49 protein-coding genes and 2 pseudogenes (1 of these 51 only partly in view) are annotated in these 56,766 nt (G+C 62.9%); 17 read left to right on the forward strand and 34 right to left on the reverse strand.

Features of this window, described 5'->3' with window-relative positions; all coding sequences use genetic code 11:
- Nucleotides 1-263, forward strand: a pseudogene (locus P3T40_RS26965) (sugar ABC transporter substrate-binding protein); the annotation flags it as partial.
- Between the two features lie 603 nt (nucleotides 264-866).
- On the opposite strand, the gene P3T40_RS26970 reads toward P3T40_RS26965, so the two are convergent.
- From P3T40_RS26970 to P3T40_RS26980, 3 genes are all read right to left on the reverse strand, one after another.
- Nucleotides 867-1,547 (reverse strand): AIM24 family protein, encoded by a 681-nt coding sequence (locus P3T40_RS26970; protein WP_429270761.1) that lies wholly within the window; start codon nucleotides 1,545-1,547, stop codon nucleotides 867-869.
- A gap of 198 nt (nucleotides 1,548-1,745) precedes the next feature.
- Complete coding sequence (locus tag P3T40_RS26975; protein WP_429270762.1) at nucleotides 1,746-2,141, reverse strand: PIN domain-containing protein; 396 nt, start codon at nucleotides 2,139-2,141, stop codon at nucleotides 1,746-1,748.
- Nucleotides 2,138-2,383, reverse strand: a complete 246-nt coding sequence (locus tag P3T40_RS26980) for an AbrB/MazE/SpoVT family DNA-binding domain-containing protein (protein WP_429270763.1) — start codon at nucleotides 2,381-2,383, stop codon at nucleotides 2,138-2,140. The genes P3T40_RS26975 and P3T40_RS26980 overlap by 4 nt, the downstream gene beginning before the upstream one ends.
- A gap of 411 nt (nucleotides 2,384-2,794) precedes the next feature.
- On the opposite strand from P3T40_RS26980, the gene P3T40_RS26985 reads away from it, so the two are divergent.
- Together P3T40_RS26985 and P3T40_RS26990 are read left to right on the forward strand one after the other, a co-directional pair.
- On the forward strand, nucleotides 2,795-2,917 hold the full coding sequence (locus P3T40_RS26985) for a hypothetical protein (RefSeq protein ID WP_429270895.1): 123 nt from the start codon (nucleotides 2,795-2,797) through the stop codon (nucleotides 2,915-2,917).
- Nucleotides 2,918-3,373 carry a hypothetical protein gene (locus P3T40_RS26990; RefSeq protein ID WP_429270890.1) on the forward strand — a complete coding sequence of 152 codons (456 nt, stop codon included), beginning with the start codon at nucleotides 2,918-2,920 and terminating at the stop codon, nucleotides 3,371-3,373.
- Here P3T40_RS26990 and P3T40_RS26995 read toward each other — a convergent pair.
- From P3T40_RS26995 to P3T40_RS27005, 3 genes and pseudogenes are all read right to left on the reverse strand, one after another.
- Nucleotides 3,288-3,590 (reverse strand): annotated as a pseudogene (locus P3T40_RS26995) (glycosyltransferase); the annotation flags it as partial. The gene P3T40_RS26990 and the pseudogene P3T40_RS26995 overlap by 86 nt on opposite strands.
- Before the next feature lie 130 nt (nucleotides 3,591-3,720).
- On the reverse strand, nucleotides 3,721-4,095 hold the full coding sequence (locus tag P3T40_RS27000) for a tautomerase family protein (protein ID WP_429270764.1): 375 nt from the start codon (nucleotides 4,093-4,095) through the stop codon (nucleotides 3,721-3,723).
- A gap of 101 nt (nucleotides 4,096-4,196) precedes the next feature.
- Nucleotides 4,197-4,997: an acetoacetate decarboxylase family protein gene (locus P3T40_RS27005; protein WP_429270765.1), complete on the reverse strand. Its 801-nt coding sequence runs from the start codon at nucleotides 4,995-4,997 to the stop codon at nucleotides 4,197-4,199.
- A gap of 336 nt (nucleotides 4,998-5,333) precedes the next feature.
- Here P3T40_RS27005 and P3T40_RS27010 point away from each other — a divergent pair, with 336 nt between their 5' ends.
- Nucleotides 5,334-8,393, forward strand: coding sequence for an AAA family ATPase (locus P3T40_RS27010; RefSeq protein ID WP_429270766.1), 3,060 nt, complete (start codon nucleotides 5,334-5,336; stop codon nucleotides 8,391-8,393).
- Here P3T40_RS27010 and P3T40_RS27015 read toward each other — a convergent pair.
- The 12 genes from P3T40_RS27015 to P3T40_RS27070 all read right to left on the reverse strand — a co-directional run bounded on the left by P3T40_RS27015 (nucleotide 8,390) and on the right by P3T40_RS27070 (nucleotide 26,690).
- Nucleotides 8,390-11,503 carry an ATP-binding protein gene (locus tag P3T40_RS27015; RefSeq protein WP_429270767.1) on the reverse strand — a complete coding sequence of 1,038 codons (3,114 nt, stop codon included), beginning with the start codon at nucleotides 11,501-11,503 and terminating at the stop codon, nucleotides 8,390-8,392. The two genes, P3T40_RS27010 and P3T40_RS27015, sit on opposite strands and share 4 nt — an antisense overlap.
- Nucleotides 11,500-13,191, reverse strand: a complete 1,692-nt coding sequence (locus P3T40_RS27020) for a LuxR C-terminal-related transcriptional regulator (RefSeq protein WP_429270768.1) — start codon at nucleotides 13,189-13,191, stop codon at nucleotides 11,500-11,502. Before P3T40_RS27020 ends, P3T40_RS27015 begins: the two co-directional genes overlap by 4 nt.
- A 252-nt stretch (nucleotides 13,192-13,443) precedes the next feature.
- Nucleotides 13,444-14,466: a helix-turn-helix domain-containing protein gene (locus P3T40_RS27025; protein WP_429270769.1), complete on the reverse strand. Its 1,023-nt coding sequence runs from the start codon at nucleotides 14,464-14,466 to the stop codon at nucleotides 13,444-13,446.
- 187 nt (nucleotides 14,467-14,653) lie between these two features.
- Nucleotides 14,654-15,067 carry a MucR family transcriptional regulator gene (locus P3T40_RS27030; RefSeq protein WP_429270770.1) on the reverse strand — a complete coding sequence of 138 codons (414 nt, stop codon included), beginning with the start codon at nucleotides 15,065-15,067 and terminating at the stop codon, nucleotides 14,654-14,656.
- A gap of 170 nt (nucleotides 15,068-15,237) precedes the next feature.
- Nucleotides 15,238-16,701 (reverse strand): mechanosensitive ion channel family protein, encoded by a 1,464-nt coding sequence (locus P3T40_RS27035; protein ID WP_429270771.1) that lies wholly within the window; start codon nucleotides 16,699-16,701, stop codon nucleotides 15,238-15,240.
- Nucleotides 16,702-18,243 (reverse strand): MdtP family multidrug efflux transporter outer membrane subunit, encoded by a 1,542-nt coding sequence (locus P3T40_RS27040; RefSeq protein ID WP_429270772.1) that lies wholly within the window; start codon nucleotides 18,241-18,243, stop codon nucleotides 16,702-16,704. It abuts the gene before it with no gap.
- Nucleotides 18,243-20,417, reverse strand: coding sequence for an FUSC family protein (locus P3T40_RS27045; RefSeq protein ID WP_429270773.1), 2,175 nt, complete (start codon nucleotides 20,415-20,417; stop codon nucleotides 18,243-18,245). Before P3T40_RS27045 ends, P3T40_RS27040 begins: the two co-directional genes overlap by 1 nt.
- Nucleotides 20,414-21,487: a multidrug transporter subunit MdtN gene (gene mdtN, locus P3T40_RS27050; RefSeq protein WP_429270774.1), complete on the reverse strand. Its 1,074-nt coding sequence runs from the start codon at nucleotides 21,485-21,487 to the stop codon at nucleotides 20,414-20,416. The genes P3T40_RS27045 and mdtN overlap by 4 nt, the downstream gene beginning before the upstream one ends.
- 28 nt (nucleotides 21,488-21,515) lie before the next feature.
- A complete protein-coding gene (locus P3T40_RS27055) occupies nucleotides 21,516-21,794 on the reverse strand; it encodes a YtcA family lipoprotein (protein ID WP_429270775.1) in 279 nt (92 codons plus the stop codon).
- A 95-nt stretch (nucleotides 21,795-21,889) separates the two neighbouring features.
- Entirely contained in the window at nucleotides 21,890-23,611 is a 1,722-nt protein-coding gene (poxB, locus tag P3T40_RS27060) for a ubiquinone-dependent pyruvate dehydrogenase (protein WP_429270776.1), read from the reverse strand.
- Nucleotides 23,612-23,743: 132 nt separating this feature from the next.
- On the reverse strand, nucleotides 23,744-25,270 hold the full coding sequence (locus P3T40_RS27065; RefSeq protein WP_429270777.1) for a M81 family metallopeptidase: 1,527 nt from the start codon (nucleotides 25,268-25,270) through the stop codon (nucleotides 23,744-23,746).
- Nucleotides 25,271-25,400: 130 nt separating this feature from the next.
- The gene (locus P3T40_RS27070; protein WP_429270778.1) at nucleotides 25,401-26,690 is read right to left on the reverse strand and encodes an MFS transporter; all 1,290 of its coding nucleotides are present in this window, start codon (nucleotides 26,688-26,690) and stop codon (nucleotides 25,401-25,403) included.
- A gap of 136 nt (nucleotides 26,691-26,826) precedes the next feature.
- Between P3T40_RS27070 and P3T40_RS27075 the strand changes: the two genes are divergently transcribed.
- On the forward strand, nucleotides 26,827-27,753 hold the full coding sequence (locus tag P3T40_RS27075; protein WP_429270779.1) for a LysR family transcriptional regulator: 927 nt from the start codon (nucleotides 26,827-26,829) through the stop codon (nucleotides 27,751-27,753).
- Between the two features lie 126 nt (nucleotides 27,754-27,879).
- Here the strand turns inward: P3T40_RS27075 and P3T40_RS27080 are convergent, their stop codons facing one another.
- A complete protein-coding gene (locus tag P3T40_RS27080; protein ID WP_429270780.1) occupies nucleotides 27,880-28,980 on the reverse strand; it encodes an NAD(P)H-dependent flavin oxidoreductase in 1,101 nt (366 codons plus the stop codon).
- A gap of 77 nt (nucleotides 28,981-29,057) precedes the next feature.
- On the reverse strand, nucleotides 29,058-30,569 hold the full coding sequence (locus P3T40_RS27085; protein WP_429270781.1) for a CoA-acylating methylmalonate-semialdehyde dehydrogenase: 1,512 nt from the start codon (nucleotides 30,567-30,569) through the stop codon (nucleotides 29,058-29,060).
- 109 nt (nucleotides 30,570-30,678) lie between these two features.
- On the opposite strand from P3T40_RS27085, the gene P3T40_RS27090 reads away from it, so the two are divergent.
- The 3 genes from P3T40_RS27090 (at nucleotide 30,679) to P3T40_RS27100 (ending at nucleotide 32,793) form a co-directional block, all read left to right on the forward strand.
- Nucleotides 30,679-31,623 carry a LysR family transcriptional regulator gene (locus P3T40_RS27090; RefSeq protein WP_429270782.1) on the forward strand — a complete coding sequence of 315 codons (945 nt, stop codon included), beginning with the start codon at nucleotides 30,679-30,681 and terminating at the stop codon, nucleotides 31,621-31,623.
- 154 nt (nucleotides 31,624-31,777) lie between these two features.
- Nucleotides 31,778-32,488 (forward strand): SDR family NAD(P)-dependent oxidoreductase, encoded by a 711-nt coding sequence (locus P3T40_RS27095; RefSeq protein ID WP_429270783.1) that lies wholly within the window; start codon nucleotides 31,778-31,780, stop codon nucleotides 32,486-32,488.
- 74 nt (nucleotides 32,489-32,562) lie between these two features.
- Nucleotides 32,563-32,793: a tautomerase family protein gene (locus P3T40_RS27100; RefSeq protein ID WP_429270784.1), complete on the forward strand. Its 231-nt coding sequence runs from the start codon at nucleotides 32,563-32,565 to the stop codon at nucleotides 32,791-32,793.
- A gap of 15 nt (nucleotides 32,794-32,808) precedes the next feature.
- Here the strand turns inward: P3T40_RS27100 and P3T40_RS27105 are convergent, their stop codons facing one another.
- The 4 genes from P3T40_RS27105 to P3T40_RS27120 all read right to left on the reverse strand — a co-directional run bounded on the left by P3T40_RS27105 (nucleotide 32,809) and on the right by P3T40_RS27120 (nucleotide 34,987).
- Nucleotides 32,809-33,696 carry a LysR substrate-binding domain-containing protein gene (locus P3T40_RS27105; RefSeq protein ID WP_429270785.1) on the reverse strand — a complete coding sequence of 296 codons (888 nt, stop codon included), beginning with the start codon at nucleotides 33,694-33,696 and terminating at the stop codon, nucleotides 32,809-32,811.
- Between the two features lie 166 nt (nucleotides 33,697-33,862).
- Nucleotides 33,863-34,288, reverse strand: coding sequence for an organic hydroperoxide resistance protein (locus P3T40_RS27110; RefSeq protein ID WP_429270786.1), 426 nt, complete (start codon nucleotides 34,286-34,288; stop codon nucleotides 33,863-33,865).
- 282 nt (nucleotides 34,289-34,570) lie between these two features.
- Entirely contained in the window at nucleotides 34,571-34,789 is a 219-nt protein-coding gene (locus P3T40_RS27115; protein ID WP_429270787.1) for a hypothetical protein, read from the reverse strand.
- A gap of 33 nt (nucleotides 34,790-34,822) precedes the next feature.
- Nucleotides 34,823-34,987: a hypothetical protein gene (locus tag P3T40_RS27120; RefSeq protein WP_429270788.1), complete on the reverse strand. Its 165-nt coding sequence runs from the start codon at nucleotides 34,985-34,987 to the stop codon at nucleotides 34,823-34,825.
- Nucleotides 34,988-35,246: 259 nt separating this feature from the next.
- On the opposite strand from P3T40_RS27120, the gene P3T40_RS27125 reads away from it, so the two are divergent.
- A complete protein-coding gene (locus tag P3T40_RS27125; RefSeq protein WP_429270789.1) occupies nucleotides 35,247-36,173 on the forward strand; it encodes a LysR family transcriptional regulator in 927 nt (308 codons plus the stop codon).
- Nucleotides 36,174-36,337: 164 nt separating this feature from the next.
- Complete coding sequence (locus tag P3T40_RS27130) at nucleotides 36,338-37,627, forward strand: MFS transporter (protein ID WP_429270790.1); 1,290 nt, start codon at nucleotides 36,338-36,340, stop codon at nucleotides 37,625-37,627.
- A gap of 44 nt (nucleotides 37,628-37,671) precedes the next feature.
- Here P3T40_RS27130 and P3T40_RS27135 read toward each other — a convergent pair whose 3' ends face one another.
- Nucleotides 37,672-38,103 (reverse strand): PRC-barrel domain-containing protein, encoded by a 432-nt coding sequence (locus P3T40_RS27135; RefSeq protein WP_429270791.1) that lies wholly within the window; start codon nucleotides 38,101-38,103, stop codon nucleotides 37,672-37,674.
- 206 nt (nucleotides 38,104-38,309) lie between these two features.
- Here P3T40_RS27135 and P3T40_RS27140 point away from each other — a divergent pair, with 206 nt between their 5' ends.
- From P3T40_RS27140 to P3T40_RS27150, 3 genes are all read left to right on the forward strand, one after another.
- Nucleotides 38,310-39,026: an ABC transporter ATP-binding protein gene (locus tag P3T40_RS27140; protein ID WP_429270792.1), complete on the forward strand. Its 717-nt coding sequence runs from the start codon at nucleotides 38,310-38,312 to the stop codon at nucleotides 39,024-39,026.
- Nucleotides 39,019-41,586, forward strand: coding sequence for an FtsX-like permease family protein (locus tag P3T40_RS27145; protein ID WP_429270793.1), 2,568 nt, complete (start codon nucleotides 39,019-39,021; stop codon nucleotides 41,584-41,586). The genes P3T40_RS27140 and P3T40_RS27145 overlap by 8 nt, the downstream gene beginning before the upstream one ends.
- 140 nt (nucleotides 41,587-41,726) lie before the next feature.
- Complete coding sequence (locus P3T40_RS27150) at nucleotides 41,727-42,800, forward strand: lipocalin-like domain-containing protein (RefSeq protein WP_429270794.1); 1,074 nt, start codon at nucleotides 41,727-41,729, stop codon at nucleotides 42,798-42,800.
- 25 nt (nucleotides 42,801-42,825) lie between these two features.
- Here the strand turns inward: P3T40_RS27150 and P3T40_RS27155 are convergent, their stop codons facing one another.
- Entirely contained in the window at nucleotides 42,826-43,767 is a 942-nt protein-coding gene (locus P3T40_RS27155; RefSeq protein ID WP_429270795.1) for a J domain-containing protein, read from the reverse strand.
- A gap of 238 nt (nucleotides 43,768-44,005) precedes the next feature.
- Here P3T40_RS27155 and P3T40_RS27160 point away from each other — a divergent pair, with 238 nt between their 5' ends.
- Both P3T40_RS27160 and P3T40_RS27165 read left to right on the forward strand, forming a co-directional pair.
- The gene (locus tag P3T40_RS27160; protein ID WP_429270796.1) at nucleotides 44,006-45,835 is read left to right on the forward strand and encodes an ABC transporter ATP-binding protein; all 1,830 of its coding nucleotides are present in this window, start codon (nucleotides 44,006-44,008) and stop codon (nucleotides 45,833-45,835) included.
- Nucleotides 45,836-46,005: 170 nt separating this feature from the next.
- Entirely contained in the window at nucleotides 46,006-47,952 is a 1,947-nt protein-coding gene (locus tag P3T40_RS27165; protein ID WP_429270797.1) for a putative bifunctional diguanylate cyclase/phosphodiesterase, read from the forward strand.
- A gap of 95 nt (nucleotides 47,953-48,047) precedes the next feature.
- On the opposite strand, the gene P3T40_RS27170 is transcribed toward P3T40_RS27165, so the two are convergent.
- Nucleotides 48,048-48,251, reverse strand: a complete 204-nt coding sequence (locus P3T40_RS27170) for a hypothetical protein (protein WP_429270798.1) — start codon at nucleotides 48,249-48,251, stop codon at nucleotides 48,048-48,050.
- Between the two features lie 354 nt (nucleotides 48,252-48,605).
- Here P3T40_RS27170 and P3T40_RS27175 point away from each other — a divergent pair, with 354 nt between their 5' ends.
- Together P3T40_RS27175 and P3T40_RS27180 are read left to right on the forward strand one after the other, a co-directional pair.
- Entirely contained in the window at nucleotides 48,606-49,673 is a 1,068-nt protein-coding gene (locus tag P3T40_RS27175; protein ID WP_429270799.1) for a helix-turn-helix domain-containing protein, read from the forward strand.
- Between the two features lie 240 nt (nucleotides 49,674-49,913).
- Nucleotides 49,914-50,213 carry a hypothetical protein gene (locus P3T40_RS27180; protein WP_429270800.1) on the forward strand — a complete coding sequence of 100 codons (300 nt, stop codon included), beginning with the start codon at nucleotides 49,914-49,916 and terminating at the stop codon, nucleotides 50,211-50,213.
- Between the two features lie 147 nt (nucleotides 50,214-50,360).
- Here P3T40_RS27180 and P3T40_RS27185 read toward each other — a convergent pair whose 3' ends face one another.
- From P3T40_RS27185 to P3T40_RS27215, 7 genes are all read right to left on the reverse strand, one after another.
- Nucleotides 50,361-51,260 carry a hypothetical protein gene (locus tag P3T40_RS27185; RefSeq protein WP_429270801.1) on the reverse strand — a complete coding sequence of 300 codons (900 nt, stop codon included), beginning with the start codon at nucleotides 51,258-51,260 and terminating at the stop codon, nucleotides 50,361-50,363.
- A 366-nt stretch (nucleotides 51,261-51,626) separates the two neighbouring features.
- Complete coding sequence (locus P3T40_RS27190) at nucleotides 51,627-52,364, reverse strand: GntR family transcriptional regulator (protein WP_429270802.1); 738 nt, start codon at nucleotides 52,362-52,364, stop codon at nucleotides 51,627-51,629.
- 40 nt (nucleotides 52,365-52,404) lie between these two features.
- Nucleotides 52,405-52,803: an oxalurate catabolism protein HpxZ gene (gene hpxZ / locus P3T40_RS27195; protein ID WP_429270803.1), complete on the reverse strand. Its 399-nt coding sequence runs from the start codon at nucleotides 52,801-52,803 to the stop codon at nucleotides 52,405-52,407.
- Between the two features lie 2 nt (nucleotides 52,804-52,805).
- Nucleotides 52,806-53,468, reverse strand: coding sequence for a cysteine hydrolase family protein (locus P3T40_RS27200; protein ID WP_429270804.1), 663 nt, complete (start codon nucleotides 53,466-53,468; stop codon nucleotides 52,806-52,808).
- Between the two features lie 131 nt (nucleotides 53,469-53,599).
- The gene (locus tag P3T40_RS27205) at nucleotides 53,600-55,222 is read right to left on the reverse strand and encodes an ABC transporter ATP-binding protein (RefSeq protein ID WP_429270805.1); all 1,623 of its coding nucleotides are present in this window, start codon (nucleotides 55,220-55,222) and stop codon (nucleotides 53,600-53,602) included.
- A 6-nt stretch (nucleotides 55,223-55,228) separates the two neighbouring features.
- On the reverse strand, nucleotides 55,229-55,921 hold the full coding sequence (gene biuH, locus P3T40_RS27210; protein ID WP_429270806.1) for a biuret amidohydrolase: 693 nt from the start codon (nucleotides 55,919-55,921) through the stop codon (nucleotides 55,229-55,231).
- Nucleotides 55,922-55,961: 40 nt separating this feature from the next.
- Nucleotides 55,962-56,766, reverse strand: the 3' portion of a protein-coding gene (locus tag P3T40_RS27215; protein ID WP_429270807.1) for an ABC transporter permease. It continues 122 nt past the right edge of the window; the window shows 805 of its 927 coding nt (coding positions 123-927); the start codon falls outside the window, past its right edge; its stop codon occupies nucleotides 55,962-55,964.

A 56,766-nucleotide genomic window follows, 5' to 3' on the forward strand; every position in this document is an offset into this window, starting at 1 on the left:
AGCAGTTCAGTCTCTACAAGGGTTCTATCCCGGTCCGGCTGGATGTGCCCATGGACAAGTTCGATGGCTGCGCCAAGAAATCACGTGTAGACGAGCAGGCCACGATTAAGTCGGGTGGGTTCCTGCCGTCGTTGTCCTTCGGCGAACTTCAGTCGTCGGTTACCGCTGGCGCGATTACCGACTCTGTCACGAATTTCATGAACTCGAACGAGGACCCGCAGGAAGGGGCGCGCAAGCTTGCCGCGGCTGCGAAGGTTAAATAGGCTGAGTTTCGTGGATTCTGGGCGGAACTGAAGCGCAGGGGGTTGATCCGGCAGGATGCGCCGACTCCTCGATAGCGCCGGGGTCGGCACGGCACCGCCCGGGGTTCGTCATCGGGTGCAACACGGTTTCCTTCGCCATCCGCATGCCGTGGCAATCCCAAAGCTTCTTGCGGGCCAGCGTCGGCCCGAAATCGGCGTAGCGCTCACGGATGATGGCAAGTGTACGGTCGAACGGACAGGCAATCCGGCGTACACCGCCGCGCGCGAGGCGCCGACCGCAGCGCCGAGCGCGTCGGCAAATCGACCTAGATCAAGTATTACGAAAGCAACTAAAAAGGCCCCCGTTTTTTTGATAAGGCCCTATTTTAAAATCGCGATTAAACATTGATAATTTATATTATGTCAAATTGCAAACATCGAATACCAATCGGCATCAACAGTTGAGGAACATGCACTGGGGCCTGCGTCTGCTCAGGAGCTAAGTCACCTCGTCGGACCCCATCCGATTTTCCACAGTAAAAGGCTCAATGGCGGCCGCATGGCAACGAGGTCGGCATGAACCGCGGCACTTCCAACGTCGATGGAGGTCAGGCGTGACTCCGCCTACCTGTCGCTCGTCGCGTTGTTCACGTACATAGACTGGATCCCCACGCGACCTGGGCCGGTGAACCGGTTCACGGTGAAGTTAAAGCCTGCTGCGAAAAGCCCGCTCGACAGCCTGTCAACCACGGTGTCCATCTTGACCTGCGGATCCTTGTAAAGCCATCCGCCCGGCTCGACATCGATCGTCTCCCCGGCAGCAAGTATCTTTTCGAAGACGTTTCCATACCCATGCAACCAGAGCACGCCCTCCTCGGCGTGTCCACGAAACTTGTCGACGAAAAAACCGGTCTGGCCGAACAACATGTTGGTGATGCCGCGGAGCCGCTCGAACGTGTATTCGATATTCGCCGTCGCGGCCAAAAACTGATGTTCCCGCACGTGAAGCTCCTCGCCCGCCCGCAGATGAATCGGCACAACGTGACCGGCACCGTCGCGGCTGAACGCGATTATTCCCGGGCCGCTCGCCTCCGTGATGAACACTTGCATGCCGGCGAGCATGCGCTTGACTGCCCCCTTGACGGGCCTGATGCTGATGCGGACGTTTGAGTTTTTCCAGAGCAGGATGTGGTGCTCGAAATAGACCGGCCGGTTCGACACGTCAACAGACAAAACCGGCACAAGCTCACCGCCGATGTGATAGGTCACGCCGCCGAAGGTTTCGTCGGCCGCTGCCGTGGGCATGAGTCGGGGTAGTTGATTCATTTATTTTCCTTGGCCTGACCAGCGTCTGCCAACACCAGCGCGGCCCATGCGTGATGGATAGGGATGCTTCCGCGCGATGCCATGGATACAACGTCGCCGCCAGGATGCCCCCAATGCATCCAATCATGAGGAATTCAGTCTTGTCCGCATTCGCATTGTTCGCGGACATCTTTTCCGCTATCTGATGAGCTTCAGCCCGGCGGTTTTCGCCGCTTTCGCGTCAAATGTCGCCGTGTATTCGCATTGCGCTTCGTGACACGCGCGCTCGATCAGGCAATCTGCGAAGTCGGCCGACGAACCCGCGTACAGCCGCAGTGCCTTCCAGACAGTTTCGGCAGCCTCCACCACCAGCTCTTTCGTGCGCAGCAGCGTTTCGATAACCTGTGCAATCTCATCGCGGCCCGCGTCGTAGGCACGCCCCAGCACCCAGACCACTTCGATCAATACTACCTGCGTAACATAGCCTGGCCGTTCAGGTGTGAGCGATTCAATCAGCGCGCTCGCCTTGCGCGATTGCGCCGGATCATCCTGCGCGAAATAGCGAACCAGCACATTTGTATCAAGGCCAATCATCGAGCCGACGCTCCCCGTTCAGCGATTGCGGCATTCATATCCTCAATCGACACGGGTTTAGCCGGTTTGCGGATGATGCCCTTGAGTGCGGTCACCGAGCGGGTGGCCGGAACCACTTCGTAGCGCCCGGTTTCGTCGTTGAGGATGAACTCGATACGGTCCCCGGCGGCCAGCCCAAGCTGATTGCGCACGTCGACCGGAATCGTCACTTGGCCCTTCGACGTAATAGTTGCCGATGTCATTTTTCCTCCTGCACTCCATATTCCTTACTTTAAGGTAAGGCGAGAGGAAAAAGCAAGTGTTTGGGCCTTTATATATCCGCATCAAAAAGGACATTCTTAGCCGGCGACGTCATAACATTCCGAGCATTGCGTTCGACGCTACGTTCACGCATCAGTCACTTCCGACGGCGCAATTGACGGACGGCGCCCCCTCTCGTGTCCGGTTCTATCGCGCAGTTTGAGTTTGACAGACGCTTCGCTTGCACCCGCGTGAAGTTCGACAAGCGACTAACATGCCACATCCTCCTCGGCTTGCCTCGCCCTGATTTCCTCCGCGTACTTTGCAACCTTTCGTTCGAGACGCGCGATGTTCCTGGCGTCCCGCTGGGACAGCCAGCCGATGATGCCTCCGCCCAGCGTACCCAGACCGCAATGTTCGACGCAAGAGCGCTGACCGGTCCGGGCGGCGTGGTGCTGGAGCGGAATACGCCGCTTGAACCGTTCAAACGGTGGGCGGCCGCCGCGCGCCAGCATGGTGCCCGTATCTGGATGTAGATCAATCATCCGGGACGCCAGGTTTTCGCGGCGATGAGGCGCCATGCAAGGGCGCCGTCCGCGGTTCCGCTGGAACTGGGCCGGCATGGCAAACTGTTCGCCGAGCCGCACGCGATGAGCACGCCCGAGATTCACGAAATCATCGAGCGCTTTGCCGACACGGCCGCGGCGGCCGAATCGGCCGGGTTCGACGGCGTCGAGATACATGCCGCGCAGGGCTACCTGATATCGCAGTTCCTGTCGCCGCTGACCAACCGGCGCAACGACGAATGGGGCGGCTCGCTGGAGAACCGGGCAAGACTGCTGCTAGCTGTCGTGCGAGCGGTGCGCGCGCGGGTGGGCGCCGGATTCAGCGTCGCGGTCAAGATCAATTGCAGCCTATCGCCGCTTGCGCGGTCTGTGCCGTCCAGCTGTGCGCTTGAGCGTTTGCGATATGCGCCAAAGCCGCGGCTGTAGCATTGACGCCCTTGCCGCTCGACACCAGGGCACCCAGTTCATCTTTGATGTTTCCGCTCAACGCCGCATGGGGAACCCCAAGGGCGCGAGCGCTCCCCAGTGTTGTTCCATCGGCCAGCAACGTGACTTCGTGTCCCGCATCCATCAAGGCGCGGCACAGCACGGCAAGGGGTCTCGTGTCGCCTTCGGTGCCGTACGTCAATGCAAGGAGTTTCATCCAGGTCTCTCTTCTTGTCAGCTCGGCGTCCAGGCACTGCACTGCAGCAGGTCGTCGCTCGCCAAGTCGAAATTGGCGCAGTTCGAGACAATATCAGAGAGTTGGTTGGGGCGGCTGATGCCGCCCTCCTCTACTCGTTCGCGACCTCCGGCATGATCTGCCCCATCTCCATAGCCTGACTGGGCGGCACCTCCTGAATACCGATGACGATCTGATCATCGGGTGCGCCCGTCGCGCCCTGGAACAATGTCCAAAGACGCTGTAGCAAGCCCCGCTTATATTCAGGCGTACGGCCGGTTCGAATCAGCAGCGTGAGCGCGGCAGTGGCCGCCGCTTCTCCGGCGGTGAAGCCATTGCCGGGGGGGTATTCCTGAAAAACCACATGCACCCAATTCTTTGGGACACCGGAATATTCAGAATGCAGGTCAGTCAGTTCGACCGCGAGCCTGGACTTGGCCTCATTGCTGAGTACCCCGTCCTGCGTGATCAAGGTGTAGAGCGGCATGGGAGCGACTCCTATACGGCGTTTTGCGAGCATTCAAGTTGACGTCGCGGATAACCAGGCCCCCTGCGAACTCAGGAGGCCATCGCAACCCATCGCAATCATCACGCCGCGTAGTTCTTCAGAATGCGCAGATCCGTCACTGAGTACGCCATACCCAGCCGATAACCGCGGCCGACCCGTACTGGCGCAATCAGGTTCATGTCCTCGCCGGCGACCTCGGGAATCTTCAGTTCCGCCGATCCGGCCCAGACATCCACGATCGCGAGATTGTCCGTGAGTGACATGGTGAGTTCGTCGACCGGCGGCTTCTCTTGCAGGCCCGCTGCGAGTTGAGGAAAGTAACGGCGCATCGTGGTAGGCCGATTGAAAACGGTCGTCGGGTCGGCGACAGGTTCCTCGAGCTGGATACGAGCGGTTGCCAGCCTTTCCCCGTGCGCCGACACACTGGCGCCGAAGCGGCTTCCTTTGGCAAGTGGCGCAGCGGCCAGACTGGGTGCGGAGAAACTGCGAGTCTGATAGACGCTGGCGAGTTTCTTTGGAAACCCCTGCGCCCATCCACGGGCGATCGCGGCATCGTTGTCAACGTAGATGTACGGGCAGTAATTGACCGGCACACCGTCGAAAACGGCTTCGACCAAAACGAACGCCTCGCGGTATTGATACCGGGCGGGATCTGTCAATTCGTCATTGGAGCCGGTGAACTGCCAGTCCAGAAACCAGAAGAAGGCACGCCCACCGGATTTCTCGTCTACCGTGACGCCGGGCGGAAGGAGCGCCGCGATCGCTTTCGGGTCGGTCCAGTATTCGATGGCGAGACAGTCGCTCGAGTAGTGCCACGGCGGCAGCGTCGCCAGTGCGGACTTCCCTTGCGGAGTAATAGGAACTGAAAACGCTTTAGGCATTTCGTTTCGTCCTCGATTGGGGCGGCCGGAGGTCGCCGTTCATGGGGTGCGGGCGTGATTGGGAACCGCCGGGCATCACCTGACGTGGATCGTTAGAAGGCACATGTTGGCGGGATGCCCTGCCCTTCAGTCCAGCGCCATTAACCATTATTGTCGAGGGTGTGGCTGAGTCCAATCCCCCGATCGGGGGTCGAAGTCACCGCTGGAATACCTCGCGGATCGGCTTGTCTATGCCGGTACATTCAAGGTTTTCGCGGTCATATTGCCGGTATAGAATCGGCTAGACGCTTAAAACTGGATTCGAGGAGTGGACGAGTCGTGTGGTCGGAGACAAACGTGAGCGATTTTCCGCCTTTTCGGCTTGATCGAGCCAATCAATGCGTCTGGGAATCGACACCAGACGGGGGCGAACGCCGGCTCAACCTCAGGCCGCGCGCCTACGACATGCTTCAGTACCTGGTCGACAACGCCGGTCGCCTGGTGACGCACGATGAGTTTCTCGACGCGTTGTGGCAAAAGGTTTTCGTGCAACCGGAGGTGCTGAAGGGACACATGCTGTCGATACGCGCCGCGCTCGGTGACGATCCAGCCAACCCCAGATTTGTCGAAACGCTTCGTGGCCGCGGCTATCGTTTCATCGCGCCCGTGCGAGCAAGGGCGCCCGCCAATGTCCCTGCCACTGCGATTGATGCAGACAGACCGGCTCACGGCACATTCGTCGGACGCACGTCGCAGTTAAACAGGCTCAAAACGCTATTCGACGAGGCCTGCGCAGGCGAATCCCGCGTCGTGTTTGTGGCTGGCGAGCCGGGCATCGGCAAGACGACGCTCGTCAACCAGTTCCTCGAATCGCTCGACGGCCGTGGCGATGTACTGACTTCGCTAGGGCGCTGCGTTGAGGGTTACGGCGGTACCGAGCCGTATTACCCCGTCCTCGAAGCGCTCGCCCAACTGGCCCGCGGCGAAGGCGGCGCGGCCATCACGCGCAGTCTGATCTCGATCGCCCCTACCTGGGCCGCGCAGCTTCCCGGTGCGGTGCCGGAGCGGCATCATGCTGCTCTGCAACGCCAGTTGGTGGGCGCCCTCAGCGGCCGCATGTTGCGCGAAATCTGCGAGTTTCTGGCCGCGCTGTCGGTGCAAAGGCCGCTCGCGCTCGTCTTCGAAGATCTTCATTGGTCGGACTATTCGACGGTCGACATGCTCTCCGCTATCGCCCGTCATCGCACCCATGCACGCTTGATGGTGGTCGCCACCTATCGTCCCGAGGATGTGGAAGTCGCTCATCACCCTCTGGGCCGCTTGAACCGCGACCTCGGCCTGCAGAAGCTCTGCCATGACATCGTGCTCGGACCGCTGACCAAAGGTGCGATCGCCGAATACCTTCAGGGTAAAGCGCAGCAAACGCATGAGAACGACCTCGCGCAACTCGTGTGCGAGCGCTCCGGCGGCAATCCTCTCTTCATGGTGGCGACGCTCGATCATCTGGTCGCGCAAGGAATCGCGCAGTCTACGCCGGAGGGCTGGAAGTTGCATGTGTCGCCGTCGGAAGTGCGGCTCGAAGTGCCGCTGACGCTGAGCCAGGTGATCGAGCATCGCATTCAACGGCTGACGGGCGATCAACAGCGCGTCCTGGAGGCCGCGAGTGTGGCGGGGCTCAGCTTCGACGCGACCGTCGTGGCTCCAGCGGCCCAGTTGAGCCAGGAATGTTTCGAGGAGGCGTGCGAGGCGCTGTGCCGGCAGGAAAGCTTTATCCGCCGAGAGGCACCTGCGCCGTTCGACTATATGGTCGCGGCACGCACGTTCGCATTCCGCCATACGATGTACCGGCAGACTTTCTATGAGCGTCAGGGCGCGCTGCGGACCGCGCATTCCCACCTGCGGATTGCTGAGGAGCTCGAAGCACGCTGCGCTCCGCAAGCGCGTGGCAGCATCGCGGCCGAACTGGCCCAGCATTTCGCGGCCGCGAGACAATGGTCGCGCGCGCTGGGCTATCTGCGCATCGCCATCCAGACGGCGAAAAAGCGCCTCGCGTACAACGACGCGCTCGCCGTTCTCGATCGCGCCATGATGCTGGCCGCCAATCTGCCGGAGGATGCACGGGCGGCGGCGGAAGCTGAATTCCTCGAGGGGCGCGCGTCAATCTTTACCGCGTCGCATGACCGGCGTGCGCGCGAGACTTGCGAGCAACTGGCAAAGCGTGCCGCTCAACTCGGTCTGATCGACATCCAGAGCCGCGCGTTGCTGAGCCTCGCTTACGCCTATAGCTGGCGCGATCAGATTCGCTGCAACGCGATCATCGACGAAGCGCTGGCGCTCAGCGAACAGCAGACCGATCCGCAGCAACAGGCCCGCACCCGCATCAGTTGCTATGTCTGGAAAATGTGGGTACGCGGCTGGTACGCCGACGATATCCGTCAATGCGAAGTTGCGCTTGAGGCCTTGCGCAACGGCGCCGATCCGTTCACGACCGCCTGGTCGCAGTGCGAATACGCCATGGTGCTGATGGTCTCCGCGCGCTATCAGCTGGCCCAGGACACCATTCTCGCGAGCTACCAGTTCCTCGTCGACAATGACGAGAACCGCCCCGAGTTCAACATGGCGCGTGCCACCTGGATGGTCAATCTCGGCGTGCCCTGGACGCTGCTGTATCTGGGCGATTTGGGGCGCGCCCAGCACGAGTTCGACCGGGCGATTGCGATGTATGCCGCCAACGGCAATCAGTACGGCGCCGATACGCTGACGCTGTACCGATGCTGGGTGCAATTCCACGCGCTGGACTTTGACGCCATGCTCGAGTCCTGCACGCAGGTTCTCACGGAAACACTGGCCGGGACCGCCGTGCGTCGCTCGACCCTCCCTGCGGAGCAGCGGCTCGCCATTCTCCTGAAGGGACTGGCGCATCTTGGCCTCGGCGACACTCGTATCGCGCGCGTTCATTTGCTCGACGTCATGCGGCGCATGGATGATGAACCGGTGATTTTCGACTGGTACTGGCGGCTATCGCTCGAATGGGGACTCGCGAACCTTGCGCTCATCGAGGGCAAACTCGAGGAAGCGATGACGCATGCCACGCGTCTGGTCACGCTTGCAACGAGCACGGAAGAGCGCACCTGGCACGGTTTGTCGTGGGAGGTTCAGGCGCGCGTGGCGCTGCAGCTTGGCGCAGCGGCGGACGCCGTGCGTTGCATAGACAAGGCCATCGCGGCCACACAGCACTTCCAGACGCCGCTCGCGGACTGGCGCATCCATCACACGGCGAGCGAGGCGTACAGCCTGATCGACGACGCGGCAACGGCCGCTCGTCACGCTGAACTCGCGGCTGCCAAAAAAGCGGCGCTGGCGGGAAGCTTACCCGCCGGGCATCGTCTGCGCGACACGCTGGAGGCAGGCAGCTAGCCTGCAAACTCCGCAACCGGCTCCGCGAGGCGTCGGCCGATGCCCATATCAGCGTCGTCCTGCGAGATCGATCCGGCAAGACGGAGGCGTGCTTCGACGCATCTCTCTCGTGCGGCTGCCATGCGCTGCGTGTCGCCGCGTGCCTCGTGCAGCGACGCCGCGGTGCGCTGCAGACGCCAGTTCGCGAGCGGCGTCTCGAAGTCTTCGGTCACCGAAAACGCGGCCTCCAGATGAACCCTGGCGTTCTCCAGATCGCCCTCGTTCAGCGAGGCTCTGGCCATCGTATCCCACGCAAGCGCCTGCCAGGTCCGCTCTTCCGTAGCGAGGGCGCGTTCGAGGAAGCGGCGGGCGCGCCACTGTGCGGCATCGCGATCACCGCTTGCAATCGCGAGGTCGGCCCAGCCCCATTCGAGCGCCAGACGCCAGTACCAGTCGAACATGATCGGCTCGTGATCCATCTGACGTTCGGCTTCGGCGAAACGCGCTGCGGCGGCTGTGCTTTCGCCCAGTCCTGCATGAGCAAGCCCGGCGAGAATGGTCCAGACACGCTGCTGCGGCGGCAGAAATGCAGCACGCTCACGCACTTCGACGTCAGACCCAGAACGGTCCACCGCCTCGCTGAATTGCCGGTCGAGTTCGAGCACGGTCTCGAAGTCCATCGTATGGACCAGCAGCCAGCCGCGATAGACCTGCAATGTGCGCGCCGCAAAGTAATTGCCGTTGTCGTGAAAGACCCGGATACCGCGGTCGAACTCGTCGAGCGAGCGGCCCAGATCGCCTAGCGACATATGCGCCCACGCGACGCCCAGCCGCCGCATCCACGTGCCTCGCGCGATATCGAAGCCCGGATGGCTCACTGCATGGTCGTACAGCACCTGATAGCTCGCTTGCGCGGTGTTCAGCGCCGCACGGTACTGCGTCGAAACCATCATCAGCATGCAGTGTTCCAGTTGCGCTTTCGCCATCGACACCGGATCGCCCACCTCACGGATCGTAGCGAGCGCATCCATGCATTGCTGCGCATCGGCTGCGTTCCAGCCTTGCGTCCAGATACGTCGCGCATGGCATGCGATCTGGGTCGACGCACTGACACGCCGGTCCGGCCAGGACGTACTGAGCCTGAGTGCATCGTCGAGACATGCCACCGAGCGACCCTGATCGCTCCAGCTTAAAACGTACGAGAGTCCCAGCAACGCACGCAGTTGCACTTCGATCTTGCCGAGCTGCGTGGCCTGCTCGTGCAACGCCCGATACGCGTTGACCGCCTGCGGATCATGAGCGGCTGCAAGCAGCGCCGCGCGCGCTTCGACAAACTCAATGCGCCTAAGCGAGCGCAAATCCGCCGGTAGCCGCGCAAGCAGCGTATCGGCCTGATCGAGCGCGGCTAAGGCTTCGCGATAGGCAAAGCGAACCTTCGCGGTCTGCAAGGCAATTCGCACGTAGTCGAGCGCCTTGTCCCATTGCTGCGCGTCCGCGAAATGCCAGCAAAGCTCCGTGGCGATACTGCCGCGATGCCCCGCCATAAACAGCCTCTCCAGACGCTCGCCGATCAGCCGGTGCGACGCGGAGCGCCGCGTCAGTCCCTGGCGGTCATAGAAGACACTGCGAACCAGCGTATGTGTGAACCTGAACAACTGCGTGTCGGAACCGTCGGGCAAGCTCCAGACGCCCGTGCGGCGTATAAACTGACTGAGCCGGGCCAAGCCGTTGCACAGATCTTCGAACGCCTCGGTTGTCATCCTGGCCGCTTCGGCCGTCGTCGCCGAGGCGAACGTCAACCCCGCCACGCTCGCGGCTTCGAGCGCGCGTTGAGCGTCGGGGGCCAGGCGCTGGATACGCATCTCGATGACCTGCGCAACCGTGCGCGGTAACGCGCTGCGTAGCTGCGCGGCCGTGGCGCGCTGATGCCAGCCGTCCGGCGTTAGGTCCACCAATGCCTGTTCGCGCAGATGCTCGAGAATGGCCTGCATGAACAGCGGATTGCCGCCAGAACGTTCGGCGACCAGATGCGCCAGTTCCTCGTCAAGCGGGTTCAGGCTGGCACCGTGTGTGAGCCATGCGCCGATTGCGTCCGGCTTGAGCGGCCCCAGTTCAATGACCTCACACGCTCCGCGAAGCGAGAGCGCGTGACTGAGCTTTATCACCGGATGCTGGGTGGATGCGGCATCGTCGTTGCGGTAAATGGCCACCAACATGAGCCGCAGGGATCCATCGAGTCGCGCGAGCGCGGACAGCATGTCGATGGTCGAAAAATCCGCCCACTGCAGGTCGTCCAGCACGACCAGTAGCGGGCGTTCTCGTGCCAGCGCCTGCAGCAGATCGCAGATTTCGCGCATCATGCGCTGCCGCCCGGCGCCAATCGTCTGCGCGCGCAACGATTCGCGGATGTCCGCCGGCACGTAAGCCGGCATCAGGACGGCCCAGGTGGGCGCGATCGAGACGAGCGCTTCCCTCACCTCGCTTCCGCCTGCGCCGCGGCACAGACGGCCTAGCGCTTCGAGCACCGGATAGTACGGTTCGGTACCGCCGTAGCCCTCCACACACCCACCGCCCAATACCCGCGCCTCGCCATGGGGTGCTTCGGCCAGAAACTCGTCAACGAGCGCCGTCTTGCCGATCCCCGCCTCGCCTGCGATGAACACAATCCGCCGCATGCCGGCCTGCGCCCGCTGATATGCCGCCAGCAATGCATGGAGCTCGGACGCGCGGCCCACGAAACGTTCCGCCCGGCGCGCGAAGAAACCGGACTGGTCGCCCGCTGCAAAGGCATCGACGGGCGCAATGAAACGATAACCGCGCCCACGTTGAGTTTCGACGTAGCGCGGCTGCTCAGCGCTATCGCCCAAGGCACGGCGGATCGCCGCGACGTGTCCCTTCAACACCTCGGGCTGCACATGCACGTCCGGCCATACCGCTTCGAGCAGCGCTTCGGACGACACCAGCCGCTGCGGGTGTTCGACAAGATAGCGCAGCACAGCGAATGTTTTAGGCGGCAGGTCGATGCGGGTAGCAGATCGGTCCGGGGCCAGGCGCCAAACGCATTGATTGGACAGGTCGAGCCGAAAGCCGGAAAACTGGAGCGAGGCGTGGCCGCGAAAGTCGGGATTCAAACCGAAAGACTCCGTGGTATCTGGAGCAGACCGAGGCGGCTCGCGAGCGTGACCGCCTCGGTCCGGTTCTTGACCGACAGCTTGGTGTAAAGATGCTTCGCGTGCGACTTGACTGTTTCGGGTGCGATGCCAAGCTCGACCGCGATCTGCTTGTTGGACAGCCCTCGCCCCATCAGCGCGACGATCAGGCGCTCGCGCTCGCTGAGTCCCGCGCCCACGTTCGGGCGTCGTGCCGCGAAAGGCCCATTGGCTTCGCCGGCGTCGCGCTGCCGGCGCGTGAGCAGCATGCTCGCATACGGCAGCAGTTCGCGCGTGTCGCTGACCGGAACGATGCGCTGTTGCACGATGTCTTCAATGAGCTCAGCGACGGGCGCACTGCAATCGACAAGGGTTTGATACAGACCGACTGATGGCGCGACCCTGAGCAGGCCGACGAGCACTCCGATCGCCTCGCTGCGTTCCCCCATGACGAGCAAAGCTTCGACGAGCAAGAGGGCAACGGGCACCGCCGCATAGAGACGGCCGCGCCATACCGTGTCGCGATGAACCTGGCGCAAGGAAGCAAGATCGACGGCAGAAGGCGAGCGGGCCAGCGCGATGCGTGCCTGTGCGATCGTGTGAAGACGCGTGATCTCGAATCGGACGTTGCTGCTCGCGGCTCGCGATTCACCCGCGAGTTCGGCGAGGCGCTGCAGACAAGCCTCGGCCTGCTCGATGCGTCCGTTGCCTGCCTCGATCTCAACCTGGTGCGCGAGGCTCGCAGCCCGCAATCGCGGCCAACCGCGCCGCTCGCCGAGCGCCTCGGCCTCGCTCAGAATCACCAGCGCCCTGCCATGTTGCCCACGGCTAGCGGCGATGCGCGCCAGCAGTCTATGCGCACGCAGCGCGCTTTCGACCGCACAGCATTCGCGGATATTGGGCATCCGTGCGACGAGCAGCGCCTCCGCTTCGTCCGCGTGGCCCTGCTCGTAGAGCACTTGCGCAATGATGCACGCTGGCAGCGCATCGGTGAGAACGTGCGTGCCGAGCAGGCGACGCCCGATCTCGAGCGCATGTCCGGCCAGCAAGCGCGCCGCACTGAAGCGCATCTGATCGAGAGCGACGGCAGCGTCCAATGCCAGATCGAACTGCGCGGACACGGCCTGCATCCGGCATGGCCGCTTATCCAGCTTGACGCGCTCCACCGCGTAGAAGCGCTCCAGGTCGCCGAGCCGCCAATACACGCTGCGGCATACCGTTGACGCGACGTGCGCAGTCCGCGCACTTGCGTCAGGACCGCGCGCGGACCACGCGGCCGGCAAGGCTGCCGCCTCATCGTCCTGCAACACGAATGCCACTGCCCGCAGCGCCGCGATTTCGCAGTGGAGCGTTTTCGGCACCACGGCGGACAACGCGTTTGCGCGATGTTCGATGAGGTCCGCGATGACGAGCGCCTCGCGGCAATCGAGGTGCATGACCGTCTGCCACGCCCGTTCGATCTCGAGCCTGAGTCTCGCAAAGCCGACGCCAGGCCGGGCACCGCCGGTTCTTGCAAGCTGCAGAGCCTCCGCGGCGGGGCCGCCCACCGGGAGAGGTGAAGGAGAGAGGGTACGCAGAGCACCCGTCTCGGTCGAAAGGCTCGGAATCGCCACGCTGCGTGACGTTCGATCACATTTCGACAAGTTTTCGGGTGCAACGACATCGTTCATGCCAGGCTCCGTCGGGACACCAGATCGTCGCAATTGCTCAACGAGGGAAGTTCTGCCCAGACTAACCCTGGCTTCGCCACGAAGCGTGATGATTCGGTTATTTTTCGGTAATGCCCCGGTCGTCGCAGGGCTTTTACGGGAATTTTGCGCGACCTTTACGGCGCGTTTACGGGACTTCGACGGAGTAGCCGACCGAAAAGGAACGCCAGACGGCGCTATTCGTATGCGGGAACGCCGCCATCATGAAGCGCCTCATCCGGGAGCGAGGCCGGCCGGCTCGAGCGCCATGCCGCCTCGCATCCGCATGCGCCAGGCGTTGGGCGGCTCACCGATCATGCGCTTGAAGACCGCAGTGAAATGTGCATGCGAGCTGAAGCCGCAACTGAGCGCGACGTTGAGCACGGTGAACTCCGAGGAGCGCAACAGCATCTGCGCATGTTCAAGCCGTCGCCGTAACAGGTAAGCGTGCGGGGAATAACCGGTCGTCGAGCGAAATTGAGCCGCGAAATGCATCCGCGTGAGCCCAGTGCTGGCCGCCACGTCGGCAAGTCCGATCGGGTTCGCGAGATTGGCCTCGATGAAATCGATCGCCCGGCGCAGGCGCCACCTCGGCAGAGACGCGGCCTTCGACACCGCCCGCCCCGACGCGCCGTCCGTGTGCCGGGCCAGCAACCTGGCAACGATCGCATCGCAGACGCTATCCGCATACATGCGGCCGAAGCTATCGGCGAGCGAATTCGCGTCCTGGAGCGCGAGCGCCAGCCGTTCGACCGCGATGTCACGAAAGATGCGCGGACTCTGGCCCGAGAGATCGGGCCGCACGAGTTGTCCCTCGGCTTCGTCATAGCGCCGCGACAACAGAGCCGGCGCGATAAACAGGTGCATCACGTGGCACGGCGAGGCATAAAAAGCCTTGACGCTGTCACGAGGCGCGGTGATCTGGATCGAACCGGGCATCACCGGGCCATCGCAGATGATCTTGCCGTTGTGCTGAAACTTCAGCGTGGTTGCGCTCAGGCTGATGCCAACCGTATAGAAGCGCTCGTCGCCCGTGCTCGACACTTCGTGCGGCTCCGCCACACCCTCGCCCCAGCTGCCGGCGAGAATGCGGTCCGCAGCGGCCGTATCGACCAGGGAAAACGGCGCACAGCGCCAACGCTCCTCAGCCCGCACGATCGCACTGTCGCTCGCACACAAGCGTGCGCCCGAGCCGCTTCCGGCTTCCGCACAGGCCGCCCGGCGAACGCTCGCTGTCTCCTGTAACTGTGTGGACATGGTGTCACTCCCTGTCAGTGCGCGGCGCGGCCGAGCCGGCCGGATGCCTCACGCTCGCGGCCCAAACCGGTTGGAGGCGCCCTCCCCGCTGGCCGCTTTCACTGGTGAGCATCATGCGCGACACTGCCACTGCTCCGGTATCCCTCCAATGGGTGAAACGTCCACGCGCGAACCCGAACACGTTCCGTCAGGACTTGGGAGAACGACGCGGTTTGATGGCACCTGCAGGATGATTCTTCGCGATGGTTGAGCGCAGCGCCGAGTAGGCCGGTGCGACCATCGGATAGTCGGCGGGCAGCCCCCATTTCGACCGGTATTGGTCCGGGGTCATCCCGTAACGGTGCTGGAGATGGCGCTTGAGCGACTTCAGTTTCCGGCCGTCCTCCAGGCAGACCAGGTAATCGTCATGAATCGATTCGTCGATGGGGACCGCTGCCCCGGCATGCGATCTCTCCTGCTCGCACGGTTCGCGCAGTGCGGCGAGAGCCGCATAGGTACTGGAAATGAATGCGGGCAGATCCGCTGCCGGCAGCGGGTTGCACGAGACGAAGCTCGCCACGATTTCGGCGGTTAGCTCGATGAGTTGCGAGCGCTCGGTCACGGGCGGCCTCGCGAGCTCAAAGTCCCGGCGTTATTGGATGTAATGGTCGAAAGCAGCGAGCGGATTCGCGACACCATGACCTTGCCTCTCTCTTAGGCGATACCTGGCAAAAGTAGTGGCTCGCAGTGCGCGGGTCAATCCCCCGATCGGGGGCGCATCTGCGCGCCAGCTTAGAAATGCAGCCCATGGAGCGCCTGCATACCGCGCGTAATCCATGCAGCGAGGCCGTGCGTGGTCGCCGGCATGTCCTTGGCAGGCTCCATCAGCGCCTGTCCGCACTGTTCGCGCTCGGCGAGTTTGGCGGCGAGTACATGAGTCAGTTCGGGATGCTGCTTAAGCAACGTGGCAATCGCGGCGCCGGGCAGATCATAGACAATCGCATAGGTCTTCGCCGAGATCTCTGCCGAGGTCGCCACACCCGCAATCGGCCCGCTTTCGCCGAAGTATTCGCAGGGCGAGAAGCGCATGACGTCGACGGCCACGCCGTCACGGAGGGTCGCCGCGTTGATCACGCCGTAGCCGACGAGGGTGATAGCGGCCGGCACCTCACCGGCTCGCAACAGCATCTCGCCTGGCGCCACCTCACGAACCCGTAGCGCGCTCGCGAGCTGTTCCTTTTCTTCACGCGACAAGAGGCCGAATATGCTGATGCTGTCGATCAGACGGCGTCCCATCGAGCGCTGCTCGGAGGGGGCCGCTTCATTGAACAGCGACAGCGCTTCGAGGTGCCGATGCGCGGCGTCGAAAAACACGTTGAGTGTGTCGTCGGTACTGCGGTCGCTCGCGACAAAGAACGACACTTCGTAGTCGATCGCCTGCCACCCGACCGACTTCGTGACGATGTTCACGGGCAGCGCCGCGTCGATCCCGACACACGATTCGACCGCCAGCCGCAACGCCGACACCGCCGACGACGGGCGGCATGCCGGGTCCGCCTGAAATCGCACCACGGTGGCGTGGGCCCCGGCCGGGACGCTCGCGTTGACGACCTTCGATTTCGCGATCGCGGAGTTCGGCACGATAATCAGATCATGATTGCCTTTGAGCACATGCGTCGCGCGCCATGTCACTTCGCGCACCGAGCCTTCCGACCCGTCGTCCAGCACGATCCGGTCGCCGACGCGATACGGCGCGGTCGCATTGATGACGAAGCCGGAAAACAGGTCGGCAAGCGTGCTTTGCAACGCCAGCCCCAGCACAATCGCGACAGCGCCTGACGTGGCAAGCACACCCTTGAGCGGGATGTCGAACACGTCCGCGACGATGGCGACCGCAGCCGTCAGGTAGGCCACGACCTCTACGACGTCGAGCGTAAAGCGCTCCTGGCGCGTCCGGTCGTTGATCGCGTAGTAGAGCCGCACCACTGACATGGTGGTGGATGCCGCCAGCAGCCACCAGACAATCTGCACCGCGCCGCGCGCAAAGCGGTATTGGGCGGAGGCGCCCAGATCGGGCGTCTGGGTCGGCGTCATATGCGCGCGCAGCATCACCACGGTCAGCGCGGCAAACCCGAGACAGCGCAAGATCGTGCGTGGCGCCGTGAAACGCATGCGTGCGCAGAACAGCACCACAATAAGATTGAGTGCAACCGCAACGACAGGCAGGAACAGCGGCGCAAGCGGTTCGGCCGGCATCTAACGCTCCGCTCGCGCCGGCAGCGGTGCCTGGTCATCGGCGCGATAGCCGCCGCCCAGCGCCCTCGTCAGGACAATTTCCGCTTCGAGCTCATCGCCGTTTAACTGCAGCAGTGAGAGCTGTCCCTGGATGACCGGCGCCTGCGCCTCAATAGCCGTTGTGCGGTCGGCGAGGCCGCGCTGGTACCGCGCCTCGGCACTATCGCTCGCGACACGGACAGCGTCGATCCGTTCGCGCTGCAATTGTGCGCGATGGTCGAGATCGTCGATCTGGCTGCCGGTTTGCGCGACATCGCGGACCGCGTCGAGCACCGCTTCGTTGTACTGCTCGATGAGCGTGTTGCTGGCAGTCCGTGCGCCATGCAAGCCTGCGTTAAGACGGCCGCCGTCGAAAATCGGCAAAGTGAGACCCGGAATGAGGTTGATTTGCTGGCTTGTATGCGTGAACAGGTCGCGCATGCGCAGCGCGTCGAAGCCGAAGAACGCGGTGATGTCGAAGCTCGGATAAAACGATGCCTTGGCGGCATCGATACGGTCGAACGACGCCTCGATGAGCCAGCGCATCGCCTGCAAGTCGGGCCGGCGGCTGAGCAGCTCGAAGGACAGCGTGGACGGCAGGCCGACCGACGGCGCCGGCAACGCGACCGGCTTGATCTCCGGCAGATCGTCCGGGCCCGCTCCGAGCACCGCACGCAATGCTTCGCGGGATTGCACGATCTGTTCGTGTGCCGAGGCGATCTGCTGGTCGAGCGCGAGCAGTTGCGAGCGCGCCTCGGCCGATTGCGTCACGGCCTCCAGACCCCGCTCGTGACGTGCGGTGCGGGTGTCGAACCCGGTCACCTCGACGCTGCGCAATTGCTGCAGCAGATCAAGGCTCGCATAGACAATCTGGATCTGATAGTAAAGCTGCGCGACGCCCGTCGCTACTTCCAGCTCGGCCTGCGCCGTCTCGTCGCGCCGCGCGTTCTGTTCGCCGAGTGCTGCGCGCACGAGGTCGCGTTGCTTGCCCCAGATGTCGATATCGTAGTGGGCTTCCGCGCCGACCAGCCCGGTCCAGTACCAGGGCCCGAATGCGCCAATGGCAGGCTTCTGCGAAGCGTAGGCGCTCAGGAAGCCATGACTGGACACGCGCTCGCGATCGGCATCGGCGCGCGCCGACATCTGCAGATCGGAGCCGGCGCGAATCAGTTCGACCTGGGCGTGTGCCTGCGATACATGCTCACGCGCGATCGCCAGCGTGGGTGCCTGTTTGAGCGCGCGGTCGATGAGCGCGTCCAGTTGCGGGTCGTGATAGTGCTCCCACCAGCGCGCAGACGGCCAACCTTCGCTTGCGAGATGGATGTCGTCGGCAAGACGGATCTGTTCCGGTGGAATGAGCGCTATGGGCGGGCTGTCGTGATGAATGAGCGCGCAAGCCGCGAGGCATGAACAGAGTGGCAGCAGCGTTAGCCAGCGTCGAACGACATGCGGCAAGCGCGGTAACGGGTAGCGGACTCCTTCGCGAGGCGAGGTCCGCTTCAACGGACGATGATCGGCGCGCATCACACTGTCCCTGTCGGTCCGGCATCAGCCGACCGCACCGAAGTCAGTTCGTCTGTCAACCATTGCGGCAAGCTCACAAGCGTAGTGTTGATACGCGCAGCGCGCTCCAGCAGCGCAACAATGTGCTCGCCGCCCTCCCTGCCTGCTGCCGCGGTCGCCAGCTTCGTCAAATCCAGCGGCACGGGCGGCATCGCGAGCGGCGGCTCGTTCGACAATTGTTGCGCGTATTGTTCCAGCGATTCCCCAAGGTTCCGCTGCAGCGTTCCACACGCTTTCGTCAAGCCCGCGCCGGATGCGTCGGTACGTCCAGCGCCGAACATCGACTCAACGTAGAAAGCGTCGCTTGCCAGCAGAACCGAGCGGCTCTGCGCGAGCACCGTTTGCGCGAGGAGCGTGACGCGTGAAGTCTCGCCCTCACGCCAGTCGGGTTCGAGCGCGACGCGTGCGAGCGTCGCTTCACAATCCGCCAGCATGGCCCAGGCTGGCGCTGACGGTTGCGCTTGCGCGGCCGGTGCGCCTCCCTCGGCCACCTGTGCATGGCCGAGGCAGACGGCCGCAATCGCACGGAGGACCTTGGCTAATTGCGAGCGCAGCGCGTCCGCCTCGCCTTCCGGCCACACCGACATCTGGATAAAGGTCGCGACGCCCACGCCCAGCAGAATCCCCACCAGCCGGTCGCGAATTTCGGTGAGATCGGACGGCGGTGCGTACTGCTCGAGCAGCGCGAGCGAAAACGTGAACATGAGCTGCAAGCCGGCGTAGCCGATCAGCTCGGAACCGGCCGACACCCATGCACCGAGCGCGATCACGGGCAAACTCATCAGCAGCAGGCCCGTTATGCTTTCCAGGTGGGGAATCACGAACGCGACCATGAACAGTGCGAGACCGCTGCCAATCGCAGCACCGCTGATACGCAGCAGACCGTGCCGGCTCGAGGCGCCGAGACTGGGCAGCGCGACGACGAGGCAGGTCAGCATGATCGTATGAATGCCGGGCCATTTGACTGCGTTGTAGAACACATAGCAGATCAGTACCGACAACAGCGTGCGCAGGGCGAAGCGGGCGTAGCGCGGGTTGGAATAGGTGTCCGCCGGCAACAGCGCAGGCGGCGCAGGCGGCGGCGCGTTGGCGTGTGACACCTGGGTGCGGGTGGCGTCCACGAGTGCCTCGATGGCCCGCTGCATCGCCACGACGGCGGGAATCGACAACGCTTCGCCACCGCTCTGCACAGGGGTCGTTCGCGGCAATGGCCCATCCTCGGTAATCGCAGCGTCTAGCGCCGCGACTTCGCCGCGAACGCTTCGGATAGCCGCGATCCCGGCCTCGCTGGATGGGCGTGCCGAAACAGGCAAATGGGCCGCCGCCTCGTACAGCCGCGATACGGCGGTCACGCAGGCCAGCATCGCTGCGGCCGTAGACTCGCTGTAGCGCTTGCGCATCGTGGAAAAGCGCAGAAGCTTTTGCAATGACACCGCGCCTTGCTGCAGATCGCCTGCATTGAGCGCGGGCGCAGCCGCCTCAGGTGACTCGGCCGCCGGTTCGATCAACGCAGTAAGGCGTGCCTGCACCACAGCAAGTTGCCGGTGCATCGCGGCCCGCAATTGCCGCTCGGGCTCAGCCGGCAGGAAGACGGTATTGATGATCAGCGCCACGACAACCGGATAATTGACCGCGGACCATACCCATAGACAACTACGCACCAGTTGTTCGGCGTTATCGGTCAGATCGACAAAGCTCTGCGCATAGATCACGATGATTGCGACGACAAAAAACACCAGCCCCAACTTCGAAACGGCCCGCATCATGTACACGCAGCAGAAAAATATCGCGCTCGCGACCGTGATGCGCAACAGCGGGTAGTTGAAGGTCAGCACATAGAGCACGATCGCAGCGGCAACCGCACAGGTCGAACCGATTACGAGGCCCACCGCGACCATGCGCGTCAACACGACGTTGGACTGCGTGACGTAGAACAAGGCCATCAGCGACAACGCCAGCTCGGGCACCTGCAGTGTCATCGATGCGACGATCACGATTGCGCTACCGAGCACGCAACGCAGCATCACATTGCCGCGCCCGGGAAAGGCCGCCAGCTCACGCTGCAGGAAAGCCGCGAAACGCGCCACTGGGCGCGGCCACGCGAGCTCGCGCCGCAAGCTGGTCGGCGTACTCATGACTGTGCTCCGCTCGCGGCAACCGTATCGTGCTCGCGCGGATGCAACACCGCCACCGCCGATGTCCCGAGCCTGAACAGCCGCGGATCGGGGTGGTCGACCAGGATCTTCACGGGAAAACGCTGCGCGACGTGCACCCAGTTGATGCTGCGCTGAATGTTCGGCAAGCCGTTCGCTGAGTCGCCGCCGTCCTGCGGATCGACGCCAAAGCCGATCGAGTCGACGGTGCCGCTAAAGCGAATCCCGGTGTTGCTCATCAGGTACACCGTTGCCGGCGTGCCGGGACGGATCCGGCCGAGTTCATTCTCGCGCAGATTCGCAATCACGTACCAGTGCCGCGTATCGATCAGCGTGAAGACCGGCTTTTGCGCTGACACGTATTGCCCGACCTGCGTGCGCAGTTCCACCACGCGTCCGTCGAAGGGCGCTCGTACCGTCGCGTACTCGAGATTGAGTTGCGCCGTCTCGATTTCGGCCTGCAATACCGCGCGTTGCGCCACCAGCGCATCGACGCCGCTGACCGCGGCCTCTGCCTCGCGTGCCTGCGCCTGAGCTGCGGCCAGTTCCGCGAGTGCCGAGCGCTGCGCGGTGCGTGCGCGATCCAGGTCGTCAGCGGAGACGTAGCCCTTGGCGATCAGCGGCGCCATTCTCGCGAGCGTATCGCTTGCCTGGTTCGCGGCCGCCTGGGCACGCGCAACCGCGGATTTGGCTGCCGCCGCGCCGTAAGTCTGCGCGTTCACGCTGCGCTGCGTTAGCGGAATCTGCGCATCGAGCTGCGCGAGCGACGCCTTGGCCCGCATCAATGCGTATTGATAGGGACGCGGATCGATCTCGAACAGCAGGTCCCCCTGCTTGACCGCCTGATTGTCGCGCACGGCCAGGTTGACGATCTTGCCGCTCACCTCCGGCGACACGCCGATCGTGTCCGCGTACGCATAGGCGTCGTCGGTTCGCGGCGCCGTGTCGACGCGCCAGATCACAGCAATCACCGCGATGACGGTCAGCACGATCAGGAGAAGCGCCGGCCAGGTTCGGGGGCGTTTCGCTGCGCCGGAGTTTGCCGCGCTCATGTTAGAGAACCCATGTTCACACTATGTGTCACAAATTGAAGCCAACGGCCCAGAGCACGATTGAAAAGAGCACAGTCAGCGCGGGATAGACGATGGCTGGCGGCGTAAGCCAGCCACCGTAGCCATGGCGGTACGAGAACACGTGCACTATGGCCGTCAATATCACGCCGCCCACGACGCAGAACAGCCAGTCGGGAAAGTACGCGCCCAGCACGCCCAGCGACGGCGAGCCGCTGCACGCTGTCAGCAGCACGCACATCAACAGACTTAGGGCCGCTTCGCACCGGCGCGCTGGACCCGTCCTCATGGCCGTATCTTTCCCTGTGCCGGCGGCGAACGTTTTTCTGAGCGTTTGCGGCTCGATAGGGGAACGCATGCGTGAAACTGAATGTCTAGCGTGCATCAGCGCGTCAGATTCACTTTCGCCAGATCGATCAGTGACTTGCCGCGGCCGTCCAGCACCGACTTCATCATGAATAGCCCGAAATGCCAGGCTTCGTCGATGGTCGTCTTCGGCGGCATGATCAGCTCGTCCCGGGCGCTGACGACATCGACGAGCGCCGGTCCATCGTGCGCGAACGCGGCAGCGAGGCCTGCTTCGAGGTCCTGTGGCTTCTCGACGCGAATACCCTTGATGCCGATCGCCTCCGCCATGTTCGCGAAGTTGGGGTTGATCAGATTGGTGCCGGTGTCGAGGAAACCCGACGCGCGCATTTCGATTTCGACGAAGCCAAGCGTGCCGTTGTTCAGGATAACGACTTTCACGGGCAACCCGGCCTGAACCAGCGTGAGGAACTCGCCCATCATCATGGCAAAGCCGCCGTCACCGGACATCGACACGACCTGGCGCCCCGGGAAGGCCGCCTGTGCGCCGATCGCATGCAGCATGGCGTTCGCCATCGAGCCATGGTTGAACGAGCCGATCAGCCTGCGCTTGCCGTTCAGCTTCAGATAGCGCGCGGTCCAGGCGATCGGCGTGCCGACATCGCAGGTGAAAATCGCGTCGTCCGCCGCGAGCTGGCTGACCAGCTTCGTCACATACTGCGGATGAATCGTCGTGCTAGACGGATTGCTTTCGGCCAGCGCGTCCAGATCCTTGCGTGCGCTGGCGTAGTGCTCGAGCGCGCTGTTCAGATGCGACGAATCGGTCTTTTCCTTCAGAACCGGCAGCAACGCGGCCAGCGTGTCTTTCACGGTGCCGAGCAGACCGAGATCGAGCGAGCACCGGTTACCTAGCGCTTCGGGGCGCACATCGATCTGCGCGATCCTGGCGTTGTCCGGGTAGAACTGCCGGTACGGGAAATCCGTGCCGAGCAGTAGCAGCATGTCGCACGCCTTCATCGCCGCGTAACCCGAAGCAAAACCGACCATGCCGGTCATGCCGACATCGTACGGATTGTCGTGCTCGATGTACTCCTTGCCGCGCAGCGAATGCACGATCGGCGCCTTGAGCCGCCTGGCCAGCTCCACGACCTCATCATGCGCACCGGCGCAGCCGGCGCCGCACATCAGCGTGACGTTCGATGCACCGTTCAGCAGATCCGCGAGACAGGCGATGTCCTGGTCGTTTGGACGCAGCACGGGCGGCGCTTTGGGCACGACCCAGGGCGCCACTTCGGCAATCGACGGCGACAAGGCGACGTCGCCAGGAACCACCACGACCGCCACGCCGCGGCGCGCCACTGCGACGCGCATCGCGCGGGTCAGGATCTGCGGCAGTTGCGCCGCATTCGACACCAGCTCGACGTAGTGGCTGCATTCCTTGAACAGGCTTTCAGGATGCGTTGCCTGGAAATAGTCGATACCGATTTCACTGCTGGGAATATGCGCGGCGATGGCCAGCACCGGCACGCCGCTGCGCTGACAATCGAATAGCCCGTTGATCAGGTGCAGATTGCCAGGCCCGCAGCTGCCCGCGCAAACCGCGAGCTGGCCGGTCAAGTGCGCCTCGGCACCGGCGGCGAACGCCGCGCCCTCCTCGTGCCGAACGTGAATCCAGGCTATCTCGCCGGAACGGCGCAGCGAATCGGAGATACCATTCAGCGAATCGCCGACCACGCCATAGATACGCTTGACGCCAGCATGCTCTAGCGTGGCAACCAGATAGTCAGCTGCGGTAGTCATGCAGCACCTCCCGATAGATGAACGCGAGGGCACGACGCTGTACTGGAAGCTCAGGCCGACGTGCCGTGGATGAGGCCATAGTGCCGCGCCCCGCCCACCACCGCTGTTCAAATCGCACGGCCTGCTAGCGATTTAGCACGGTATGGAGTGGCCCTCCTGCCTTGCATTACGTTCACCCAACGTCCCGCCAGTCGGTCGCAGGCGAATCTGAGGATCGAGATGCTTCCAGGGGAGGTCCGCTGGATCCGCGGCCATCGGCCCCGGTGATTTCGCCACCAGGATGGCTTCAGACATCGCCTGAAAATCGGCACGGAAGTGCACGGAGCTTTTATTGACCAGGATCTTCATCTGCTCCGGTTCGATACCGGCGACGCGGTACAGATTGCGGTCGAACATCTGCAACTTGATGCTGCTTACGGCAATCCTCACGCCGCCAATGCGCAAGCAAGCCACGGGGCCCAGCTCGCCGCACATGCCGTTCATCATGGGACCGTCGAGGCGGAAACGGCCGTCCGACACATGCTCCACTTCGAATCGGCCTACCAGCGGTTCGTCGCCAGGCACACCCGAGCCGCCCGCGAGCGCGAGTTCGATGACCGCGCCCACGCCCGCCTGATGAGCCTTCGCCGCCGCCTCGGCGTCCCATATCAGACCGACTGCTGCGTCGCTCGCGCCATGACGCAACAAGGCCCGCACCATTCCCATTGTGTTCGAGTCGCCGCCAACCCCGGGGTTGTCCTGCGTATCGGCGATGATGACGGGTTTCTCCGCACCACGACCCAGTTCAACCGCCCGGGTGACAGCCTCGTCGGGCGTCAGGAACGGCACTTCCCACTGTGCCTCGTCGGCCACCATCTTCGTGAACAGGGCGTCGACTGCCGCCGTCAATGCTTCCTCATCGAAGCCGTAGCCCCAGATCACCGGTCCGCATTCCGGAAAATCGGCGGCCGGAAAGCCAGGAGCGAAAGAAAGCGACACATTCGGACCTTGCTCGAACGACGCAAGCTGGTCGTACACGCCACGAGCCGGTTCAACCAGTGTGCACATGCCGTTCACCGGAATCAGGAACGGAATACGACGCGCCACACGTTGCAGCGGACGCTGATCCGCTATCAGCGTTTGGAGTATCTGAAACGCCCGCGAACCTGTCTCGGCCATGTCGACGTGCGGATACGTTCTATAGGCGACCAGCGCGTCCGCATACTTCAGCATGCGCTGCGTCACGTTGGCGTGCAGGTCCAGAGAGACGACCACTCGCATGGTGTTGCCCACGATTGCGCGGACCCGTTCCAGCAGTTCGCCCTCGCCGTCATCGACGTGCTCCGCGACCATTGCACCGTGCAGGTCGAGATAGATGGCGTCAAAACCGCCCGCCTGGACGGCGTCGACGATCTCGCCGGCAATGCGCTCATACGCATCCTGAGTGACATGCGCCGATGCACTCGCGCCAGCCCAGATTACCGGAATCAGTTCGTGACCCGCCGGTTCGGCGTCTTTGATAAAGCCGCCAATCGGCACGTTCACGTCGCGCAAATTCATGACGTCGAGACCGCGCGTCAGCGGTGGGAAGCCTTCGCCCTGCACAAAGCTCGAATAAGAAGCCTTCGTGGGTGCAAACGTATTGGTTTCGTGCTGGAAACCGGCAATCAGGATTTTCATTTGAAGAGTGTCCTTCTATTCAATAGATCAAGGTTGAATCTTTATTGGTTCGGATTCCAAACCATACAAAACAGTTGAGACTCGTTGCGCCCGCACCCTCACCCGCTCCGACGGTGGTCGGCGCGAAGGTCTAGCTTTGTTCAGGCGGCCGGTTGATGAGAATCAGAATCGACGCGAGCACAGGCATGCAGGCCATGAAGAAGATGCCAAGGTGCACGTTGCCGGTCGCCGTTTTGGTCCAGCCGATCACAGCCGGCCCCCAGAATCCGCCGGACAGCCCGATGGTATTGATCAGCGCAATGCCGCCCGCCGCCGCAGGACCCTTGATGTACTCCGACGGAATAGCCCAGAACACCGTATAAGCCATCCACATCATGGCCGTGGCGAGCGTCAGCAGGACGAGCGTTGCGCCGAAATGGCCGTCCGCGAAGATGGACGCAACGAGCAGGATCGCGCCGATAAAGGCCGGCACCGCGCAGTGATAGCGCCGTTCGCCGACACGGTCCGAGCGGCGCCCCGCGAAGTACATGCCAAACGCGGCTGCGACGTACGGGATAGCCGCGTACCAGCCGAGTTTGACGGTATCGGTCACACCTTGGCATTTCAGGAGTGTCGGGAGCCAGAAACTAATGGCATAGATCGGGAAAATGATGCAGAAGTACGCCAGCGCCAGCACGTAGACGCGCGGGTTACGCGCCACGGCTTTGAACGAATGGTCGCGCGCCGCCGCACTACCGGTTTCGCGCTCGAGCAGGCGCTTTTCTTCCGCACTCAACCAATCCGCGTCGGCGGGCCGGTTCGACAGCACGAACAGCGTGAGAATGCCAAGAACGATGCACGGCAAGCCTTCGACAAGAAACATCCATTGCCAGCCGGATAATCCCGCGACTCCCGAGAGCGTCGACATCAGCCATCCTGAGAGCGGTCCACCCACAATGCCGCCCACCGGACCGGCGATGAACACGATCGCAATGGCACGGGCCATGCGCGTCGGGCCGTACCAGCACGAGAGGTAGTAGATCATGCCGGGTGCAAACCCGGCCTCAAACACGCCTAGCAGGAAGCGCATTCCGTAGAACATCGGCACATTCCGCACGAACAGCATGCAGGCCGAGGTGATGCCCCACAGGACCAGAATGCGGCTGAAAGTCTTGCGCGCGCCGACGCGAGGCAACAAGAGGTTACTCGGTAGTTCGAACAGCACGTAGCCCAGAAAGAAAATCCCCGCGCCGACGCCATAGGCGGCGTCGGAGAACCCCAGGTCGCTTTGCATCTGAAGCTTGGCAAAGCCGACGTTGACCCGGTCCATATAAGCAAACATGTAGCAGGCGAGCAGGAATGGCAGGAGTCGCCAATTGAGCCTGCTATAGAGCGCCGAGACGCCGTCGTCCGTCGCGCTGAGGGTCTGTATGGCTGCCATGCTCGTCTCCTGGTGTCCGGTCGCTGTCCGCCGGTTGCGTTTCACCATGTTGTCCAGGCAAAACCCACCTAGCAAGAGCAACTAAGTTCACATATCGTTGTTCTGTGAGCAACAGAACCTTTCCAGGGTGGTCGTCATGCGGGAAATCAATCAGCAGCGCCTGCGGTACTTTCATGAGGTGCTGGCCCACGGCACAATCCGCGGGGCCGCGGACAGCCTCAATACGTCGCCGTCCGTTATTACCCGGCAAATCCGCTTGCTGGAGGAGGAGCTGGATACGCAGCTGTTCGAGCGGCAGGCCCGCGGCGTCAAGCCGACCGAAGCTGCGGCCCATCTGCTTGAGTTTTGGCGGGGATACCGCTCGCAGCAGGAAAAACTCGAGGACCAGCTGCACGCGCTGAAGGGGTTGCAACAAGGGCACGTGCAACTGGCGGTGAGCGAGGGCTTTGTCGACATGCTCGTCACGGAGGTGCTGACGCCGTTCTGTGCGCAGTACCCCAAGCTCGATGTCGGGGTCGAGATTCTCCCCGTCGACGACGTGCTAAACGAGGTGGCTGAAAGTCGGGCGCACATCGGCCTCGCCTACAACCCGCCGCCGCATCCGCGCATCGAATATCGCGCGATTTCGTCGCAGCCTATCGTGTTACTGGTTCGCCCGGAACATCCTTTGGCAATGAAAGGAGGACCGGTGAGCGTAGAGGACTTTCTCGCTTATCCGCTCGCAGTGATGCCCGCCACGTTCGGTATCGGCCAGGCTGCGCAGATGCTGGAGTTTGCGGAGAACATCGAGATTCGGCCGACACTCACTACCAACTCGTTGACTGCGCTCAAGCGCTTCGTGGCGAGCGAGAATTTCGTGACGCTGATCGGAGAATTCGCGGCTTATCGAGAGCTTGCCTCAGGGGAGCTGGTCATCGTGCCGATCGACCACCCGCTGTTTCAGGGTACCAAGGCGAGGCTGCTGGTCAAATCGGGGCGTCCGCTCGTCGCCGCCGCGCACGAACTGCTTGAATGGATGCTGCGTCGAATGTCGATGTTCGCGGCGCAAACCGAAGCGCCTTGAACAGGCGCCCTGCCCCAGACCCACGCCTTGAATTGGCGCGTGCGATGCATGCGATGCGTGCGATTTGTGAGCGGCCGTGGTACCGGCCGCTTACACGAGCTTGCTGCAGCACGCGCTAGTCGCGTATCACTTCGCCCACTGCGACAACTGCGCGATGCTTTCCTGCAATTCGCGCTCCAGCTGCGCGAACAGTTCGGCTGCGGGCAACGACCTCGCGAGCGCGGCGGCCTGCCCGGCCCATTGCGCGCCGTAGCCGAACTCTCCCTTGGCTTTGGCTGCAGCGTGAAGCGCCTTTCCGGCGTCATAGGCGATCGGATATGCCGGTGACTTCGGTGCGCCCGGTTCGTTGCCGAGTTCCGTGAACCTGTTCACCATGCTTCGCGCCACGCGCCCGGAAATCGCCGCTGTGAACGTGGTGCGACGTGCCGCATCGCTGAGTATTGCCCGGCGGTAACCATCGTCGATCGATGTTTCCGGGCAGGCAACAAAGGCCGTGCCGAGTTGCGCCGCCTGAGCGCCCAACGCCAGAACAGCGGCAATCCCGGCGCCATCCATGATGCCGCCTGCGGCGATCACCGGCAGATCGAATTCCTTGACTAGTAGACGCGTCAGGGCAAACGTGCCGAGCCGGTCGTCCGCCGCATCGGGATCGAAAACGCCCCGATGTCCACCGGCCTCGATACCTTGCGCGACGATTGCATCGACACCCGCTGCCGCAGCCTGCGCCGCTTCCTGCAGATTGGTCGCCGCAGCGAACAGCTTGATTCCCGCGTTTTTGAGTTTGGCGATGACGTCGGCTGGCGGCAAGCCAAAGTGAAAACTCACCACGGCCGGTTTCTCTTCGAGGAAAACCTCGAGCATGGCCGTGTCTACCGCAAAGCTCGTGTAGATCTCGGACAGCGATGCGGGCGGCGTCGCGCCGTATTGTTCGAACGTCGGCGCGAGCCAGTTCAACCACTGACGCTCGACATCTGGATCGGCCGTCGCAGGGCTATGAGTGAACACGTTGATGTTAAACGGCTTGGAAGTCAGCGCGCGGGTCTGCTCGATTACTTTGCGTGCGCCCGCTGCGTTCATTGCGCCCACACCCAGCGAACCGAGGCCGCCGGCATTCGATACGGCGGCCGCCAGTGCCGGTGTGGAAACCCCGGCCATAGGCGCCTGAATGATCGGTTTTTCGATGCCCAGCACGCGCAGCAGTGCGCGATTGTCAGTCTGATGGGTCATGTTGCTTCCTTTGCAAATAGGGGTGTCCGATCGCCATGCACAAGGCACGGCGACCGCAGCGCCGCCGCAGCTTCAGCTTACTTCGCCGTCGGCATGGCAAACTCCGCGCCCTTTTCGGTGCTTTCGGGCCAGCGCTGCATGATGGATTTCTGCTTCGTGTAGAAGCGTACGCCTTCCTCGCCATACGCGTGCGTGTCGCCGAACAGGCTGCGCTTCCAGCCACCGAAGCCGTGCCACGCCATCGGCACCGGAATCGGCACATTGATGCCGACCATGCCGACTTCGATGCGGCGGCCGAATTCGCGGGCCACGTGACCATCGCGCGTATAGCACGCCACGCCGTTGCCGAACTCGTTGGCGTTGATCAGGTCAACCGCTTCCGTGAAATCCTTGACGCGCACGCAGGAAAGCACCGGGCCGAAAATCTCGTCCTTGTAGATGCTCATCTCCGGCGTGACGTTGTCGAACAGCGTACCGCCGGTGAAGAAGCCGTCTTCATGGCCGGGCACCTTCAAACCACGGCCGTCGACCACCAGCGAGGCCCCTTCCTCGACGCCACGTGCAATGTACCCTTCAATGCGTTCCAGCGCCTGGCGCGTCACGATCGGGCCCATCTCGGCATCGGGCTCCATACCGTTCTTCACCACCAGCTTGCGGGCACGCTCGGCCAGCTTCGGGATGATCTTGTCCGCGACATCGCCCACCAGCACGGCCACCGAGATCGCCATGCAGCGCTCGCCGGCCGAACCGTAGCCCGCGCCGACCAGGGCGTCGACAGCCTGATCGAGGTCGGCGTCCGGCATCACGACCATATGATTCTTCGCCCCGCCCAGCGCCTGCACGCGCTTGCCGTTCTTCGCGCCGGTCTCGTAGATATAGTTGGCGATCGGCGTCGAACCGACGAAGCTCACAGCCTTCACGTCCGGATGCGCCAGCAAGGCGTCAACCACGACCTTGTCGCCCTGCACCACATTGAAAATGCCGTCGGGCAACCCGGCTTGCTTCAACAGATCGGCCATGAACAGCGATGCCGACGGATCACGCTCGCTCGGCTTCAGAATGAACGCGTTGCCCGCTGCAATGGCCACCGGAAACATCCAGCACGGCACCATGCAAGGGAAGTTGAACGGCGTGATGCCGGCGACGACGCCCAGCGCCTGGCGCGTGGTCCAGTTGTCGATACCCGTCGAAACCTGCTCGGTGTAGTCGCCCTTCAGCAGTTGCGGGATGCCGCAGGCAAACTCGATGACGTCGATACCGCGCGACACTTCCCCTTGCGCATCCGAAAACACCTTGCCGTGTTCGGCCGTGATGATGGCTGCGAGCTCGTCGCGGTGTTTGTTCATCAATTCGAGGAAACGCAGCATGACCCGCGCGCGGCGGATCGGCGGCGTATCGCTCCACTTCGGGAATGCCGCCTTCGCGCTCGCCACTGCAGCTTCCACGTCCGCCGTATCGCCCAAAAGCAGCGTGCGCGGTCGCGCGCCGGTAGCCGGATTGAAGATGGGCTGAGTGCGAGTGCCGGTGCCCGTGACGCGCTGGCCGTGAATGAAATGTCCGACGTCTGCGTTGTCGTTGAAGGCTTGCATTGTGGCTTCCTGGTGGTTGATGGGCGATGACCTGAGTCTAGAACCCGCTGACCCATCTGCAAAGGCGCTATCATTGAATTCATTGTTTCCTATCGCGAACAATTAATGTATGGATAACGAAAAAATTGAGGGCCTGTGGGTCCATCTGCACTGGCTCGCCGTTCTCGCAGAGCAAGGCAGCTATACCGCGGCGGCTTCGCGGCTGGGTGTCAGCAAGGCCGCAATGAGCCAGCGTATTTCCGAGCTGGAGCGCGCCGCGGGCATCTCGTTGGTGCAGCGCACCACGCGCAGCGTGCGCTTGACGGAAGCCGGTCAGCGGCTTGCCGAGGACACGCGAAGCCACTACGAACAGATCGCCAGCAGCTTTTCCAGCGTTCGTGAGCTGGCCGGCGTCGCGCGCGGCCTGATCCGCGTCACGGCACCCGTTGCATTTGCACGGCAACGGCTGGTGCCCGAACTCCCCGCATTTTTACGGGCCAATCCGGAGGTCAGGGTCCAACTCGAGGTATCCGACAGGCTCGCCTCGCTCGCCACGGAGGGCTTCGATCTGGCGATTCGCCATAGCGCAGAAGCGCCCGACACGCACGTTGCATGGAAACTCTGCTCGACGCACTCCGTGATCGCGGCAACACGCGCCTATCTGCGCAAGCGCGGCACGCCCGCCACGCCCGAAGATCTTGCCGCCCATGACTGCCTGTTTTATCCGCGCCAGACAGGCGGCGGGATGTGGTCGTTTGAACGCAAAACGGCACGCAAGGCAGCCGGCGCTCCGGTCACTTTGCCGGTCAACGGTCCGTTCTGTGCCAACAACAGCGAAACGCTACGCGATGCAGCGCTGGATGACCTGGGCATCGCGCTGTTGCCGGATTTCACGGCGCAGGCTGCCGTGCGGGCCGGAAAGCTGGTCGAAGTGTTGCCGGAATGGCGCGTCACGGGGGCGTTCGCCGAGCAGCTTTACGTGCTGCGGCCCTACGCGTCGCACGTGCCGCGTGCCGTAAGCCTGTTTGTCAGCTATCTGCGCGACAGCTTTGCCGGTGGATTCCCGCTGGAATGAGCCCCCGCCGCGCCTGACTTGTTCCCCCGCGTTACAAGTGTTTGTCCGCGCCGGGTATTCGAACTTGACGCCAATGCGCCTAGATTAGGCACCCATCGGAGCCACAGCGGCCCGAGCGGTGAAAGAGCCGAATCAACCTATTCTGAGGTCTAGCATGAGCACGTCCAACAAAGTCGTCGTCGTTACCGGTGCATCACAAGGCATTGGCGCTGAAGTCGTCAAGGCGTTCCGCCAGCGCGGTTACAGCGTGGTGGCCACTGCACGCAGCATCAAGCCGTCGGAAGATCCGAACGTTCTGGCCATTGCAGGCGACATCGCCGATCCGGCGACCGCTCGCCGCGTGATCAGCGAGGGCGTTGCACGCTTCGGCCGTATCGACACGCTGGTCAACAACGCAGGCGTCTTCATCGCCAAGCCGTTCCCCTCGTACACGTCCGAGGATTACGCCACGATCACCGGTGTCAACCTGAACGGCTTCTTCTACATCACGCAACTGGCCATCACGGAAATGGAGAAGAATTCGAGCGGCCACGTGGTCACGGTGACCACCACGCTTGCCGACTCTGCGATCGAAGGCGTACCTTCGGTACTCGCTTCGCTGACCAAGGGCGGCCTGAACGCAGCGACGCGCTCGCTCGCGATCGAATACGCGAAGCGCGGGATTCGCGCTAACGCCGTCGCTCCCGGCATCATCAAGTCGCCGATGCACGCAGAAGAAACGCATGCGGCCCTCGGTGCGCTTCACCCCATGGGCCATATGGGCGAAATGCACGACATCGTGAACGCCATTCTGTATCTGGATTCCGCGCCGTTCGTCACGGGCGAGATCCTGCACGTCGATGGCGGCCAGAGCGCCGGTCACTAAGCTAAGCAAGCGCTGGTCAGTACGGGGCGCCGCCAGCAGGCGCCCCGATCATCAACACCCTCAAGGAGAGCACGATGCCTATCGTTACGATTCAGGTTACCCGCGAGGGGACCCAACCGGGCGCCGACTCGGTCACGTCGGAAGAAAAGGCCCAACTGATCAAGGGCGTAAGCCACCTGCTGCTCGACGTGCTGAACAAGCCGCTCGAAGCCACCTTTGTGGTTATCGAGGAAGTCGACAAGGAGAACTGGGGCTGGGGCGGACTGCCGGTTGACGAATATCGCCGGCAGCTCAATTCGAAATAGGCGGGTCCGCGACGATCAGGCGGCGGCCATCAACGCCCCGTTTCCGGAGCGGGCAACCTCGACGAAAGCCTGCATGGCGCTCGACACATAGGCGTCCTGCCGACGAATGAACAGCGTCTCGACATGCGCCTTATCGGGCGCGATTGTGTGTATCGTGACGAGGTCCTGCTCCGCTGCACTCGACACCACGCCGCGTGGCAGCAGCGTGATGCCGATGCCTGCCGCCACGCAGGCGACGATCGCGTCCAGCGAGCCAAATTCGAGGGGCGTGGCAGTGACGATCCCCATGTCGGACAGCAGCGACTCGAGCCGCACGCGGTATGAGCATCCCAGCCGGTACACGATCGTCTTCAGCTCCTTGACCGAGCGCAGCGACTCGATCGAACGCATCGTGCGTGGCGTGACCAGAACCAGCTCCTCGTGGAAAATCGTCTCGCAGTAAAGATCCGGATGGTCCACGGGTCCGGCGACGAACGCGCCGTCGAGCCGGCACTCCGCAACGTCGGCCGTCAGACTGCAACTGGTGCCCGTGGTCAGCGACAGGCGAACCTGTGAGTAGCGTCTCGCAAATTGGCTGAGGAAAGGCGACAACCGCAACGCGGCTGTCGTCTCGAGCGTTCCCAACGCGAGCGTGCCATTCGGCGATCCTTCGTCCATCGCGGCGAGCTTCGCTTCGGCGACCAGCTTGGCGAGGCGGGCGGCGTACGGCAGCATCCGATGCCCGGCCGGTGTCAAACTCACGCCGCGCACATTCCGGTTGAAAAGCGCAATCCCCACTTCCCGCTCTAACGACCGGATACGCGCGGTCACATTTGACTGCACCGTATGCAACTCGGTCGCCGCCTTGTTCATGCTGCCATGACGGGCAACGGCTTCGAATACCTTGAGGTCGGCAACGTCCATGCTTTGCACCTTTGCGAAACGACCTGCACTCGGCAGGCTGTCTAGAGTCTAATCACCAGATGAATTCACATCGCGGCACGAGAAACTGACCTTGTGCCCGAAGATCAAGGTCCTGTTGGCCGCCCGTAACAAACACGACCAGCAGAACCTTACGCGCAATGACCGCTTAGGCCAGCGTCAGGGTGACGTCGATGTTGTTCCTCGTCGCATTCGAATACGGACACACGATGTGCGCCTTTTCAATCAACGCCTGGGCGGCTTCGCGTCCCATGCCTGGCAGCGTGATCTTCAGTTCGACCTGAATGCCGAAGCCATTGGGAATCGGACCGATACCCACGCTCCCGGCCACCGACGCATCCGCCGGGACCGCAATCTTGTCACGCGCGCCAACGAACTTCATGGCGCCGATAAAGCACGCGCTGTATCCAGCCGCGAATAGCTGCTCCGGGTTGGCGCCCTGCCCTCCGCCGCCCCCGAGTTCCTTCGGTGTTGTCAGCTTGAGATCCAGTCCAGAGTCCGGCACCACCGCACGGCCGTCACGGCCTCCGGTAGCAGTTGCATGGGCGGTGTAGAGAACCTGTTCTAGTGACATTTCCAGCTCCTTGAGTGTTGGGCGAGGTAGCAACGTATTGCGTATTGACATACGCAAAGGGGCAGGCACACAAGGTCTGTGAGCTGCCAGAGCGGCATTCACCGCTTTAGCTATTCAACACCAAATACCCGAAGAGGCCAAACGAAAGGCGCCAATGCGATCGACGAAGCGTCAAAGATCGCTTGATGATTGGGGAAGACGAGAAATTCGAAACGCGGTGTTCTACGAGGAAGATCACCGCCTGCCAAAAAAACAAGAGCCGCAGCAAGGCGGCTCCGCAGTTCAATGAAACGATTCGCGCTCGCCAGACAGACTGTGAGAGTCCATCCAGTCATATGATTCGGTGTTGTGCGCCCAAGCCCAGTTCCGCGCAGGCTTTTCCGCCTTATGCACCGCAGGCGAAACCTGGGCCGAGGGCTGAATTTCAGCGTGCGTGTCCTGCACGCCGCCATCGCGGCTGGGGTTTCGTGAGTTCGATGAGTCGTAGTTCATGATCTTCATGATCTTTCCTGTTCTATTTGCGCTAAACGCGCATTAATCCTGCTCGACGAGTTCTTCACGCAGCGTCGCAGCAACCAGTTCCGAAAAACGTTCTAGCGCTGCTACCGAGCCATGCACAGTGCGGTATTCCTGGCGGCCAATCCTGGCGTCGAGAGTTACCGTCATTCCGGATTTTCGAGCGAGTTCGAGGATGTCCATCTGATGCTCCACGTCACAGAATCATGCAATTGGTCAGAATGTTGATGCGCGTGAATGGTGAGTCCACGCAACCCATTCTATGGTTTACCCGCTGAACATCAACGGAGCAGCGGCGAATTCACTGTTTTCAATTCCAGCACAATCGCGCTGATGGCTCAGGCGCGGGTTCGCAGCGTGTCTGACCCCTTGGCGGATACAAAAACATGATGCGAACGGTAGACTTCGGCATGGGCTGCGGCCGCCAACTCTCTGAAGCTACATGGACCGAATCGATGCGATGAAGGTGTTCGTCGCCACGCTCGACGAAGGCAGTCTGGCTGGTGCAGCGCGCCGGCTTGGCCGCTCGCCGGCGGCGGTGAGCCGGGCCATCGCCTTCCTTGAAGAGCACACGGGGGCGGCGCTGCTGCACCGGACCACCCGGACCATCAAGCTGAGCGAGGCTGGCGAGCGCTATGCGTCTGCCTGCCGGCGCATCCTGACTGAACTCGAAGAAGCGGACATGCTGGTGGCCGACGAACGCTCGGCGCCCCGCGGCCTGCTCACGGTCACAGCGCCGGTCGCCGCCGGTGAGGATGTGCTGCGCGCCATCCTCGACGACTTCATCGAGCGCTATCCGGAGATCTCCGTCCGCCTGCAGTTGCTCGACCGGCCGGTGAGCCTGATCGACGAAGGCATTGACGTCGCACTGCGCATCGCGCATCTGCCCGACTCGACGCTCATCGCGATCCCCGTTGGCGAAGTCCGGCGGGTCGTCGCCGCGTCGCCACGGTACCTCGCCAAACATCCCCGCATCGACGAACCGGCCGATCTCGTCCAGCATCAGATCATCTCGATGACGCACTTTGGGCTGGACTCCTGGAGCTTCCCGCCGGTGGGACATTCCACGGTTCCGCTCGTCGTGCAGTTCACGCCGCGCTTCATCGTCAACACCATCCGGGCGGCGGTCGCCTCGGCGGTGGCGGGCCACGGCGTCACGCGCATGTTCTCCTATCACGTGGCTCAGGAGGTCAAGCAGGGCACGCTCAGGATCGTCCTGCGCGACAGCGAGCATGCGCCTCTCCCCGTCCATCTCATCACGCCTCAGGGGCGCCTTTCGGTGCCTAAAGTCCGTGCTTTTGTCGACTTCGCGACCCCGCGGCTGCGTCGGCATTTCAAGCAGCTGCAACCGGCTAACGACGCCGATTGAATCGCGCGGCGGAAGAATGTCTTCCGGTGTGAGCGGATTCTCTCCCGAACCGGTTCAATCTACACTGGCTCCAGTAAAACAGGTATGCGGCTCGTACCTGGGTCCGAGGCGTCCGCAGCGGCGCATTTCGGCGCGGTCAAACTATTCGCTGCGCTGAGGACGAAATGAATCAACCTGCTCAATCCCTGTTGGGTCCGGTCCATCGGGCGGCATCACCCACATCGACCACATCTCCCACATCGCTCAGTTACGCCGAACGTAACGAGAACCACTGGAAACGCAATCTCGCCGTCTGCGTATTCGGTTCGTTCACCACGCTCGTCAGCCTGAGCATGCTGTTGCCGTTCCTGCCGCTCTATGTACGCCAGCTCGGCGTTGAATCGACGTCGTCCGTCATCCAGTGGTCAGGCATCGCGTTTGGCGCGACCTTCCTCGGGACGGCGGTCACGGCGCCGCTTTGGGGGCGTCTCGCCGACCGCTACGGCCGCAAGCCGATGCTGGTGCGAGCCGCAGTAGGCATGGCTGTAGTGATGTCGCTGATCGGCGTCGTGCATTCGGTCCATGAACTGGTCGCCCTGCGTCTGATTGCCGGACTGGTGGGCGGCTACTCATCTGCCTCCACGGTCATGGTCGGCTCGCAGGCACCGCGCGATCGTGCCGGTTGGGCGTTGGGCATACTCTCGACCGGAGCCCTCGCGGGCAACCTTGTGGGACCGTTGATTGGAGGCTTGCTGCCGGAATGGATCGGCATTCGCGGCACCTTTTTCGCCGGCGGGGCAATGATCGCAGTAGCAGCCCTCCTCACGATCTTCCTCGTGAAGGAGGACTTCAACCCCGCTGATCACGCGAAGAACCGCGCCCGCGCAGCCAGCGAAGCGGCAGTCGCCGTCAAGCGGACGAACTACGTGGTCGTGGCTGCTTTACTGGTGACCGCGATGATGGTTCTGCTCGCCAACATGTCGATCGAACCGATCATCACCGTGTATATCGGTGCGTTGGGTGTGCCTGCGGGACATCTCGCCCGCATCGCAGGCGTGGTCATGGCTTTTTCCGCGTTGGGCAGCATGTTGACGGCGGCACGGCTCGGTGCGCTGGCTGACCGCATCGGTAGCTGGAATGTGATCATCTGCTGCCTCGTGCTCACCGGCCTCGTGATGATTCCCCAGGCTTTCGTCACCCACTGGTGGCAACTGGCTGCCTTGCGCATGCTGATGGGTATGACCCTCGCTGGCCTGCTGCCATCTATCGCCAAGCTGGCCAGAAGTTCGGTCGACGAAAGCAGGACAGGTCAGATGCTCGGCTATCTGCAGTCGGCTCAGTTCAGCGGCCAGGTCGTCGGTCCGTTGATTGGCGGACAGATTGGTGTAGTGCTCGGCTTGCACTCGGTGTTTTTCGTCACGGGCTCCTTGCTCGTGGCCTGCGCAGGACTCGCGCAATGGGCGCGGAAGTCTTGATGGAGGCGGGTCTCGAACACCCGCCCAGGCGCCCCACGTGGCGCCTATTGCGAACTGACCTTGCTTGGCTTGGTCGCCTTTTCGAGCTTGTTGTACTGGAACTCCGGAACGCGTTTCAAGGCATCTTTGGTGGCGCCCGCCAGAAAGAGATTGCCGTTGCGGATTTCGAAGTGGTCAACCGGAATCGCGACGTAGTGGTTGCCCATCCCCAGAAAGCCTCCTACCGAAACCACCGCGTAGGTCGCCTTGCGATCCGGCGCAATGATCAGGTCATAGATGCTGCCGACCTTGTCGTTGTTGTCGTTGTAAACCGGTTCGTCAACCAGCGCCTTGCGCACGCTCCAACCGTGCAGCAGGTCGTTATTTTCTTCCACCGTGCCGCCCAGCGGCTGAATGCCGGCAAGCTGTGCGCGAGCGGCCGGCAATGCGCAGGCGAACAGGAGAGCGCCGGCGCATACGAGTGTCTTCGCTTTCATTTTCAGCATCATGATCCTTACCGTTGATGAGAGTCCCAGGTAGAAACTGGGTAGCACGTGCCATGCCCGCCCTCCGGCGCGCGGTGCCGCAAACACGAATCCGGCGCGCCGGTTAAGATGGGCTCTGGGCGTTCGCTGTCCCGCTTGCGCCGCGCCGTAAAGGCTGCCGTTCGGCTCATCACCTCACCCTGGATCGATCACCAATCATGCGCGTTGGCGATGAATGCCCTGCTCCGGCGCTCGAATGCCGAAAACTGAGCAAAGCCTACGGGAGCGCTCGCATCGTCCTCGCGCAACTCGATTTCATGCTCGACCCGGGCGAGTTCGTCGCGATCATGGGTGATTCGGGAGTAGGCAAATCGACGCTTCTCAATCTGATTGCGGGCCTCGACGCCCCCGATAGCGGCGACGTCCTGATCGACGGCACACTCGTGTCCGGTCTCGACGACGATGCCGCCACCCGCCTGCGCCGCCAGAAGCTCGGGTTCGTCTTTCAGGCGTTTCACGTGTTGCCGCATCTGACGCTCGCGCAGAATGTCGCGCTGCCGCTGCTGCTCAACAATCTGCCACCGGCGCACGCGCTCGACATGCTCGCAGCGGTCGGCCTCGCAGGACGCGGTGACGACTTTCCACGGCAATTGTCCGGAGGCGAGTTGCAGCGCGTGGCGATTGCCCGCGCATTGGTCCACCGTCCCCGGCTGATTCTGGCGGACGAGCCCACCGGCAATCTCGACCCGGATACCGCCCACGAAGTGCTGGCGCTGTTTCGCTCGGAAGCCAAGGCGAACGGCGCGGCGACCATGATGGTGACGCACTCCGAGGCGGCTGCGGCGGTCGCAGACCGTGTGCTGATCCTGAGCGAAGGCGGTCTGCATCCGGCGGATCACGGCAGTGTGCAGCGGATCGGTTCGCCCCATGAGTGAGGTTGCGCCGGCACGGTCTGCACATCAAACAGGTAGTGCGCGGCTCACGCGCTGGCTGCTCGAAGCGGAATGGCGCAGCCAGCGAGGACGCGCCATCGTGGCCGTGGCGACGATCGCGCTCGGCGTGGCGCTCGGCTATGCGGTGCAGTTGATCAACAGCGCGGCGTTCAACGAATTCTCCGCAGCCGCGCGAAGTCTCTCGGGCCAGGCAGACCTGCAAGTGCGCGGCGCGCAGCCGACGTTCGACGAAGCGTGGTATCCGCGGCTTGCCAACGAACCCGGCGTGGCCCTCGCGACCCCGGTGCTCGAACTGGATGCCACCGTGCCGGGAAAAACCACACCGCTCAAGGTGCTCGGCATCGACGTGTTCAAAGCCAGCCAGATTGCGCCGGATCTCGTCGGCGTGCCCGCTTCGCAAAGCCCCATGGATACGCTTGCCGACGACACCGTGTTTCTGTCTCCCGCGGCACAGCAATGGTTGAACACGGGGATCGGCCAGCGCATCTCATTGCTAAGCGGGACGGCAAGCGTGCCGTTTCGGGTGGCCGGCGGCATCGTCAGGGCGCGGCCGGGTCAACGCATCGCGGTGATGGATATCGCCGCCGCGCAGTGGCGTTTCGCGCGCCTCGGCAAGCTCTCGCGGGTCGACCTCGAACTGGAGCGCGGCGTCGATCGCGAAAGGTTCCGGCGCGATCTGCAGGCGCGTCTTGGCCAGCAACTGGTGGTCTCCGAGCCGCATGACGTCGAAAGCCGGACCGACCGGCTATCCCGCGCATATCGCATCAACATGAATGTGCTCGCACTCGTGGCGCTGTTTACCGGCGCGTTTCTGGTGTTTTCGACTCAGGCGCTAAGCGTCGTGCGGCGTCGCTCACAGCTTGCCATGTTGCGCGTGCTCGGTTTCACGCGCGGCCAGTTGCTGCGCCAGATCCTGATGGAGGGCGCGCTGCTCGGCGTGCTCGGTTCACTTGCCGGTCTCGCGCTCGGTTACGCGCTGGCCAGTGCGGCGTTGCGCTTCTTCGGCAGTGACCTGGGCGGCGGCTATTTCCCAGGCGTGCGTCCGCGTGTCGGCTTCGAACCGCTGCCGAGCGCGATCTTTCTCGTCTTAGGCATAGGCGTGTCGATCCTCGGCAGTCTCGCGCCCGCGCTGGAGGCTGCACGTGCCCGTCCAGCGGTCGCGCTGAAGGCCGGTAGTGAAGAAGGCGCGCTGGCGAAGCTCGCGACACCGTGGCCCGCGATTGGCTGCCTCGTGCTCGCCGTCGCGTTGACGCAAATGCCGCCGTTTTTCGACGCGCCGATTCTCGGCTACATCGCCGTCGCACTTCTGCTTGTGGGGGGCATTGCGTTGATGCCGCGCTGCACCGCCATGCTGTTTACTGCAATCGGCCGTTCGCGTGTGGGACGCGGCGCGGGGACCACCAGCGCGCTGTCGCTCGCACGTCTTGCCAACGCGCCGGGACAAGCCTCGGTGGCGATGAGTGGCGTGCTGTCGAGCTTCGCCCTGATCGTTGCGATGGCGATCATGGTGGCCAGCTTCCGCGTCTCCGTCGACGAGTGGCTCGAGCATCTGCTGTCCGCCAATCTTTATGTGCGCGTTGCACCGAGCGGCGACACCGGCGTGCTGAGCCTCGACGACCAGGCCAAAATTGCGGCGGTAAGCGGCGTCAAAACCGCCGCGTTCACGCGCGCTTCGCAAGTGACGTTGAATCCCGCGCGTCCTGCTGTCACATTGCTGGCTCGCGAAATCGACGCCGCCGACCCCGGCGCCAGCCTGCAAATGTCAGGCCCCGTCCTGCCCGAAGCGGCGTTGCACGGCGCGACGCCGACGTGGGTCTCCGAGGCTATGGTCGACCTGTACGGCTACCGGCTGGGACAGCAGGTCCAACTACCGCTCGGCGAACACAACCGCTCGTTTGTTGTAGCCGGCGTATGGCGCGATTACGTGCGTCAAACGGGGGCGATCGAACTGCGGCTCGCCGACTATCGACGCCTGACTCACGACACCGGCGCGACCGATGTCGCGATCACCGTCGCACCCGGTGCAAGCGTCGAGCAGGTGATGACCGGGCTGCGCGCACTGCCCTTCGGCAACGCGCTGCAGTTCTCGCAACCCGGCGAAATTCGCGCCCGCTCACTGAGCATTTTTGACCGCAGCTTTGCGGTTACCTATCTGCTCGAAGCGGTGGCCATTGTCATCGGTTTGTTCGGTGTGGCGGCAACCTTCTCGGCACAGACGCTCGCCCGCTCACGCGAGTTCGGCATGCTGCGCCACGTGGGCGTCACGCGTGTCCAGATACTCGCCATCCTCGCCAAGGAGGGCGGCATGCTGACTGCGCTCGGTATTGCCATGGGCTTCGTATTGGGTTTCGCCATTAGCCTGATCCTGGTGTTTGTGGTCAACCCGCAGTCGTTTCACTGGAGCATGTCGCTGCACATGCCGTGGCTCGTGTTGAGTCTGGTGGCCATCGTGATGCTCGTCGCCTCGTGCGCGACGGCCGTGGTGGCGGGACGCCGCGCGGTCTCGGTAGATGCAGTACGCGCGGTGAACGAGGATTGGTGATGCGGATGGTGAGCTTTGTCGTATCATCGTGTGCCGTCCTTCGGGTCATCTACGAAACCATAAATATCGCAGTCCGTACCGTCTTGCGGGTGCTTCCTCCTCTCTGTGTCTGCATCCTGCTCGGCATCGGCATTCCCGCCATGGCAGCGCCGCCTCAGTTTGCCGCCGTCACGCCCGGCCACCCGCTGGCTTTTCCGGTTGATACGGGGGCACACCCCGCATTTCGGACCGAATGGTGGTATGCCACGGGCTGGCTCAATACGCCCGACGGCAAGCCGCTGGGCTTTCAGATCACGTTCTTCCGCTCGGCCACGGGGCATGACGCAGCGGACCCGAGCGCCTTCGCACCTATGCAACTGATCATCGCGCATGCTGCGCTCAGCGATCCGGAGTTCGGCAAACTGGTGCATGACCAGAAGGTCTCGCGGCAAGGCTTCGGCCTCGCCTATGCGAAGCCAGACAATACCGACGTCAAGCTCGATAACTGGCAAATGCTGCGCGCCGCCGATGGTCACTACACCGTGCTCGCTCAGGCGGGCGAGTTCGCGCTAAACCTCTCGCTCACGCCAACGCAAGCGCCGCTCGTTCAAGGTCAGCAGGGCTACTCGCAGAAAGGCCCGCTTTCCAGCGAGGCAAGCTACTACTACAGCGAGCCGCAACTACGCGTGAGCGGCAGCGTCACGCGGCCGTCGCGTTCGGCAGGCGGTTCGGCCATCGCTGCCGCGCCGACAACGGTAAGCGGCGTGGCGTGGCTCGACCACGAATGGTCGAGCACGCTCCTGAGTCCTGATGCAGCGGGTTGGGACTGGCTCGGCGCGAACCTCCCGGACGGCTCGGCGCTAATGGCCTTCAAGGTCCGCGGCCGCAATGGCGGAGCCGTTTGGGCCCACGCGGCACTGCGCGACGCGAGCGGCAAGGTCACGACCTTCGCTCCGGGCGAAGTTGACTTCGTCCCGCAGCGGACCTGGCGCTCGCCGCGCACGAACGCCGTCTATCCGGTGTCCGAGACCGTCAGGACTGGCCCGTTCACGTGGCAACTTGAGCCGCTCCTTGACGATCAGGAAATGGACACCCGCGATTCGACCGGCTCGGCCTACTGGGAAGGCGCGGTGACGGTCAAGCGCGCAGGTGAAGGCGTCGGACGCGGCTATCTGGAACTGACGGGGTATCAGGCGCCGCTCACCCTGCAGAACACGATGAAAGCGGCGAGATAACCGCTTCCCAGCTGCAAGCAGTGCATTAGAGACCCGCGAGCGTTGCCCACAACTGCGCTTTCAGCGTGCGGGTGGCGTCGTCCGACTCCTCGTACGGCTGGGCTTGCACAACCACGAGGCGCCAGAAAGACGAGCCGATATGACGCAACTCCGCATGGGTCTTCATGGAAGGCTCCGCGATGAGGTGACCGTCGGTGGACCAGCTTTCGTGACCGTCGATCGTCTCGCGGATGCCGGGAGCGCCGAGCGGCATGGCAGCGGCGTTGTTGCGGATGTACGCCGGAATGTATTTGTCAAAGCCGACCTCAGGCAGGTCTTCACGTGCGAACACGATCGCCGCGCCGCCGTTTGATTCAGTGAAGGTGTACACCGGTTGCCCGGTTTCGGCTCCCGTCACGGAAAGCTTCCAGATACCATCTATCTTGACGCTCACGTGGGTGACCGGATTGGTCCAACTGATCGGTGCAGCGGCATTCTGCGCTGCGTTCGCCGCGAGCCGACCGCTGAACTCACGTTGATAAATGTGCCATACCCACGGAGCGCACAACAGGATGACGAGGGCTAATGCAACGATGGCCTTACCCGAGAGCCCACGCTTTTTCGTCTGGGCGTGAGAGGCGGGCGCCGTATCGTATGCCGTCTGACGGCGCCGCGCGGCTGGCGATGGTTCCACGCCTGCGCTGCCATCACGGGCCGCCGCGGTGCTCTGCTCTGGCGCACTGGCCGACGGCCCCGGCACCTTCGGCGTCTGCTGCTCGCGCGCAGCGAGTTCCCGGTCGTAGGCCATTCTCCGGTCGGGGTCGCCTAATACCGTATAGGCTTCGTTGATGATGCGCATGATGCGCTGCGCATCCGGGCTGGGATTTTTGTCGGGGTGGTAACGCTGGCTCAGCGCCTTGTAAGCGGCACGAATCACCTCCGCCGGCGCGCCGCGTGTGACCTTGAGATTATCGTAATGAGTATGCATAGGCTTTCCAGAGAGACTCTTCCCCTTATCGACAGCATATCGGCTCAAAAGCAAAAATCTTTAAGCAACGCAGATTGTGAAGCAAGCGGAAGCGGCCCGCTCGCAGCCATCTCTCTGGGCATGCGGGTTGCTGACGCCTCTCGTGGTGATTCATTCACCAGCTACCGCTTGCCGGCCCCTCACGCTTAAACGAGCGCGGTGCTCCGCCAGGCCCGCAACCGCGACGGAGCGCGAAGCGATGGATATTCCCGAGCCCACTCAAAGGCGTCATATTCGCCACGCGCGGCGCCGTGCGCGCTCGCGGGCGATGTCGCGTTATGCCGGCAAGCCACTGAGCCTGCTGTGGCGCTACATCGCACGGCGTAAAGTCTCGCATCTGATCGTGCTGCTAAGCGTAGTCGCCGCGGTCGGCTGCGCGCTGGCCTCGCAGTATGGCATCAAGAATCTCATCGACGCCCTGCCATCCGGGCGCGCGCATCCCGCCGTCGTGATGCGCGCATTCGTCATACTCGTCGGGCTGATTCTCGCTGACAACCTGTTCTGGCGCGTTGGCGGCTGGATCGCCGCGCGCGTCTTCGTGACTGTGACCGGCGACATCCGGCGCGAGATGTTCGCCTATCTAACCGCTCATCCTCCGGTGTTTTTCGCAGACAAACCGCCGGGCGTCCTCTCGAGCCGCATCTCCGCAACCGCTAACGCCGTGTATGTGCTCGAAAACACCGTCTCATGGACCGCACTGCCACCCTGCCTGACGGTGATCGGCGCCATTGCGATGGTCGCGACCGTCAGCGTGCCGATGAGCGCGGTGCTGGTGGCGATCTCCGCTACCCTCGCCTTCGCCGTATTCGTACTGGCAAAGAAAGGCACCGGGCGGCACCAGGCGTTCGCTGCGCGCGCGGCATCGGTGGATGGCGAACTGGTCGACATCATCGGCAATATGGGGCTGGTGCGCGCGTTCTGCGCGGTCCGCTCCGAAGGGCGCCGCTTCGACGAGCGCCTCTCCACCGAAACCCAGGCGCGTACCCGTAGCCTGCTTTACCTGGAAAAATTACGCCTGCTGCACGCGCTCGCCACCGCGGTTCTCTCGGCTGCCATGCTCGGCTGGACCCTATGGCTTTGGAGTATGGATCGCGCCACCACCGGCGATGTGGTGCTGATCAGTTCGCTCGGCTTTGCCATCCTGCACGGGACGCGCGATCTGGCCGTGGCTTTCGTAGACCTCACACAGCACGTGGCCCGCCTCGGCGAGGCCTCGGCCATCCTGCTGACACCGCACGAGATGCCGGAGCACCACGACGCGCCGGTGCTGCAGGTGAGCGACGCCACGATCGAGTTCAGGGACGTGACCTTCGCGTACCCCGGCCGTCGGCCTGTGCTCAATGGCCTGAACCTGCAGATCCGGGCCGGCGAGCGTGTCGGACTGATTGGCCCATCGGGCGCCGGTAAATCGACCATCCTCGCCCTGATCCAGCACTTCTACGAACCCTCGGGTGGAAGTGTCAACATCTCGGGTCAGGACATCTCCAAGGTGAGCCTCGACAGTCTGCAGGCCGCGATTTCGGTGGTCCCGCAGGACGCCTCCCTGTTTCATCGTTCGCTGCTCGAGAACATCCGCTACGGTGTGCCAAAAGCCAATGAGTCCGACGTGCGGCGCGCCTGTGAGGACGCCAACTGCCTCGACTTCATCGCCGCGATGCCCGACGGGCTCAACACCATCGCCGGTGATCGCGGCACCCGGCTCTCAGGCGGCCAACGGCAAAGAATCGCCATTGCACGCGCCATCCTCAGAGATTCGCCGATTCTCCTGCTCGACGAAGCGACCTCGTCGCTCGATTCGGCATCCGAAGCGGCGATTCAGTCAGCGCTCGAGCGGCTCATGCAGAACCGCACGGTCGTTGCGATCGCCCACCGTCTCTCCACCCTGCAGACCTTCGACCGGATCCTGGTAATCAATCGGGGGCGCGTCACCCAGGACGGCTCGCCGGCGGAGCTCGCGAAGCAGCCGGGCATCTATCGCGATACGCTGATGCGTCAGCGCAAGCGGACGACACCGCCGGAGCTCGCGTGAGCCGCTTGGCAGATGTAACAAGGTCTCCGAAGTAGAACGACAACGTTTGCGCGGCCGTCCCTTCACAAAAAACGCCCGGCTATTTGCACCCCGAAGCGAATAAACGCTGAAGTTTGTTCAGAGAAATGCCGATATACGGTGTTACATCTAAATCCAGGTTAGGGACACTGATGGATTCGGTAGCTCGACAAATCAAGGGTGCGTTCACGGTCGACGGCACCGATCCTGAGTTGGTGCGCTCGCAGATGGAGGAATTCGGCCGCCAGATCCCGCTGCTCTATTTCATGCTGGTGGTCAATACGATAGCGGTGGCCGTCACGCACATCGCGTGCGCACCGGCATGGCTCGCCATCTACATACCCGCGGCCCTGTGCGCCGTCTGCCTGATTCGTTGCGTGCGATGGTGGTTCTATCGGCACCAGAAGCTGACCCATGAGAAAGCCGTGCCTCAATTGCGCAAGACCTTGTGGCTCGCCGGCGGAATCGGCGTGGCCTTTACGACGTGGGCCTTGCTGCTGTTTCATTACGGCCCTCCCTACGAACAGGCTCAAGTGGCGTTTTACATGGCGACCACGGTGGTGGGGTGCGTGTTCTGCCTGATGCATCTGCGCGCCGCCGCGCTTTTGCTGCTGACCATCGTGATCGGCTCTTTCACGATCGTCCTGCTGGCTGCGAGCCGCCCGGTGTTTATCGCCATGGCGGTCGACATGTTTTTTGTTGGCGTCGCGCTCGCCTTTATTGTGCACCTGTACTACCGGAACTTCGCCAGCCTGGTGTCTTCGAAGCGCGAACTGCTGGCAAGCCAGGCCGTCACACAGAAACTCAGCGACGACAACTTCCGCCTCGCCAATATCGACAGCCTCACGAGCCTGCCGAACCGGCGCAGTTTCTTTTCGTCGCTGAACGCGCTGGCCGAGCAAGGCACGGGCCAAACCGCCGCCTTCCACATGGGCCTGATCGACCTCGACGGCTTCAAGCAGGTCAACGACATCTATGGCCACTCGAGCGGCGATCTCGTGCTCAAGGAAGTCGGTGCACGGCTTCTGGAACTGGCGGATCCGGCGATTTTCTTTGCGCGACTAGGTGGCGACGAATTCGGCATCATCATTCAAAAGCGCCTCACGGAAGAGGAACTCGACCGTCTCGGCCAGACGCTTTGCGAGCGGCTGAGCCACCCTTACACGATAGGCGGCAATACGGCGGAGTTGTCGGGCACGATCGGCTGGGCTGGCCTGCCGTCCGCGAGCGTCAGCGTGGCGGAGGTTTTCGAGCGCGCAGATGCGGCGCTCTACGTCGGCAAGGAGAGCCGGCGCGGCACCGCGGTGGTGTTTTCTGCCGAGCACGAACACCGGGTACGCCGCGCGAGTCTGGTCGCACAGGAGCTCAAAGCCGCCAACCTCGACGCCGAGCTGTATCTGGAGTTTCAGCCTATCTTCGATGTCGCCACGCACGGCGCAGTCGGCTTCGAAGCGCTTGGCCGCTGGCGCAGTCCGAAGCTCGGCCAGGTCAGGCCGGAGGAGTTTATCCGCATCGCGGAGCGTACCGATCTGATCCGCGTGGTCACCGAGGTGCTGTTGCGCAAGGCGCTGGCCGAAGCCGCCAAATGGCCGCCCCACATGTATCTGTCGTTCAATCTCTCGGCGCTCGATATCTCGTCGGTGCCGCGTGCCCGCCGGCTACTGGACATCGTGCAGGAAAGCCCGACCGACACCGAGCGGGTGCACTTCGAAATCACGGAGACCGCCGTGACGCGCGACTTCAGGCAGGCTCGCGCCTCGCTGTCGCTGATCAAGCAGGTGGGCTGCCACGTGTCGCTCGACGACTTCGGAACCGGCTACTCGAGCCTGAGCTACGTCCACAGGTTGCCCTTCGATACGATCAAGATCGATCGTAGTTTCGTGGCCGAAGTCGATACGGACGTCGCGTCTGCCAAGATCATCAGGTCGGTGATGGATCTGTGCAGGAACCTCGGACTCGAGTGCGTGGTGGAAGGCGTCGAGACCGAATCGCAGTGTGAAATTCTGACCGCCCTGGGCGGACGCGTGATGCAAGGTTACCTGTTCGGCAGGCCGATGCCGGCCGACGCGATGTTCGCCTTCCAGCTCAACGCCGTCTAAGCGCGAGCTATGCCGCTGCCTTCGCCGTCACTCCGCCTTCCAGAGCGGGGCCGAACGCCTCGCGAACCGGTTCTCTCTTCCTGCGAGCGCAATGACTATTTCAGCCGCGCTTCGAGTGCGCGCAGCGCTTCGTTGAGTCTTTTAACCCGATTGATCTGGGATGGCACCCGCGCCGCGCCTGACAAGCCGTCCACCCGGTCCCGCCAGTAACTCAGCGGCAACGGACGGTCCGCCGTGGCGATCCGCGGCAGCACGTGTTCAAGGTGTTCGATGTCTTTTTCGATCTGTTGGTGATTCATTTTTGTTCCCCGGAATACCAAGCTAGGGCCCCGCAAGTTAACGCTTGCGTTAATGGCCATCTGTTTCTCTGTTTTTTTGCCAGTGTGAACTTTTCAGTCGACAACACTTGACCGTGCGTCTCAGTTTTTAGAAAGAAGGTTTCAGCGGGTAGCGGCTCGGAATTTCAGTACAGTGTATAAAGTAAAAGGCCGTGCCGGGGACGAAAGATGCAACATTAACTCTTCCTTTCAAAAATATTTCACATACTACGCGCGGCAATGCCGTGACACCAACGTTATTATTTCTGTACGGTATAGAATGAGTTTGAAAAGATTCCGATCACACAAAGATCCGCTAACGCCTTTCGACAACCCATGACTTTATTGGTGGAAAGGGAAAATCCGGCGGCTTCCGGCCAGCAAGCGGAAGGCGCCGCCTCTGCCATGCCGGACGGGTCTCATCGGCTCGCACCCGGCGTTGACCGTAGTCACTTCGACACACGCGGCGCGGCGCCGATACCCCCGCTGCTGGCGTGGCGCGACCGGGTCGGCCATGTCATCGACGTGATTACGTCTTCAGCGGAGATCGAGAATCCGTTCAGCGCTTCCATTGACCGCTATGCGGTCGGCGAACTGGCGTTTACGGACTGTCGCTCCGGCCGGCTCCTCCTCGATCGCTCGATCGCCCGTATCTCCACCGACCGCATGCGCGACTACGCTTTCCACGTGTTCCTTGAAGGCGGCATGGAATCGATCAGCGGACACTATCCGCACGATCAAAACGGTTCGGAAATGGCGAGCCTTGTGGCGTTGGACATGAATCAGCCCGCACGCATGCAGCGCGGCGCGTGCCGGGTGCTCACCGTTTTCGCGCCCGCCGCGCTGGTTGAAACGGTTGTTCCCGACGCGGATGCGATGCATGGCCGCGTGATCGAGAACCGGACACCGCTGACGCGCCTGCTCGTTCAGCATGTTGCCGCACTCGCCGATAACCTCCCTGGCATGAGCGCCGATGAAGCGCAGACCGCCTTGCGCACGAGTGCTCAACTGCTGGTAGCGGCTTTCGGTAAAGAAGCGCGTCTAACCGGCAACGCGCGCGCGGCAGCCCGTGCCGCGATGGTCAGTCAGGTGAAGCACTATATCCGGGCCAATCTTCACCAGGCCGAACTCTCACCCGAAAGCCTGATCCAGGCGCTGCAGTTGCCGCGCCCCACCCTGTACCGCATGTTTCACCATGAAGGCGGTCTCGGCACGTATATCCGCAACCTCAGGCTGCGCGCGGCGGCAGACGAACTGGTCGGATTTCCGCATCTGGCGGTTATGGACATTGCTTACGGCCTGGGCTTCAAAAGCCCTTCAGACTTTACGCGCGCGTTTCGCCGCGCCTATGAGATTTCACCGCAGGATTTCAGGGTGCGAGCGCTTGAATCGCGCCGGCGCTAAAGCCACTAACGCCACTAACGCCACTAACGCCACTAAATCGTTGATCGGCCCACGCTGATTTGCGCGCTGCAATTTATCAGCCCGCAATTCGACACTTCCTTATCTGACCATTTTGTCATCTGCGCGTCAGCATTGCGACCCGAGCGCCCTCGTAGACTCGTATGGCGTTGTGGAGACCTGAATTCGGCACCGCTTTAGAAACAAGCCGAAATCCTAACGTCCTTCCTCCAGGAGTCGATAATGTTCCGAATCGCTTATATTGCAATAGCAGTTTCCGCCATTGCCTGCGCAGCACCCGTGTTTGCGCAGGATGCCCCCAGCGCCACTCAACCGGCAGCGACCGTCGGGAACGGCACCGCAAACAGCGCCGACAATACAAACGCCATCTCCAGCAGCGGCGTAGGCATGGACACCAGCGGCCAGGCCGTCGCCGGCGCTCCGGCTGGCCTCACCCGCCAGGAGGTGAAGCGCGAGCTGTACCAGGCCGAAACCGACGGCGAGCTCAAGACCCTCAATCGGACCGTCTATAACGGCAATTGAAGCAACGCACGCCGCTCGCAACGTGCTGAGTCTCGCGCCCGGCGCGTTGCGGCAAGACGCCGCGCAACGTGCATTGACGTACCCCTCACGCTCGGCGGTCGTAAAATGGCTTGGATGGGGGCGGTGTAACGCGATGCCGGGCCGCGCCTAGTCCCCGGAACTGGCGTGCAGCAGCGGCCACACCATCGTAAGCCTGACGCCGCCGCGTGCCGGCACATACAGTTCGCGGCTGCGCTGCGCGCCATCGAGAGTGGCCGTCAGACGATAGCGCCCCTGCGGAAGCCGCGCGAATAGATACGGCCCATCCGAGGTGGCGTTGAACACGACCGTTCCGTCCGATCTCGCCACCTGCACCGCCACGCCCGACAGATACTCGCCCGATCCTGTCGTAAAGGTCGCGCGCATGTTGTACCCGGACGCGAGTCCACGAAACGCCGCGACTTCATCCTGGCCCACGCCACCTGTTACATAAGCGACACCGTGGTTGTCGTGTGCGACCGGTATACCGTTGGGCGCCGGATTGCGCGTCGAAGTGTCTTCGGCCGGCTGTGGTGCCGGAGCTGGCATCCTCTGAGCGGGCGCTTCATTTACGGCTACGGTATGAGTGGGCGGTTCACGCGTCGCCAGCTCCTGCTGCGGCGGCTTGCGTTCGGGCACGTCCCGAACTGTCGCGGGCGCAGGCACCCGCGCGGGTACGGCAGTGGGTGCCGCCCGCGGCCTCGCAATGCCGGATTCGCAACTCAAGCCGGGTATGTCAGCGCCGCCGTTAGCGGGCCGCCCCTCGAGCACCCAGGATGGTAGCGTCACACCTTGTCCCTCGGCGCGCGGGGTCAGCGTATCGCGCATCCGGGCTGCCACCGCGCTGCGCTCCTGCGGGGTCGACGCGCGGTGCATTTGTGTGCAGAATTCGACCCGCTCGTCGTCGCTGAGCAATTGAGACGGCACGGCGTCAGACGGGGCTCCGCGCGCGTTCAGGGCCACCGCGGCTACGCCACACACGAGCGCCCACCGGACGGTTTTCGACAAGCCGGAACATCGAGTGGACATGTGTAATCTCCGGGACACGCTCGGGCGCGCAATCTTGGGTCAATTCGGGGCATCTTCGAGCGCTTCGCTTAACTATCGACGAGCAACAGCGGCAGGCGTGGTCTTGCGGGGATAAGTTGCGGGCAGTGCAAGAGCGAAACCCAATTGCAGTGTACCAAACCCGCTAACGTCCACCGCGACCAGCGGACCGCGCGAAGTAGTCGATCTCCGCCATGTTACAGCGCGATTGATCCGGACCCGCACAATGGCGCTGCAACTTCGCTAGATGCGTCAAGTCACGTGCGCCCTCTGGTCTCCTGCGACGCCGAAGCGACGTCACAGGACGTTTCCTGGTGGACGATTTACTTGCGGGGAATTTCAATGCCGCTAGGAAACGAACGGCAGCTTCTGATCACGCGCCGCGGCGAGCATCGACACGGTAATTTTGCGCACCTCGAGTTTGCTTTGCGTGATATGCGCACGCAGCAGAATGGTGGCTTCCGGCAAGCGGTTGCGCTCGATCAGGTGCAGCATGGTCGAGTGTTCGTCGTAAGTCGCGCTGGTCCGGTGCGGCTTGAGGAAATCCAGCCGCCGCACAATGCGGATGCGTTCGGTGACTTCGTTGTGCACCCGAAGCATTTCGCCGTTGCCGGTGGCGGCCACGAGTTGACGGTGGAAATTTTCGTCCATGCCGAACATGGTGACCGGATCGCTCTCGCGTAACTCAGGTTCGACGCACCAGACCGCCTTGAGCGGTTCGATCGCCTCATGCGGCGCGTTGCCCGAGGTCAGCCGTTCGAGCGATGCAAGTTCGAGCACGATGCGCAGATCGTAGAGCTGGTCCAGTTGCTCGAAGTTGATCTGCGAGACTTTCCAGCCGCGCCGGAAGCCGACCTCCAGATAGCCCTCGCGCTGCAGGCGAAACAGGCCATCGCGCATGGGTGTGCGCGATACGCCATAGTGTTGGGCGATATCGCTTTCGGAAAAGCGGTCGCCGGGGAACAGCCGGAAACTGAAGATGTCGGTCTTCAGTTGCTGGTACACCTGCTCGGCCAGTGGATTGGGCCCGTTGACCGCAAACGGCGCGCTCGCCAGCTTCACGTCGCTCGTTTCGTTTTCACTCATATCGCTGCATCTCCCTTGCTATGTTCTTATTATGCTTGGCTCACGGCGTGGCAATGAGACTCACGTGGGCTGCGACGATTTTCCAACCGTGGTGCGCCTCTCCCGCTTCCCCCACGCGTGCCCAGGTCTGCATCTGCCGGCCGAGCAACGAAGTCGCGTCGCTGGTGAATTCGGTGCTCACGGTGGCGTAATCGGTGCCGAAGCTGGTCACCACGGTGCGATACAGCCGCCGCGACGCGGGCACCGGTTCGGCCGACGCCCGCCACGCGCGAATCGCTTCGCCGCCGTGCTGGACTTCGGCGATTCCGTAACGCACGGTTTCGGGCGTATGCCAGAACAGCGCGTTCATCGTGTCGATGTCGTTGTCGACCAGCGCGCGTTCGTATTCGACAAAAGCAGCCGTTACCTCGGCGACGATTTCCGGCTTGTTGACTTCCATCCTCAAAGTCCCTCTTTCAATGCCGCAAGCGGTGCGGTCCAACCCACAATGCCACCTTGCGAACGAATCATTTCCAGACTCGCCTGCTTGAACGCCGGAAAGTAGCTGGCGGTCGCATCTTCGATCAGCAGGCATTCGTAACCGCGGTCGTTGGCCTCGCGCATCGAGGTCTGCACGCAGACCTCTGTCGTGACGCCGGCGAACAGCAGATGCGTGATGCCCCGTACGCTCAACGCTTCGCTTAACCGCGTCGCATAAAACGCGCCTTTGCCGGGCTTGTCGATCACGAGTTCGCCATCTACAGGTGCCAACGCATCGACAATCGCATTGCCGGGTTCGCCTCGCACGAGAATCCGGCCCATCGGTCCGGGTTCGCCAATGCGCATCTGCGGTGCGCCGCGCAGTCGCTTCGCAGGCGGACAATCGGACAGATCCGGCGCATGCGACTCGCGCGTATGGACCACGAGCAAGCCGGCTTGACGGGCGAGCGCGAGCAGCTCGGCAACAGTCGGTACGATGTCCGCAAGCAACGAGACATCGTTGCCGAGCGACTCGCCGAAGCCACCCGGTTCGATGAAATCGCGCTGCATGTCGATGATCACAAGCGCGGTGTGCTGCGGTTCGAATACGAATGAGGAAGGTAACGCCTGAACTTCGATGCTCATGGTTTCAGCCTTGTTATACGGTGCGGCGGCTGATTCCGCACGCAGGGAGCGGTGTCTGCGATCGGGCAGGCAGCTGCCAATACCCCGTTTTGTGTGGTGCGATTCATGGTTATCGTCAACAAGGCGGCCGCTCAGTGGACCGCCTCGTCCATATGGCCCGCCATGTGCCGTCCCAGCACGGCGCGCTCCGCGCCGGCTGCCGGAGTTTCATAAACCAGCCGCCCCTCCGCCATCACCGCGATGCGGTCGGCCAGCTCCAGGAGTTCATCCAGATCCTCGCTGACGAGCAGCACGGCCGCGCCCGCATCGCGTGCCGCAATCAGACGCGCGTGAATATCCGCTACCGACGCGAAATCGAGACCGAAAACCGGGTTCGCGACGATCAGTACATCTACGGGTTGGCCCAGTTCGCGCGCCAGCACGGCACGCTGCACGTTGCCGCCGGAGAGCGTGCCGATCATCCGGTCCGGCACGGGGGGACGCACGTTGAAGTCACGGATCAACTGCGTGGCGCGCTCGCGCATCGCCTTACGATCGAGCCGCCAACCGCCGCGGCAAACCGGCGTGCGGTCGAAATCGCGCAAGGCCAGGTTTTCCGCCACACTCATGCCCGCGACGCAGGCGTTCTTGAGCGGCTCTTCAGGAATGGCGAACACGCGACGCGTGGTCATCTCTTCACGCGTCGCGTGATACGGGGCGCCTGCGATCTGCATCTCGCCTTCTACAGGACGTCGCTGGCCCACCAGCGCCTCGACCAGTTCCTTCTGTCCGTTGCCCGACACGCCTGCGAGGCCGAGGATCTCACCCGCGCGCACCGCCAGCGTCGCATTCCGCACCGCCGTGTGGCCACGGTCGTCCTGCACCGAGAGGTCCCGCAATTCGAGCCGGATCGCAGCCTCGGGATCAAGCGGTTTGCGCGCGGCACGTTCGACGCGGATTTCAGCAAGGACCGGCGCTTCCTCGCGCGAAGCTTCGGCCTGCAGGATCGAAGTGGTGCCCATCATCCAGTTCGCGAGCTGTTCGCGGTCGGTCTGCGAGACCGCCGTCGTGCCCACCTGGCGCCCTTTGCGCAAGACGGTGACGTCATCGGCATAAGCCATGACCTCGCGGAACTTGTGCGTGATCATCAGCACCGTCAGTTCGCCGCGAGTGGTGAGAGCGCGCATCAGGCCGAGTACCTCGTCCGCTTCCTGCGGCGTGAGCACCGAGGTGGGTTCGTCGAGAATCAGAAAGCGCTGGCGCAGATAGAGCTGCTTGAGAATTTCCAGCTTCTGCTTTTCTCCGGCCGCGAGTCCGGCTACCGGCGCATCGAGCGGCAAGCTGAACGGCATGCGCGTCATAAACTCCGTCAACGCCGCGCGCTCGCGCTTCCAGTCGATCCGCCACGACAAACGCCCGCGGGCCAGCAACAGGTTTTCTTCGACGGAAAGGCCCGCTGCCAGCGTGAAATGCTGATACACCATGCCAATGCCGAGCGCCTGCGCATCACGCGGCGAAGTGATCTTCACTTCACGTCCGTCCGCGGTGATCTGGCCTTCGTCGAGCAGGCCATAGCCGACGAGGCCCTTCACCAGCGTGCTTTTGCCCGCGCCGTTCTCGCCGAGCAGCGCATGGATGGTGCCAGGCGCGACCTTGATCGATACCTTGTCGAGCGCGCGAAACGAGCCGAACGATTTCGTCGCGCCCAGCACTTCGACGCCCAGTGCGTGCGTGACAGCGTCGTGCGGCTGGTTGTAGGGGGCGGGAGTCGACATGATCGGTCAGCGTCCGAGGGTAGCGAGCAGCGCGTGCGAATCGGACACGGTGCCGAATACGCCGCCCTGCATCGTGATCATATGCAGCGCCGCGTCGTGATTGCTCTTGTCGGTCGCGCCGCAGCAGTCCGCCAGCACCGTGCATTCGAAGCCGCGATCGTTCGCTTCGCGCATGGTCGTGTGGACGCAGACATCCGTGGTGATGCCCGTCAGCACCAGATTGACGGTGCCGCGCGTGCGCAGGATCAGCTCCAGATCCGTCGCGCAGAACGAGCCCTTGCCCGGCTTGTCGATGATGATCTCGCCGGGATACGGCGCGAGTTCGTCGATAATCTCCCAGCCCACTTCGCCACGCACGAGAATCTTGCCGCACGGACCGTCGTCACCGATCCCCACGCCATCGGTTCCCGCGCGGCGGCTGCGCCAACGCTTGTTGGCCGGCAGATCGGACAGATCTGGGCGGTGACCTTCACGCGTGTGAATGATCGTGAAGCCCTGTTCGCGCATCAGCGCGAGCACGTTGCTGATCGGCTCGATCGGCGCGCGCGTGAGCGACAGGTCGTAGCCCATCTTGTCGACATAGCCGCCGTGGCCGCAGAAATCCGTCTGCATATCGATGATTACCAGCGCCGTGTTGTCCGGCCGCAGATCGCCGTTGTAGGGCCACGGGTAAGGCTTCGCTTCGATGAATCGGTTCATGGTTCTTCGCTCTTCATTCAGGTTGGCATCGACATCCACGTCAGCGTGTAAGGCTGAGTTCGCCCGGCGCACCGGCCAGGGTCCGGTCGGGACGGCAATTGATGATCATGATCACAAGCGTCAGCACATAAGGCGCCGCGTTGTAGAGGTAGTAGCCGCTCGTCACGCCGATGCCCTGCAGCGCTGGCCCGAGCGCGCCGGCCGCACCGAACAGCAACGCGGCATACAGGCAGCGCAACGGCTGCCAGCGCGCGAAAATCACCAGCGCGACGGCCATCAAACCCTGGCCACTAGATAGCCCTTCGTTCCAGCTACCCGGATAGACCAGCGACAGATACGCTCCACCCACGCCCGCGAAAAAACCGCCAATGGCAGTCGCAGCAATCCGGATGCGCGTGAGTGGATAGCCCATCGCCCGCGCGGTTTCCGCGTGATCGCCGACGAGCCGCAGCGTCATGCCCCAGCGCGTGCTGCGTAGCCCCCACTGCAGCGCGAACGCCAGCACGATGCCGATCACGAACAGCGGGTTGATATGCAAGGCGTTGTGCAATTGCGGCGATACGGCCCAACTGCCGAGGTCGATCGACGGCAGCATCGGCGCTTGCGGCTGGATAAACGGCTTGCCGAGATAGAAGGCGAGGCCCGTGCCGAGCAACATCAAGGCAATGCCGAAGGCGATGTCGGAGACGCGCGGCAGCGAGCACACCAACCCATGCAGGCAACCGAACATCAAGCCCACGATGCCGGCCGCCAGCACCCCGAGCCACGGCGAACCGGTCAGATACGAGGCCGCATAGCCGCTCATCGCACCGGAGACGAGAATGCCTTCCAGCCCGAGGTTCACG

This window comes from Paraburkholderia sp. EB58, assembly GCF_050436665.1.
Lineage (GTDB): Bacteria > Pseudomonadota > Gammaproteobacteria > Burkholderiales > Burkholderiaceae > Paraburkholderia.

What these genes read in the sequence shown, in the direction of transcription:
- P3T40_RS27145 (WP_429270793.1), top strand. Translation starts at nt 39,019, where the DNA reads ATGAGTGAGGTTGCGCCGGCACGGTCTGCACATCAAACAGGTAGTGCG.
- P3T40_RS27110 (WP_429270786.1), bottom strand. Translation starts at nt 34,288, where the DNA reads ATGTCACTAGAACAGGTTCTCTACACCGCCCATGCAACTGCTACCGGA.
- P3T40_RS27000 (WP_429270764.1), bottom strand. Translation starts at nt 4,095, where the DNA reads ATGCCGCTCTACACCTTGATCACGCAGGACGGGGTACTCAGCAATGAG.
- P3T40_RS27135 (WP_429270791.1), bottom strand. Translation starts at nt 38,103, where the DNA reads ATGAAAGCGAAGACACTCGTATGCGCCGGCGCTCTCCTGTTCGCCTGC.
- P3T40_RS26985 (WP_429270895.1), top strand. Translation starts at nt 2,795, where the DNA reads ATGTTCGACGCAAGAGCGCTGACCGGTCCGGGCGGCGTGGTGCTGGAG.
- P3T40_RS27205 (WP_429270805.1), bottom strand. Translation starts at nt 55,222, where the DNA reads ATGTCGACTCCCGCCCCCTACAACCAGCCGCACGACGCTGTCACGCAC.
- P3T40_RS27165 (WP_429270797.1), top strand. Translation starts at nt 46,006, where the DNA reads ATGGATTCGGTAGCTCGACAAATCAAGGGTGCGTTCACGGTCGACGGC.
- P3T40_RS27095 (WP_429270783.1), top strand. Translation starts at nt 31,778, where the DNA reads ATGAGCACGTCCAACAAAGTCGTCGTCGTTACCGGTGCATCACAAGGC.
- P3T40_RS27075 (WP_429270779.1), top strand. Translation starts at nt 26,827, where the DNA reads ATGCGGGAAATCAATCAGCAGCGCCTGCGGTACTTTCATGAGGTGCTG.
- P3T40_RS27160 (WP_429270796.1), top strand. Translation starts at nt 44,006, where the DNA reads ATGGATATTCCCGAGCCCACTCAAAGGCGTCATATTCGCCACGCGCGG.
- P3T40_RS27130 (WP_429270790.1), top strand. Translation starts at nt 36,338, where the DNA reads ATGAATCAACCTGCTCAATCCCTGTTGGGTCCGGTCCATCGGGCGGCA.
- P3T40_RS27185 (WP_429270801.1), bottom strand. Translation starts at nt 51,260, where the DNA reads ATGTCCACTCGATGTTCCGGCTTGTCGAAAACCGTCCGGTGGGCGCTC.
- biuH (WP_429270806.1), bottom strand. Translation starts at nt 55,921, where the DNA reads ATGAACCGATTCATCGAAGCGAAGCCTTACCCGTGGCCCTACAACGGC.
- P3T40_RS26970 (WP_429270761.1), bottom strand. Translation starts at nt 1,547, where the DNA reads ATGCCCACGGCAGCGGCCGACGAAACCTTCGGCGGCGTGACCTATCAC.
- P3T40_RS27040 (WP_429270772.1), bottom strand. Translation starts at nt 18,243, where the DNA reads ATGCGCGCCGATCATCGTCCGTTGAAGCGGACCTCGCCTCGCGAAGGA.
- P3T40_RS27100 (WP_429270784.1), top strand. Translation starts at nt 32,563, where the DNA reads ATGCCTATCGTTACGATTCAGGTTACCCGCGAGGGGACCCAACCGGGC.
- P3T40_RS27120 (WP_429270788.1), bottom strand. Translation starts at nt 34,987, where the DNA reads ATGGACATCCTCGAACTCGCTCGAAAATCCGGAATGACGGTAACTCTC.
- P3T40_RS27085 (WP_429270781.1), bottom strand. Translation starts at nt 30,569, where the DNA reads ATGCAAGCCTTCAACGACAACGCAGACGTCGGACATTTCATTCACGGC.
- P3T40_RS27080 (WP_429270780.1), bottom strand. Translation starts at nt 28,980, where the DNA reads ATGACCCATCAGACTGACAATCGCGCACTGCTGCGCGTGCTGGGCATC.
- P3T40_RS27180 (WP_429270800.1), top strand. Translation starts at nt 49,914, where the DNA reads ATGTTCCGAATCGCTTATATTGCAATAGCAGTTTCCGCCATTGCCTGC.
- hpxZ (WP_429270803.1), bottom strand. Translation starts at nt 52,803, where the DNA reads ATGGAAGTCAACAAGCCGGAAATCGTCGCCGAGGTAACGGCTGCTTTT.
- P3T40_RS26975 (WP_429270762.1), bottom strand. Translation starts at nt 2,141, where the DNA reads ATGATTGGCCTTGATACAAATGTGCTGGTTCGCTATTTCGCGCAGGAT.
- P3T40_RS27190 (WP_429270802.1), bottom strand. Translation starts at nt 52,364, where the DNA reads ATGAGTGAAAACGAAACGAGCGACGTGAAGCTGGCGAGCGCGCCGTTT.
- P3T40_RS27125 (WP_429270789.1), top strand. Translation starts at nt 35,247, where the DNA reads ATGGACCGAATCGATGCGATGAAGGTGTTCGTCGCCACGCTCGACGAA.
- P3T40_RS27055 (WP_429270775.1), bottom strand. Translation starts at nt 21,794, where the DNA reads ATGAGGACGGGTCCAGCGCGCCGGTGCGAAGCGGCCCTAAGTCTGTTG.
- P3T40_RS27035 (WP_429270771.1), bottom strand. Translation starts at nt 16,701, where the DNA reads ATGCCGGCCGAACCGCTTGCGCCGCTGTTCCTGCCTGTCGTTGCGGTT.
- poxB (WP_429270776.1), bottom strand. Translation starts at nt 23,611, where the DNA reads ATGACTACCGCAGCTGACTATCTGGTTGCCACGCTAGAGCATGCTGGC.
- P3T40_RS27105 (WP_429270785.1), bottom strand. Translation starts at nt 33,696, where the DNA reads ATGGACGTTGCCGACCTCAAGGTATTCGAAGCCGTTGCCCGTCATGGC.
- P3T40_RS27045 (WP_429270773.1), bottom strand. Translation starts at nt 20,417, where the DNA reads ATGAGTACGCCGACCAGCTTGCGGCGCGAGCTCGCGTGGCCGCGCCCA.
- P3T40_RS27115 (WP_429270787.1), bottom strand. Translation starts at nt 34,789, where the DNA reads ATGAAGATCATGAACTACGACTCATCGAACTCACGAAACCCCAGCCGC.
- P3T40_RS27140 (WP_429270792.1), top strand. Translation starts at nt 38,310, where the DNA reads ATGCGCGTTGGCGATGAATGCCCTGCTCCGGCGCTCGAATGCCGAAAA.
- P3T40_RS27065 (WP_429270777.1), bottom strand. Translation starts at nt 25,270, where the DNA reads ATGAAAATCCTGATTGCCGGTTTCCAGCACGAAACCAATACGTTTGCA.
- P3T40_RS27175 (WP_429270799.1), top strand. Translation starts at nt 48,606, where the DNA reads ATGACTTTATTGGTGGAAAGGGAAAATCCGGCGGCTTCCGGCCAGCAA.
- mdtN (WP_429270774.1), bottom strand. Translation starts at nt 21,487, where the DNA reads ATGAGCGCGGCAAACTCCGGCGCAGCGAAACGCCCCCGAACCTGGCCG.
- P3T40_RS27005 (WP_429270765.1), bottom strand. Translation starts at nt 4,997, where the DNA reads ATGCCTAAAGCGTTTTCAGTTCCTATTACTCCGCAAGGGAAGTCCGCA.
- P3T40_RS27090 (WP_429270782.1), top strand. Translation starts at nt 30,679, where the DNA reads ATGGATAACGAAAAAATTGAGGGCCTGTGGGTCCATCTGCACTGGCTC.
- P3T40_RS27020 (WP_429270768.1), bottom strand. Translation starts at nt 13,191, where the DNA reads ATGAACGATGTCGTTGCACCCGAAAACTTGTCGAAATGTGATCGAACG.
- P3T40_RS27025 (WP_429270769.1), bottom strand. Translation starts at nt 14,466, where the DNA reads ATGTCCACACAGTTACAGGAGACAGCGAGCGTTCGCCGGGCGGCCTGT.
- P3T40_RS27150 (WP_429270794.1), top strand. Translation starts at nt 41,727, where the DNA reads ATGGCAGCGCCGCCTCAGTTTGCCGCCGTCACGCCCGGCCACCCGCTG.
- P3T40_RS27200 (WP_429270804.1), bottom strand. Translation starts at nt 53,468, where the DNA reads ATGAGCATCGAAGTTCAGGCGTTACCTTCCTCATTCGTATTCGAACCG.
- P3T40_RS27070 (WP_429270778.1), bottom strand. Translation starts at nt 26,690, where the DNA reads ATGGCAGCCATACAGACCCTCAGCGCGACGGACGACGGCGTCTCGGCG.
- P3T40_RS26980 (WP_429270763.1), bottom strand. Translation starts at nt 2,383, where the DNA reads ATGACATCGGCAACTATTACGTCGAAGGGCCAAGTGACGATTCCGGTC.
- P3T40_RS27155 (WP_429270795.1), bottom strand. Translation starts at nt 43,767, where the DNA reads ATGCATACTCATTACGATAATCTCAAGGTCACACGCGGCGCGCCGGCG.
- P3T40_RS27170 (WP_429270798.1), bottom strand. Translation starts at nt 48,251, where the DNA reads ATGAATCACCAACAGATCGAAAAAGACATCGAACACCTTGAACACGTG.